The following is a 57,671-nucleotide window of genomic DNA, read 5'->3' on the forward strand; positions in this document are numbered from 1 at the left end:
GCGCCGGACGTGGCGCCGGCCCACGCCCGGGACTGACGCGCCACCGGCCCGCGCCCAGGCCCGCGCCCATGGCCGCGCCCGTGCGCCCGCGGTGCGCCGCCGCCGGTGCTACTCCTCGTCGTCCTCGTCGTCCAGGCGGGCCAGCCAGGTCGCGAGGCGCTCGACCGGCACCTCGAAGTCCGGGTTGAGGTCGACGAACGTACGCAGCTGCTCGGCGAGCCACTCGAAGGTGACTTCCTCCTCGCCGCGCCGCTTCTCCAGCTCCTCGATGCCGCGATCGGTGAAGTACAAGGTGTTGCTCCGTGGGGTGGGACAGAGGGTCGGACGGGGGTTCGGACAGGGGTTGTTCCAAGCCAGGATAGGCACTGATCCCTCAGTCCCTCGCGCTCGTACCCTGCAGCGATTAACCTTCACTGTTCATCGCGTGGGGGAGCGGGGGACGCTGTGGCCAATGGGATCGCACAGGTTCGGCTCGACGACGGGACCGTCGTCTGGGCCCGTGTCAGTGAGGCGCAGGAGCTCGACCGGGGCGGCGGTTACCGGGACACCGGGATCGGCGACCGGGTCGTCTCCATGGCGGGCGGACTGACCGACGTCGTACAGGGTGTGGTGCGCTCGCTGCGCGCCGGGCTGCAACCCGCCGCACCCGTCGAGGTCGCCGTGACCTTCGGCATCGAGCTGTCCGCCCAGTCCGGCAAGGTGATCGGGGTCCTCGCGGACGGCGGCGGCAAGGCGTCCGTCACCGTCTCCCTGACGTGGACCGAACCGGTGGCCGATCCGGCGGCGGACCCGGCGGCGGACCCGGGGGCGCACCCGGTCGCGGACCCTGCCGCGGGGCCGGGGTCAGGACCCGGTTCGCCGGCCCGTGGCGGAGCATGAGCGCGCCGTGAACGTCTTCGACGAGATCGTGCGCCCCTCGCTCGTACGCATTGCCGCGCCCGGAGGCGGGTATGACCCGCACGGCGCCCACTACTGGGGCAGCGGATTCTTCATCGCCCCCGGCTGGGTGCTGACCTGCGCCCATGTCGTGGGAAAGGGGGAGGCCGCCGTGTGGAGGGGTGAGCGTGCGCTCGGCATCACCTGGCAGGGCGGGGAGACCACGGGAGAGGTGGTCCTCGCCAAGCCCCGCCCCGCCGACCCCGAAGAGCCGCCGTACCGCTGGGAGTTCCCCGACATCGCCCTGGTCCACGTGCCGGACGCGCTGGACGCCGCCTGCGTCTGGCTCAGCGAGCGTCCCCCGGCCATCCCCGCCGACGTAAGCCTCCACGGCTGGTCCAGGGAGACCGGCGACCTCGGCATACGGCACGGCGTCGGCACGGCGCACGCCACCGACGGCAAGGCACTGCTGCTGCGGGGCAGTCTGCCCGTGGAGGGCTGCTCGGGCGGCCCCGTCGTCGACCTGAAGCACGGCGCCGTCATCGGGATGAACAAGGGGCGCGGGGAGCACGAAGGAGCCGCCGTACCCATCACCGCGCTGCGCGAACTGCACGACCTGCGGGGCGGCGAGATCATCCACACCGTCCTGCGCGAGCACGACCGCCACCACCTGCGGCGCTTTCGCAGCACCGCGGCCGCCGGCGGCGGCTGGACCAGAGCCCAGGCCGACCTGCGCAAAGGCGCTCCGGGCTTCCTGCCCGCCGCGCGCGCCCACCTCTTCGGCCGGCTGGCCGAACTGCCGCCGCCCGCCGGGCCCGGCGAGGTCATGGCCCTCGTGGACGAGGTCAAGCGCCGCGTCCTGCACAGCGAGTACCAGTCACCTGTCGAACACGACCCGCGCACCTGGCGCGACGGAGCCGGCCTGCTGCACGATCTGCCCCGTCACGAGACCGGGCGCGACCGGGACGTCGAGTCGGTGCTGCTGTACGCCGCCAAGGTCGTCAGGCACCTCGCGGGCAGGGGCGGCGCCGAACGCCCCGACGCCGCCGCCCTCACCGCACTCGCCGAGTGGATCCCCACGCAGGCCGAATCCGCGCACCTCGCGATCCGCGAGGAGATCGCCGAAGTCCTGGACCTCGGTGAAGTGCCCGCCCCTGTCGCCGGGTTCGAGTCCGCCCGGGAGAGACCGGCCGGGCACGCCCGCGCCGATGTGCTCGTCGAGGTCGACCCGGTGCACTACGGCGACCGCTACCCGTGGCGCGTCAAACTCCTCTTCGACGGACGGGGCGTCGAGCCGGTGTGCGGCGACGACCGCGGCGTGCCCCGCCGCCACCTCCGCGAGACCCTTCGCGAACCTCTCGCCCGCGCCCTGCGCCTCGGCGACGCCGGCGAGCACCTCGCCTCGGTGGAGGCACTCCTGCCGCGCGAGCTGTTCGACGAACCGCTCGACACCTGGCGGCTCGCGCCCGACGACGCGGACGGCGACGACTTCGACGAGCACAGCATGGCGCTGGGGGAGCGCCGCATCGTCGTCATACGCGACCGCAAGCGCCTCGACCGCCCCGCCAGCCCCGAATGGCGCCGCCGCTGGAAGGCCGCCGTGCGAGGTCCGCTCGCCGTCGTACCGCTGCGTGGCGAGGTCCCCGCGTCCGGCCACGGCCCCGGCTCGCGCAGGGAGACCCGCCGGGCGGCGTACGCGAGACTGTCCGACGCCGAGGACGGCACGGTACCCGTGTACTGCGGGCCGGTCGGCAGCGGCGACGGGCTCGACGCGATGGCCGCCGCGCTCGCCGCCGGGCACCCGCTGGCGCTGTGGCGCAGGTGCGGCCAGGAGCACAGCGACTGCATGGAGTTCCACGTACGCGCCCAGGAACTGCTGGGGCGGGCCGACGGCGCGGACGGGCTGCACCGGCACATACGCGCCCTGCGGATCATCTCCATGGACCCCGACGCGACACCCGACACGGTGGCGGAAGCGGCCTGGGCCGGGTCCGTCGCCGTACTCTTCGATCCGCCGGACCGTCCACCGTACGACGGCGTGCCGCTCCAGGTGCCGCCCAGGATTGACGGGAACGGTACGTGATGAGTCGTCAAATCAGGGGAACCGGACCGGAATCGGTGTCGGCAGAGCAGGCCCTGAACGGTAACGTCAGCAGCCCCGGCGGCCGTGCGACCGCCGGTCCGGGCTCCGTCCCCAGCTACCCGCGAGGTGAAACTCAGTGACAGACTGGCGGATCTACCGCGGCGCGGGACTGCCGCACGACGGAGTGCAGCGGTTACCCGGACCGCCCCCCTGGCGTGATTTCGCCGCCGTCGGCTCCGATGCCGACCCCGCCGACCCCGGGGCCACCGACCCGAGCGCCGCCCGCAGGCTCGGCGTCCAGCGCCGGCTGGTGGAGAACCACCACCCGAGGCCCGCCGAGGTCGACGCGGTCAACGCGGCCCTGTATCTGCGCCGGCCGCTGCTGGTGACGGGAAATCCGGGGACCGGGAAATCGACCCTCGCTCAGGCGGTTGCCCACGAACTCGGCCTCGGACGTGTCCTGCGCTGGCCGATCGTCAGCCGCTCCGTCCTCCAGGACGGGCTCTACCGTTACGACGCCATCGGCCGCCTCCAGGACGTACAGCTGGAGCGGGCACAGGGCGAGGCGGCGACGGCAGCGCCCTCCGCGGCGTCCAGTATCGGCTCGTACGTACGCCTCGGACCGCTCGGCACCGCGCTGCTGCCGTCCGACCAGCCGCGCGTACTGCTCGTCGACGAGCTCGACAAGAGCGACCTCGACCTGCCCAACGACCTGCTGAACGCCCTGGAGGAAGGCGAGTTCGCCATCCCCGAGCTGGAGCGCATCGCCGACCGCGAGCCGGTCGTCGACGTCCTGACCGACGACGGCCGCAAGGTGGCGGTACGCGGCGGCCGGGTCCGCTGCACCACCTTCCCGTTCATCGTCCTCACCTCCAACGGCGAGCGGGACTTCCCCGCCGCGCTGCTGCGCCGCTGCATCCAGCTTGAGCTGGAACCGCCCGGCGAGGAGCAGCTCACAGCCATGGTCGAGGCGCACCTCGGCAGTGAGGCGGCGACCGAGGGACGGGACCTGATCGAGCGGTTCCTCGGCCGTGAACCCGGCGAGATCATCGCCGCTGACCAGCTGCTCAACGCCCTCTACCTCACCCAGCACGCCCCGCGCGCGGAGCGCGTCACGCGGGAGCGCATCGCCGAAATGCTCATGCGACCACTCGACCGCCCGAGGTGAGTGCCGGATGGACCTGGGGGAACTTGTCGGCAGGCTGAGGAGCGGCGGCCTCGACCCCACGGCCGAGGAGGTCGCGGACGCCGTCTGGCTGGCTCAGTGGCTTCCGTCGGGCCGTAAGCCGACGGGCGCCTCCGGCGACCCCGGGGAGCCGGGCGAGGACACCGGCCACAGCCGGACCGGCCGGGACGGGCGGGCGGCCCCGCCCGCGACGGCCGGCCCGGACTCCGGCGCCGACGCACCCGAGGCCGACGCCCCCGGCCTGTCCCCGGACCCCGGCCCCGTACCGCTCTACGCGCCCGGCAGCCGGGGGACGCGGCGGACGGGAGGCTCCCCGAGCGCCGCCTCCGCCTTTCCCGTACGCGCGCCGGCCGCCGCCGCGCTGCCCGGCCTGCTCAGCCTGCAACGCGCCCTGCGGCCCCTGCGCCACTACACCGCCGCCGCGCGCCCCACCGCCGACGGGCGGCTCGACGAGGACGCCACCGCCGAGCGCAGCGCCATGTCCGGCGTCCTGTGCCCCGTGCTGCGACCCTCCGAGCGGCGCCGCGTGGACATCCAGCTGCTCATGGACACCGGGCCCGCGATGGCCGTCTGGGAACGCATGGTCGAGGAGCTGCGGCAGGCCTGCCAGCAGTCCGGGGTCTTCCGGGACGTGCAGGTCCATCAGCTGTACGACGCCGAGGACGGCGGCGCGCCCCTCGTCGGCACCACGACCGGGCCGGGCGGCCACACCAGGATGCGCCCCGCCGACCAGTTCCACGACCCGACGGGCCGCAGGCTCACCCTCGTCGTCAGCGACTGCGTCGGCCCGCTGTGGCAGCAGGGCCGTGCGCAGCGGCTCATCCACCAGTGGCCGCGCAGCTCACCGCTGGCCGTCGTACAGCCGCTGCCGCCCCGCCTGTGGGCCCGTACCGCACTGCCCGCCGAGCCCGGTCTTCTGGTGCGGGCGGCGGGCGCCGGCGGGCGTACGGCCTTCGTTCCCGACGACGAGCCGTGGGAGCCGCTGGAGGCGACGGCCAGGCCGGTGCCCGTACTCCCGCCCACACCCGAGGCGTTCGCGTCCTGGGCGCGGCTGCTGTCCGACCACGGCGGCAGTACGGTGCGCGGCTGGGCGGCCTGGACCGACGCCGCGACCCCCGGCCGACAACTCGTCCCGCCCGCCCCGCCGTTCCCCGTGCCGCACGGCCGCAGCGCCGACGAACTTCTGCGCGCCTTCCGGGCGAACGCGTCGCCCGGTGGTGTGCGCCTCGCCGTCCACCTCGCGGCGGCGCCCCTCACCCTGCCCGTGATGCAGCTCGTACAGCGGGCGATGCTGCCCGACACCGGCCCGATGGAGCTCGCCGAGGTGCTGCTCGGCGGCCTGCTCAGGCAGCTGCCGGGACCGGACTCCACGCCGTGTTACGTCTACGCGGACGGCGTGCAGGAGCTGCTGCTGAACTCGCTGGGGCAGGACGCGGCGGCGCTGGTGCTCAAGCACTGCTCCTCGTACGTCGAACGCCACTTCGGCAAGGGGGCCCGCAACTTCTCGGCGCTCGCGGCCGCCAGGCTGTCCGAGCGCGGCGCCGAGACGCCTCCCGATCTCCCGTGGGAGCAAGGAGCGGACGCGGAGGACGACGGGCCCGGCGCCGAGCCCGAACTGTTCGCCGAGATCCCCGCCCGGGTGCTCCGCTTCTACCAGCCCGACCTCATCACCCCCGTACCGCTGGCCGAGGCCGAACGCCTCCTGGGCCAGTGGCGCTCCCAGGCCGACCCGTCCCTGCTCCGCCGTGCCCGCGAGCGCGCGGAGGCCGCGCTGCGCGACGGCGGCCAGGTCGCCGGCGGAGCCGGGACGGGTGCGGCCGGGGCGGCGCGGGCCGGTCTTGTGCTGGGGCGGGTCCTGCTCGCGGAAGCGGGCGCTCCGGCGGTCCGGGGCACCGAACGGAGCCGCGAACTGCTCCTGCGCGCGGCCCGCACCCTCGCCGAAGCCCGCGACCGCGCACCGCGGGACACCCAGGACCGGGCCGACGCCTGCCTGGAACTCGCCGCCGCGCACCACGCCCTGTGGCGGGAGACGCCCGACCCACAGCACCTCGCCGCGGGCCTGGACGCGCTCGCGGGCGACGCCTCCGCCTGGCCCGCCGCGTCCCGCAGGACCCTGCACCTGCGCCGGGGGCGGCTGCTGCTCGCGCAGCAGCGGGCCGAAGAGGCTGTACGTGAACTCCGCACGGGATGTGACCTGCTGGACGCCGAAGACGCCCCCGACAGCCACCGCTGCCCCGCCCTCCTCGACCTCGCCGACGCCCTGCGCGCCGCCGGCGCCCCGCACGCCGGCACCGCCGAGGTCCTGGCCCGCGCCGAACAGGCCGTCGGCGAAGATCCGGTACTGCGCCTGCGCTGCCTGACCGCCCAGGCCCGCCTGCACGACGCGGCGGACGACCACACCGCCGCCGACCGCGCGTACGAGAGCGCCTCCGGCCTCGCGCCGCCCGACAGCGCCCGTCGCTGCGAACTGCTCACCGAATGGGGCGAGTCGCTGCTGCACCGCGCCGCCGCCGAGCCGGCGGCGGCCGGAGAGGACACCGTAGGCCGGGCGGAGAGCGTCCTGCGCGAAGCGCTCGCCGGGATGCCCGCCCGCTCACCGTCCCGCAGCACACTGCACCTGCTGCTCGGCAGCGCGCTGGCGCTCCGCTTCCAGCGGATCGGCTTCCTCCCCGACCTCTACGAGGGCCGCCACCTGCTGGAGGAGGCCGCGAAGCGGCTGACGGACCCCGGCGTACGGGCGCAGGCGTGGCTGGCGCTCGGCCGGGTGCGGTTCGAACTCGCCCATGTGTCGGCCGCGACGCTGCTGTCGGACGCCCTCCAGGCGTACGAGAGCGCGCAGCGCGACGCCGACGGCGCGCACGGGGACCGGCCGGGCTCGGTCACGGCGGTACGGGCCGTATACGCCCAGGGCTGCGTGCTGGAGTTCATGGGCCGCACCGGAGCCGCACGCCGGGCTTTCGAGCAGGCGCACGAGCGCTGGCAGCGGCTGATCGCGTCCCTCGTCGCGGTGGACTGGCGCGAGGCGGCGGCGCCGCAGGAGCGGCTGCGACGGCTCGCGGAGGCGGGCCGGGGAGCGGAGGTCCGGGCCGGTGATCAGTCGTTGAGCGAGGCGGACCGGCGGCAACTGGCGCCCCCAGGATGGCCGTTCACCGGGGTGAGGACCGGTTGACCGGAGTGAAGTCGAACATGTTTCTGTTTCCCCGGTGTCGGGAAGAACTGGGCAGCCGCTGCGGCCGTGCGGGACGGGTGCCGGCAGGAGGGAGTCGGGCGTGTCGCACAGGAACACCGTGGTTGCCGGCCAGGGGCGGGACGCCGGGCAGCTACCGGCCGTGCCCGACCTCACAGAGCTTGACCTGCGGACTTTACGCACCATGGACGATCCGGAAGTTACCGAGGCGGTCCGCCGGGTGCTGGACCGGCCCTGGGAGCTCGCCGAAGCCTGGTGGTCGGAGGCGGACCCGATCTGACGCCGGGCAACGGCACTTTCCGGTCAGATGGATGGCACGGCCAACCGGTCCCGGCCGCCACGGCGGGAAGGCCGCCGCCGGGGGGCCCGGATGAGCCTGGCTCCCCTTCCGGCGGCCCTCTTGCACCAGCTCGCCCGCACACGGCCCGATGCCGCCTGCACCAGCGCGTTACGGGCCGGGCTGCATGCCCGGCGGCTCCTGCTGCTCAAGTCCCTGCTCGCCCGCATCGACCGGCAGCCGGCCAGTGCCTCCCCCGCGGCGCGTGAACGCTTCGGCCGGCACTGGCAGTTGCTGGAGTACGCGGAACGACGCGACCCCGCCCCGGTCCGCGACGTCCTCGACTACCCGCTGACCGGCGTCTGGCTGGCCGGGGCCCTCACCGCGCCCGAAGGGCCCGCCCTCGACCGGCATCTGGCGTACTTCGGCTCCATCGCCGCCACCGCCGCCCTGCGCGCGGGCTGCGACCTGCGCGTCACCCTCGACGCTCCCGCCGGGCTGCTCTCCCTGCCAGGACTCGGCGCCCTGCGCTGTCCCTCGCACCGGGCCGAACTGCACGCCCGCGGACGCACCGTGCGCATCACCGGCGGCGGCCCGTCCGGCGCACTCCTGCTGCGGTCCACCGGCGGCCGGGGCCGGATGGCGGGCGGCGGGCCCGGCTGGTCGGGGCTGCGGGTGCTGGACGGCGGTATCGCGGTACTCGACGACCTCGACCCCTACCGGGTGCCGCCGCGCGGCATCGGCGCCATCGCCATGCACGCGGCGGACCGGACCACCGTCGCCCAGGAGCCCTGGGCGCGCCTGTGGCGCCAGGCCCTCGCGCTGATCGAGGGCACCGACCCCGGGCGGGTCGCCGAGATACGGGCCCTGCAGCGCGTCCTGGTGCCGCTCGCCCCCGTGACCACGACGGCGTACGACGGACGGCACCCGATGAGTGCCACCCTGCGGGCCGCACCGGGCGGTGTGCTGACGTCTCTGCCGGCCGGGCCCCGTGAGTTCGCCGAGGTGCTGGTCCACGAGACGCACCACACCAAAATGGCCGCACTCCATGAGCGCGTACCGCTGTACCGGCCGGGCGGCGACGGGCTGCACCGGGTCGGCTGGCGGTCCGACCCGCGGCCGGTGGCGGGCGTCCTGCAGGGCGCGTACGCCCACCTGGCCCTGACCGACCTGTGGCGGCGCGCCGCGACCGGCCCCGGCGCCCCGGCGGCCTGGCGCCGACGGGCCGGGGAGCAGTTCGCGCAGCATCGCGAACAGGTCGCGGAAGCCTTGTCCATACTTCAGGAGTCCGATGAACTGACCAACGAAGGACGGCAGTTCACCGGAGGCATGAAAGAGCATTACGCGAGCCTCGGCGCGTCGCCGCCGGCCTTTGGGTGACACTGTGTCAAGCGACCGTGACGCTTGGTCGAGCGGGCGCGGGCAGAGCGCGGGACAGCAGCGCGAGACAGGGAGACGTACAGATGGTGGATCAGCGGCGGTCGGGCGGGACCGGTGCGGCGGGGGACCGTGGCGGCCAGAACGGGCCCGAGCATTTCCTCGTGGTCTTCCCCGGATATCACCGGCCGTGGGCCAACTGGATCGCGCAGCGCCTGGAAGCACACGGCCGCCGGGTCACGCTCCAGCGCTGGGACCCGCCGCGCGAGGTGCCGCTGGAGGAAGCGCTCGGTGACCTCCTGCTGTCGACCGGCCGCGTTCTGCTCGTCCTCAACGACTGGTTCTTCGAGCTGGGGCCCCGCGCCCCGGGCGAGTGGAACGACGTCCTGCGCGGGTATGTGGCGGACCAGGCCGAACGGTTCGCCGCCGTCAACCTCACCAACCGCCAACTGCCGCCCGCCACCGCGGTACTCGAACCCGTCAGCCTGTGGGGCACCGGTGAGGACGAGGCCGAGGAGCGGCTCCTGGGCCGGCTCGGCATCGAGTACCGGCGCGGCGCGGGCCGCCGCTCCCCGGCCATCAGCTCCCGCTTCCCGAACACACCCCCCGAGATCTGGGGCGAGGTCCCGCGCCGGAACGGCCGGTTCACCGGCCGCGACGATCTCCTCACCGAGCTGCAGTCACGCCTGACGGAAGCCGAACGCGGCAACTCCGCCTGCACCCTCCTCGGCATGTCCGGCATCGGCAAGACCCAGATCGCCGCCGAGTACGCCCACCGATTCAGCACCGACTACGACGTCATCTGGTGGGTCAACTCCGACGACCGCAACATCCAGCGCGACCGCTTCGGCGAACTCGCCGCCGAACTGGTCCTGCACAGCGGCAGCGAACCCGGCGAGCGCATCCGTGCCGTGCGCGACGCACTGCGACGCGGTGAACCGTACAGCCGCTGGCTCGTCATCTTCGACGGCTGGGACGACACCGAGGGCGCGAACGTCCTGCTGCCGCACGGCCCCGGACACACCATCGTGACCTCCCGCAACCGGGGCTGGGGCGACCACACCGACGTACTCGAAGTGCCCTCCTTCGACCGCGCCGAGTCCACCGCCTACCTGATGCGCCGCGCCCCGCACATCACCTCGGCGCAGGCCGACGAGGTCGCCGCCGAGTTCAGCGACGTACCGCTGCCGCTCGTCCAGGCGGCGTCCTGGCTCGGCGAGTCCCGGATGGAGGTTCCGGAGTACCTGCGCATGGTCCGCGAGGGCCGGCTGTCCGCCGTCGACGAGCCCGTGGGGGACGGCTTCCCGCACTCCTCGCTCACCTCCTGGTCGATCCTCATCAACCGGCTGCGCCGCACGCAGCCGCAAGCGGTCGAAGTCCTCAGCCTGTGCGCGTCCTTCGCCCCCGGCCGCATCCCGCTCGGACTCGCCCGCGCCTACCCACAGGCCGACCTCCCCGAGGACCTGCGGTGGATGAGCACCGACCTGCCCGCCTGGACCCGTGCCCTGGACACCCTCGTCAACTACTCGGTGCTCACCCGGGAGAGCCGGGGCCCGGTCAACACCGAGATGGGGCCGCACCAGGAGACCGTGCACATGCACCGGCTCGTCCACGACATTGTGTCCCGGCTCACCAACGACGAGCACCGCGACGCCCACCGCAAGGCCGTACGCACCCTGCTGGCCGAGGCCGACCCCGGCAACCCGCTCGACAGCAGGCAATGGCCCCAGTACGCCGAGCTGCTGCCCCACCTGGAACCGTCCGGCGCGCTCAGCAGCCGCAACAGCCGCGTCCAGGCCGCCGTACTGAACTGCCTGCGCTACTGCGTGCGCAGCGGCGAGTTCACGGCCGGCACCCGGCTCGCCGAGAAGATCCGGAACTACTGGACGACGTTCATGGATCCGCTGGACCAGCAGATGATCGACCTGACGACGCAGCAGACCAACCTGCTGCTCGCCGCGGGCAGCAACCGTGAGGCGTACGAGCTGGGGCGCGCCCTGCGGGACCGGCTGCGCGCCGCACAGCCGCGTGACGAACTCGGCGAACTCAGCGTCAACAGCGGTCTGGCCGGCAGCCTGCGCCGCCTGGGCCGGTACGAGGAAGCGCTGGAGCTCCAGCGGCAGGTGCTGGAGGACGCGGAACGGCTGCTCGGTGGGAACGAGCTGATCTCCCTCAGCGCGCGGCACAACCTCGGTGTCGGGCTGCGCCTGCTGGGGCGCTACCGGGAAGCGTACGAACTCGACCAGGAGACCCTCAGCCGCCGCGAGAGCGTACTGCGCGCCCGGCACATCACGACCCTCAACTCCGGCAACGCCATCGCCCACGGTCTGCGGCTGCTTGGCCTCTACCGCGACGCAGTGGCCCGCCAGGAGCCGGTCGTACGGCTCCATGTGCAGATCCTCGGCCCGCTGCACCCGCAGACCCTGTCCGCGCGCAAGCAGCTCGCGCTCGCCCGGCGGCGCGAAGGCGGCTTTCCGCAGGACGTCGGCATGCTGATGGACAGCCTGATGGAACAGATGGAGCAGGTGCAGGGCCGGACCCACTACACCACCCTGTCGTTCATCAACGACTACGGAAACTACCAGCGCGAGCACGGCGACCTGGCCAGGGCCAAGGACCTGATCGCCGAGGCGGAGGCCGGATACCGGGCGCTGCTCGGACCCGCCCACCCCGTGGCGACCGGCATGCTCGCCAACACCGGCCTGGTGATGCAGGCGGCCGGTGACCGGGGCGAGGCCATGTCCATGTTCGAGTCCGCGCTCGCGGGCCTGACCGCCACCCTCGGGGCCGACCATCCCTGGGTACTGGGCTGCGCCCTCAACGCCTCGGGCGGCCGCAACTTCAACGGCAGGGTCGCGGACGCCGCCGACCTCAGCCGCGACACGCTGCGCAGGTCACGCCAGGTGCTCGGCGACGAACACCCGCTCACCCTCTCCTGCCAGACCGCGCTCGCCGGTGACCTGCGGGCCCTGCGGGAACACGAGGAGGCCGACAAGGTCGAGGCGGACGCCCTGCTGACGCTGACCCGCACCCTCGGCGCCCAGCACCCGCACACGCTCTCCGCACGCCAGCGCAACCGCCCGTACTGGGACTTCGAGGCGTACCTGGGGTAGGCCCGGTTCTTGTTCGCCGTACGCCGGAGGGCCCGGCACCGCATCGCTGCGGTGCCGGGCCCTCCGGGGCGTACAGGCGCTGATCAGGCCTCGAAGACCTCGTTCAGCAGCTGCTGCTGCTCCGCCTGGTGGCGCTTGGCCGAGCCGACCGCCGGGGACGAGCCGTGCGGGCGCGAGATGCGCCGCAGGCGCTCGCCGTGCGGGATGTCGGCGCCGACCGCCAGGTCGAGGTGGTCGATCAGGTTGAGCGCGATGAACGGCCACGCACCCTGGTTCGCCGGCTCCTCCTGCGCCCACAGGTACTTCTCGGCGTTCGGGTACTTCGCGATCTCCTCCTGGACCTCCTTGCCCGGCAGCGGGTACAGGCGTTCCAGACGGATGATGGCGGTGTCCGTGTTGCCGCGCTTCTGACGCTCGGCGTCCAGGTCGTAGTAGACCTTGCCGGCGCAGAAGACGACCTTGCGGACGGCGGCCGGGTCCATGGCCGTGTCGCCGATCACCGGGCGGAAGCCGCCGGTGGTGAACTCCTCGGCCTTCGACGCCGCCGCCTTCAGACGCAGCATCGACTTCGGGGTGAAGACGATGAGCGGCTTGTGGTGCGGGTTGTGGACCTGCCAGCGCAGCAGGTGGAAGTAGTTCGACGGCAGGGTCGGCATGGCGACCGTCATGTTGTCCTGCGCGCACATCTGGAGGAAGCGCTCGGGACGGGCCGACGAGTGGTCCGGGCCCTGGCCCTCGTAACCGTGCGGAAGCAGGAGCGTGACGCCGGACGTCTGGCCCCACTTCTGCTCGGCGGAGGAGATGAACTCGTCGACGACGGTCTGCGCGCCGTTGACGAAGTCACCGAACTGGGCCTCCCACATGACCAGCGACTCGGGCCGGGCGAGCGAGTAGCCGTACTCGAAGCCCATGCACGCGTACTCGGAGAGCAGCGAGTCGTAGACGTTGTAGCGGGCCTGGTCCTCGGAGAGGTACTGGAGCGGGGTGTAGTCCTCGCCGGTGTTCTGGTCGACGAGCACCGCGTGGCGCTGGCCGAACGTACCGCGGCGGGTGTCCTGGCCGGACAGCCGGACCGGGACGCCCTCCATCAGCAGCGAGCCGATGGCGAGGGTCTCGCCCATGCCCCAGTCGATCGTGCCGTCCTCCACCGAGGCCGCGCGGCGCTGCATCTGCGGCATCAGGCGGGGGTGGACGGTGATCCGGTCGGGGATGTTGACCTGGGACTCGGCGATCCGCTTGACGACCTCCTGGGAGACCGCCGTGGCGACGGCCACCGGGAACTCGGCCTGGACCTCCGGGGTGTGGGCGGGAGCCGGGTTCGAGGTGGCCTCGCGGACCTCTGCGAAGACCTTCTCCAGCTGGCCCTGGAAGTCCTGGAGTGCCTGCTCGGCCTCTTCCAGCGTGATGTCGCCGCGACCGATGAGCGACTCGGTGTAGAGCTTGCGCACCGAGCGCTTCACGTCGATCAGCGTGTACATCTGCGGGTTGGTGAACTGCGGGTTGTCGCCCTCGTTGTGACCGCGGCGGCGGTAGCAGATGAGGTCGATCACGACGTCCTTGTTGAAGGACTGACGGAACTCGAAGGCGAGCCGCGCGACGCGGACCACGGCCTCCGGGTCGTCGCCGTTCACGTGGAAGATCGGCGCCTCGATCATGCGGGCCACGTCGGTCGCGTACATCGACGAACGCGACGACTCCGGGGCGGCGGTGAAGCCGACCTGGTTGTTGATGACGATGTGGACCGTGCCGCCGGTGCGGTAGCCCCGCAGCTGCGACATGTTGAGCGTCTCGGCGACGACGCCCTGGCCGGCGAAGGCCGCGTCACCGTGGAGCGCGACGGGCAGGACCGTGAAGTCCGTACCGCCCTTGTTGATGACGTCCTGCTTGGCGCGGGCGACACCCTCCAGGACCGGGTCGACCGCCTCCAGGTGCGAGGGGTTCGCGACGAGCGAGACCTTGATCTGCTCGCCGTCGAGACCGGTGAAGGTGCCCTCGGCGCCCAGGTGGTACTTCACGTCGCCGGAGCCGTGCATCGACTTCGGGTCGAGGTTGCCCTCGAACTCCCGGAAGATCTGCGCGTACGACTTGCCGACGATGTTCGCCAGGACGTTGAGGCGGCCGCGGTGGGCCATGCCGATGACGACCTCGTCGAGCCGGGACTCCGCCGCGCTGTCGATGACCGCGTCGAGCAGCGGGATGACGGACTCGCCGCCCTCCAGGGAGAAGCGCTTCTGGCCGACGTACTTCGTCTGCAGGAACGTCTCGAACGCCTCGGCGGCGTTCAGGCGGCGCAGGATGCGAAGCTGCTCCTCGCGCTCCGGCTTGGCGTGCGGCCGCTCCACGCGGTCCTGGATCCACTTGCGCTGCTTCGGGTCCTGGATGTGCATGAACTCGACGCCGACGGTCCGGACGTACGAGTCGCGCAGGACACCGAGGATGTCGCGCAGCTTCATCATCGACTTGCCGGCGAAACCGCCGACGGCGAACTCGCGCTCCAGGTCCCAGAGCGTGAGGCCGTGCTCGTTGATGTCCAGGTCGGGGTGCTTGCGCTGCTTGTACTCCAGCGGGTCGGTGTCGGCCATGACGTGGCCGCGGACCCGGTAGGAGTGGATCAGCTCGAAGACGCGGGCGGCCTTGGTGACGTCGTCGTCGTGCGAGACGTCGATGTCCTTGAGCCAGCGGACCGGCTCGTACGGGATCCGCAGGGCCTCGAAGATGTCGTCGTAGAAGCCGTTCTCGCCGAGGAGCAGGTTGGCGAGGACCCGCAGGAACTCGCCGGAGGCGGCGCCCTGGATGACCCGGTGGTCGTACGTCGAGGTCAGGGTCATGACCTTGGAGATGCCCAGCTTGTTCAGGGTGTCCTGCGAGGTGCCCTGGAACTCGGCCGGGTAGTCCATCGCGCCGACGCCCATGATGAGGCCCTGTCCGGGCATCAGGCGGGGCACGGAGTGGACGGTGCCGATGCCGCCGGGGTTCGTCAGCGACGCGGTGACGCCGGTGAAGTCGTCCATCGTCAGCTTGTTCGCGCGGGCGCGGCGGACGATGTCCTCGTACGCCTGCCAGAACTCGAAGAAGTTGAGCGTCTCGGCCTTCTTGATGGCCGCGACGACGAGCTGGCGGTCACCGTTGGGCTTGACCAGGTCGATGGCCAGGCCCAGGTTGACGTGCGGGGGCTTGACCAGGGTCGGCTTGCCGTCCTTCTCCGCGAAGGAGTAGTTCATCGACGGCATGGCCTTGAGGGCCTGCACCATCGCGAACCCGATGAGGTGCGTGAAGGAGACCTTCCCGCCCCGGGCGCGCTTGAGGTGGTTGTTGATGACGATGCGGTTGTCGAACAGCAGCTTCACCGGGACGGCGCGCACGGACGTGGCCGTGGGCAGTTCGAGTGAGGCGTTCATGTTCTTGGCGACGGCCGCGGACGGGCCGCGCAGCGTCACGTACTCGGGGCCCTCGGGGGCCTCCTTGGCGGGCTCCGCCTTCGGCTCGGTCTTCGCCTTCGCGCCGGCCTGCTGTGCGGCGGCCGGTGCGGGGGCGGAGGCGGGCTTGGCGGAGGGTGCCGTCGTGGCGGGCGCGGCCTGGGCCGCGGGCTTCGCCGCGGCGGGGGCCGGCTGGGTGGCCGCGGGCGTCGCCGGGGTGGCGGGCGCGGCGGGTGTGGCAGGTGCCGGGGCGGCGGCCTGGGCCGGCTGTGCGGCGGCCCCGGTCACGTCTTCGGCTTCGGGGGTGGCCTCGGGGGTGGCGGACTTCTCAGCCGCCGGGGTGGATCCGGGCTTGTAGTCGGCGAAGAAGTCCCACCAGGCGCGGTCGACCGAATTCGGGTCCTGGAGGTACTGCTGGTAGATCTCGTCGACGAGCCACTCATTGGGACCGAAGGCAGCGGCAGGGTTCTTCCCTTGCCCGTCTTGGTCGGTCGAGACGCTCGGGCTACTGGGGGACTGAGACGACACGGCGTTAACCGCCCTCTTCCGCTTCGCAAGGTGATGGACAGCGGAAATAAAGGCTACGCCTCCCCGGCCGAGAGGTGCAGGCCGGGCGGGCCTTCCGTCGCGTAAGTCACATCGGAGCGCTGGTTTCGGCGCCTGGAATGGCGGGAAACAAGCGTGGTTCCGGTGCGATCCGCTGCGGTCCGGACAGGACGGACCGTGGTTACGGCCCACTTTGGGCCGAACCCCCAAGGACAGACACGCAGAACGTGTCCCTCCGGTTCGACCCTACGTCAACTGACGAGTAGCGGGCTTCCCCGGAAGAGTGACCTGGATCCGGCAGCCGCGCGCGGATTCGGCCACACCGATCCGTCCGCCGTGCAGATCGACCGCCCAGCGGGCGATCGCGAGGCCCAGGCCCGTACCGCCGTCGCTGCCGGGACCGTGCGGGGCGGGCAGGCTGCCCCGGTTGAAACGCTCGAAGACCCGGTGCCATTCGGACTCGGGTATGCCCGGCCCCTCGTCCAGGACCTCCAGGTCCAGGCTCTCGGGCTGCGGGCCGCGCCGTGCGCGCACGGTGACACGGCCGTGCGGGGGGCTGTGCTTGACCGCGTTGTCGAGGAGGTTGGCGACGACCTGGTGCAGCCGCTCGACGTCCGCGTGCGCGGTCAGCTCGGGCGGTGAGACGTCCAGGTGCAGATGTACGTCGGTACGCGTATGACTGCCGGACCCGGAGGCCAGACCGCGCTGCGAGGCGATCACATTGACCTCCTTGAGCACGCCCGAGAGGTACGGCCAGACCTCGAAGCGGTGCGCCTTCAGCGGTACGACGCCGTTGTCGAGGCGAGAGAGGTCGAGCAGCGTCTCGACCAGCCGGCCGAGGCGCTCGGTCTGTTTGAGCGCCGTACGCATCGTCTCGGGGTCCGCGGCGGACACCCCGTCCACGACGTTCTCCAGTACCGCTCTCAGCCCCGCGATGGGGGTTCTCAGCTCGTGCGAGACATTGGCGACCAATTCCTTGCGGTGCCGGTCCACGGCCTCCAGATCGTCCGCCATGCGGTTGATCGTGGCCGCCAGGTCACCCAGCTCGTCGCGACGGCCCGCGCCGCGCACCCGCCGGGTGTAGTCGCCGTGCGCGATGGACTTGGCCACCGTCGTCATCTCGTCCAGCGGGGAGGTCAGGCTGTGCGCCACGAACTGGGTGATCAGCATCGAGGCGATGACCGAGAAGACCGTGATGAAGCGCAGCTCCGTCTTGGTGCGGAGCGCCACCAGGATCAGACCGGTGGTGATGAAGACCGAGACGACGACGAGCGTGCCGAGCTTGGTCTTGATCGAGAAGGGACGCAGCCCGTTCCCGTTCCTGTTCCCGCTCGCGTTCCGGCTCCCGCTCCCGCTGACCGGCCTGGTCATGCGGGTGGAGTCTCCAGTGCGTACCCCACGCCGTGCACCGTACGGATCCGCTCCGCGCCGATCTTGCGGCGCAGCGCCTTGATGTGGCTGTCGACGGTCCTGGTGCCCGACGCGTCCGCCCAGTCCCACACCTCGGCGAGCAGCTGCTCGCGCGAGAGCACGGCGCGCGGCGTGTTCGCCAGGCACACCAGCAGGTCGAACTCGGTCGGCGTCAGGTGAACGTCGTCACCCCGCACCCGCACGCGGCGCTGCGCGTGGTCGATCTCCAGCTCGCCGAGGCGCAGGATGCCGCTGCGCGGCGTCGAGGCGGCGAGGGTCGCCCGCTCGACGCGGCGCAGCAGGACATGCACCCGCGCCGCGAGTTCGCGCATGGAGAACGGCTTGGTCATGTAGTCGTCGGCGCCGACCCCGAGCCCGACCAGCATGTCGGTCTCGTCGTCGCGTGCCGTCAGCATCAGGACCGGCACGGGCCGCTGAGCCTGCACGCGGCGGCAGACTTCCAGCCCGTCGAAGCCCGGCAGCATGATGTCGAGAACCATCAGGTCGGGCTGCCACGCCTCGGCGGCGTCGACCGCCGCAGGACCGTCGGCGGCCGTCTGCACCTGGAAGCCCTCGGCGCGAAGTCGCGCAGCAATGGCGTCGACGATGGTCGCGTCGTCCTCGACGACCAGCACCCGGCGCTGAGCGCCCGGAGTGGCCGCGAGGCCGTTGTGGCTGGTGTGTGTCTGCTCCATTGCCCCGCCCCTGGGAGTTCTCTGCTAGATCCCACGTGTAAGGCAGCAGCGTAGATGCACTGACAGGGTCCCGGCTACGCAGGGCGAACCGCGAGATGGACCACGTCAGGAACGCCTCGGGCAACTTGGATCTCTTCAGTCCGAACCAAGTTGAATCCGGCATTCCGCAATGCGTCCTCGAAGGCGGGGGACGGTTTGGCCGACCAGACGGCGAGGATTCCTCCTGGTCTCAGCCGTCTCATGCACCCCGCAAGTCCCTGCGGGGAGTAGAGATTGGCGTTGTCGTCGGTGACGGTCCAGTCCGGGCCATTGTCGATATCGAGGCAGAGGGCGTCGTAGGTGTCCTGGTACGTACCAAGGCTCCCGATCTGGTTTTCGCGGACGTAATCCACGAGATCGGTGTGAATGATCTCGCATCGCGGATCCGTGAGCGCGTCGCGCGAGATCCGCGCCAGCGGGCCCGCGCGGTGCCAGTCGATGATCGCCTGCTCACGCTCGACGACCACGATCCGACCCCAGCGGGACTGCGCGGCGGCGCGGGCGAGCGAGAAGCCGACACCGAGGCCGCCGATGAGGAGGGAGGGGGAGGTGCCCTGTGCGTTATGAGGTGCGTCGAGTGCGTTCAGGGCGGCGTCGACGAGGAGGCGCTCCGAGCGGCCGTCGGAGGTGTCCATCAGGAAGCAGCCGTTGGCGATGATCTCGAAGTGCTCTCCGCGCTCCCGCAGAACGACTTCGCCGTACGGGCCCTCGCGCCGGTCGAGGGTGATGGCGTACGGAGCCTGCATGGCCATGGGAAACCTCCGGGAAGGGTTCTTTCCGTGTTGCTGTTTCGGGGCAATCCTGGCGTCGCGGGGAGGGCGGGAACAAACCGTTTGATTCATGGCGGGGGTGGGGCCGGGGCGGTTTCCGGCCAGCCGCGAGTCGGGAGCGGGACGCCGGGGGTCAGGTGCGCGGGCCTTCGGGGCGCGCCCCGCGGCGTACATAGAGCGCCACTCCCGCCACGAACGCCACACCCGCCACCACCCAGGCGGTCACCTGCGGTCCCGGCTGCATCGACCACGCCCACACGGCGGCGGCGCCGCCGGGCTCGCGCGGAGCGGCCAGCTATACCGCCCCTCCGTACACCGTCATCGGCAGCCAGCTCAGCCGTGCCCCCAGGAGGGCGGCCCCCGCCGCTGTCACGCCGGTCGCATCCAGGACGTTACGGACCATGGCGGGCGCGCCGAACTCTTCGGGGTGGCCGGGCACGGCGAGGGCGAGCAGCCCGGTGGCGAGAAGCGTGAGCGCGAGCAGATGCGCCAGCCGCCGCGGCCACCAGGGGCGTACGAGGTGCGATCCAGTTCCTCGCTGTGCGAGTACAGGCCCGCACCGACCGCGGCGGTGACGAGCAGCGGCGCGAGCGCCAGGACCGGGACGCGGGCGGTGTGGTCGAAGTACGGACGGTCCTCCAGCCAGTCGGTGGCCCAGGCGGCGGCCGCCGCGATACCGACGACCGAGGCCAGGGTGAGGGGGAAGGCGCGGGAGCGGGCGTGGGGGAGGAGGCGTTTCGCGGCGGCCAGGGGGTGGGCGGCGGGTCTGCGGGCGGGCCTGCGAGCGGACACGAGTGCGGGCCTGAGGGTCGGCCTGGGGGCGGGCCCGCCGGTCGGCGTGGCGGCGATCGGTGGCGGCGTGGTGGCTGCCGGCTTCGCGGCGCTCACAGGACGGGCACCTCACTCGGCGCGGCGACGGGACCGGGCGCGCTCCTGGGCTCGATGCTGGCCGCCCGCCTGCCGAGCCGGTTCGGTTACGGCACGGTGCTCGTGTCCGCGGCGGCACTCGGCGACGGCGATGTTCCTGTGTGTGCCCGCGCTGCACGGCTCCTCGGCGGTGACGGTTTCCGCGCTCCTGGCGATCAACTTCGTGTTCGGCACCGCCGGCCAGTTGGTGAATGTCACGGTCATGGCGGTGCGGCAGGCCGTCACTCCGGACGGGATGCAGGGCCGCGCGGCCGCGACGATCACGTTTGTCGGCATGGGGATGGCCCCGCTCGGCTCCCTGCTCGGCGGGTTTCTCGCGATGGAGTGGGGGTTGCGCACCAGTCTCCTGGTGACGGCCGCGGGCATGATGTTGTCTCCCGTCCTGATGGCTCTGTCCCCGCTCGCACGCCTGGGACGGGCGCTTCCGGGTCCGCTGTGAGTGGTGGCGTAAAGGACACGCGTTGATCGCTGACAGCGAACGGCCGCGCGTCCGGGAACATTCGGACGCGCAGAAGCATTGAGTCGGCATAGCTCAAGTTCACTGCCGAAGGGGAGATCATGGCATCGACGTCCAATCCGCTCACCCTGCCCGTGCTGCCGCTCGATGACGAGGTCGTGCTGCCGGGAATGGTGGTGCCCCTGGACCTCTCCGACACCGACGTACGCGCCGCCGTGGAGGCCGCCCAGGCCGCCGCCCGTTCCAGTGGCAACAAGCCGCAGGTCCTGCTCGTTCCGCGCATCGACGGTACGTACGCCGCGATCGGCGTCCTGGGCACGGTCGAGCAGGTCGGGCGGCTTTCCGACGGTGACCCAGGCGCCCTGATCCGTGGCCGCAGCCGCGTGCGGATCGGTGCCGGGACGACCGGACCCGGCGCCGCGCTGTGGGTCGAAGGCACGGGCGTCGACGAGGCGGTGCCCGATCCCCTCCCCGGAGCGGTCACCGAGCTGGTCAAGGAGTACAAAGCACTCGCCACCAGCTGGCTGAAGAAGCGCGGCGCCTGGCAGGTCGTCGACCGCGTCCAGCAGATCGAGGACGTCTCCGCCCTCGCCGACAACTCCGGTTACTCGCCCTTCCTCACCACCCCCCAGAAGGTCGAGCTCCTCGAGACCGCCGACCCGGTGCTCCGGCTCAAGCTCGCCGTGAAGTGGCTCAGCGAGCACCTGGCCGAGCAGGACGTCGCCGAGTCCATCGCCAAGGACGTGCAGGAGGGCGTGGACAAGCAGCAGCGCGAGTTCCTGCTGCGCCGCCAGCTCGACGCCGTACGCAAGGAACTGCGCGAGATCAACGGCAAGGACGGCGAGGACGAGTCCGACGACTACCGGGCCCGCGTCGAGGCCGCCGACCTCCCCGAGAAGGTGCGTGAAGCCGCCCTCAAGGAAGTCGACAAGCTGGAGCGGTCGTCCGACCAGTCCCCCGAGGGGTCCTGGATCCGGACCTGGCTCGACACCGTTCTTGAGCTGCCGTGGACCGAGCGGACCGAGGACCAGTACGACATCCGGAGCGCCAAGGCGGTCCTGGACGCCGAGCACGCCGGCCTGGACGACGTGAAGGAGCGCATCACCGAGTACCTCGCCGTGCGCAAGCGCCGGGCCGACCGCGGACTCGGTGTGGTCGGCGGTCGTCGCGGCGGCGCCGTGCTCGCGTTGGTCGGGCCGCCCGGCGTCGGCAAGACGTCGCTCGGCGAGTCCGTCGCGCACGCGATGGGCCGCAAGTTCGTACGGGTCGCGCTCGGCGGCGTACGCGACGAGGCGGAGATCCGCGGACACCGTCGTACGTACGTCGGGGCTCTTCCGGGGCGCATCGTGCGCGCCATCAAGGAAGCCGGGTCGATGAACCCCGTCGTCCTCCTCGACGAGATCGACAAGGTGGGGTCCGACTTCCGCGGCGACCCTGCCGCGGCGCTCCTCGAAGTCCTCGACCCCGCCCAGAACCACACCTTCCGCGACCACTATCTGGAGGTCGAGCTGGACCTGTCGGATGTGGTGTTCCTCGCCACCGCCAACGTCCTGGAAGCCATCCCGGAGGCGCTGCTCGACCGCATGGAGCTGGTCAGGCTCGACGGCTACACGGAGGACGAGAAGGTCGTCATCGCCCGCGACCACCTGCTGCCGCGCCAGCTGGAGCGGTCGGGCCTGGAGCCGGGCGAGGTGACGCTGGACGAGTCCGCGCTGCGCAAGCTGGCGGGCGAGTACACCCGTGAGGCGGGCGTACGGAACCTGGAGCGGTCGGTGGCACGCCTCCTGCGCAAGGTGGCGGCCAAGCACGAGCTCGGCGAGCAGGAGCTGCCGCTCACGATCACGGACGGTGACCTCCGCGCCCTGATCGGCCGGCCTCACCACGTCCCCGAGTCGGCCCAGGACCCGTCGGAGCGCCGCACGGCGGTTCCGGGCGTGGCCACCGGTCTCGCCGTCACGGGCGCGGGCGGTGACGTGCTCTTCGTCGAGGCGTCGCTCGCGGACGAGGAGACGGGCGGCGCCGGTCTCACCCTCACGGGCCAGCTCGGCGACGTCATGAAGGAGTCCGCCCAGATCGCGCTCTCCTTCCTCCGCTCGCACGGCGCGGAACTGGAGCTGCCGGTCGCCGACCTGAAGGACCGTGGCGTACACATCCACTTCCCGGCGGGCGCGGTGCCGAAGGACGGCCCGAGCGCGGGCATCACGATGACGACGGCCCTCGCGTCGCTGCTGTCCGGGCGGCTGGTCCGTACGGACGTGGCCATGACGGGCGAGGTGTCCCTGACCGGGCGCGTCCTGCCGATCGGCGGCCTGAAGCAGAAGCTGCTGGCGGCGCACCGGGCGGGTACGACGACGGTCGTGATCCCGAAGCGGAACGAGGCCGACCTGGACGACGTCCCGGCCGAGATCCTCGACAAGCTGGAGATCCACCCGGTGACGGATGTCCGCCAGGTCCTGGAGATCGCCCTTACTCCGGCAGAGGTACGGGTGCCGGCGGCGGCGTGACGGACGCCGCCGGTGGCCCGGCTGTGGCAAGCCCCCTGCTCCGCTCACCCGAGCGGACGGGGGCTTCCGCTCGCTTGAGGAGCGGGGGAGGAGCTGGGGAGACGCTGGGGGAGGGGCTGGGGAGTGGGTGGCGAGTGGCTGTGCCTTCCGCGCAGAAAGGCAGGTAATCGGATACAACGGAGATAGGACGCGAACGGTGGTGGAGGGGCGACGGTGAGGGCGAGGTGGCGGCATGGGCGTTCCGGAGCGGCTCACGGTGGCTGTCGACCTGCTCGACGTACGTCCCGACGATCGCGTACTGGAGATCGGCTCCGGGCGCGGTGTCGCCGCCGAGCTGATCCTCCAGCGCCTGCCGCGCGGCGAGCTCGTGGGGCTGGACCGCTCCGAGGTGGCTGTCGCGGCGGCGAGTGAGCGCAACGCCGATGCCGTGTCGGCGGGCAGGGCCGCGTTCCGCCACACCGCCCTCGCCGACGCCGACCCCCACTCGCTCGGCCGCTTCGACAAGATCCTCGCCGTTGACGTCAACGTCTTCTGGACCGGACCGGCCACCCGCGAGCTGGAGGCCGTCACCCGTCTGCTCCGTCCGTCGGGCAGCCTGGTGCTCTGTTACGCACCACCGGACCGCGCGCAGGTCACAAAGGTGAAGGGGCTGCTGCTCACGCACCTGAGCGACGCCGGTTTCATCGCCACCGCGACGACGCATCCGCTCGCCGGTGACTCGTCCCTGCTGGCCGTGGTCGCGACAGCCGCGCGGCTGTCGGCGGACTGACGGCGCGCGCATGGTCTCGCACCGGCCCCGCGGCGGCCCGCGGGACCGGGTTCTGGCTTCGGCTGTGGCCGGTCAGCCGTAGGCGAGGGCCTGGACGCGGTCGAGGGCGCCGTTGAACTTGTTGTGGTCGCCGACTATGGGGCCGGTGGAGGTGTACTGCCACATGGTCTGTACGCCCCAGCCGGCCGGGAGTTCGCCCACGGTCGTGTCGTAGCGGGCGATCCACAGGGGGTTGACGGAGCCGAAGCCGCCGTAGTTGCCGGTGCAGGTCTTCCACCAGCTGGTCGCCGTGTAGATGACGGCGTCGCGGCCGGTGCGGGCCTTGTAGGTGTTCAGGAAGTCGCGGATCCAGGCGACCATCCCGCTCTGCGTCTTGCCGTAGCACTGCGCGCCGTACGGGTTCCACTCGATGTCGAGCGCACCCGGCAGCGTCTTGCCGTCGCGGGACCAGCCGCCGCCGTTGTCGACGAAGTAGTTGGCCTGGTTGGCGCCGCTGGAGTCGTTGGGTGTCGCGAAGTGGTACGCGCCGCGGATCATGCCGACGTTGTACGAACCGTTGTACTGCTGGCCGAAGTACGGGTTCTTGTAGTAATTCCCCTCGGTGGCCTTCACGTAGGCCCATTTGACGCCGCTGGTCCACAGGGAGGACCAGTTGACGTTGCCCTGGTGGCTGCTGACGTCCACGCCCTCGGTCTGGGTGGCGCCGGTGTCGCGCGGCAGACCGCCCTGGCCGTCGTGCTGGATGACGCCCATGCCCATGTGGGCGGAGCCGCGTTCGGGCTTCTTGGCTGCGGTGGCGTCGGTGCCGGCGTCGGTGGCGGTGGCCGCGCCGGGGAGGGTGAGGAGGAGAGCGAGAGCGGAGAGGACGGAGAAGAGAATCCCGGCCGCCGCGGTGCGCGGGCGGCGGGCCGTTCCGGATCTGTGCACGGGCATTGCGTGCCTCCGAAAGGCTCGGTGGGGGATGCAGAAACAGGCTTGGGAGACCTGTCGACAAAGCCACTGGTGTGGACATGTCATGCATGAAGCTACGCACGTAGACAGGGGGGCGGAAGGGGGTCCGGATGCCGCCGTTGGTCTACTCCTGCGAAATACTGGCCGAGCTGCGGCAATGGACGCTGGTGAAAGAAATCTTCAGGGTGAGGAAAGCGCGCAATGAGTTCTGACGTGCACGGAAACGGAAGAGCGGATGACGGGCGCGTGGCGGAGGGGAGTGGTGTGGACCGCGAATTCCTCGCGCTGGAACGTGAATTGGCTGTGTTTCTGCGCCGGGCCCGGGCGTCTTCCGGCGACATGGCCCGCGAGGTCCACCCCGAGCTGGAGCCGGCGGCGTACGGGCTGCTCGTACGGCTCGACGAGGCGGACCGGCAGCGGGCCACGGAACTGGCCGCGTGGTTCGGCGTGGGCAAGGCGACGATGAGCCGCCAGCTACGGGCCCTGGAGGACCTCGGCCTGGTCACGCGCGAGCCCGACCCGGCCGACGGGCGGGCGTCGCTGGTCGCGCTCACCGAGGAGGGGCGGGCTCGCTTCCGGCGGGTGCGCGATGCGCGGCGTGCCCGGTACGTGCGCAAGCTGGCGGGCTGGGACCGGGCAGAGGTGGCGGAACTGGCGCGGCTGCTGCACCAGTTGAATGCGAGGGCGGAGGGCTGAGAGACCCCGCTTCGCCCGTAGGGCGTCCGGGGGGCCTGGGGACTTGCCCCCAGTGTCGGGAAGGGGAGGGGCGGGTAGGGGAACAGCGCCGCAGGCAACCGGCGCCCGCGCCCGCGCCCCTCACAGCTCCGCGTAAACCACCGCCGCGTCGTCGTGCCGCTTCCAGCGGCGTACCAGCGGGGTGGCCGCCTCCGCCCGCTCCAGCGCCCGCACGCGGTCGATCAGGCCCTGCGCGCCCTCCTTGCGCAGTACGCCCACACAGTCCCCCCAGTCCCCCTCCCCGAACATGTCCACCCACCGCGACGCCCCGTCGCTGAGCGCCGCCAGCGCCCGTACGTCCGACCGTGCAGTCACCCCCGTCACCGCCAGCCCGGCCACCGCCGGATCCGCTGCCGCCGTGAAGAACCCGCCCTCGGCGTTGCGCAGGGCGTCGGTCGCGGCGAGGGAGGCGAGTACCTCAGGGGGGACGCGGTCGAGGCGGTCGTCGAGTACCGCGCGCACCCCGCCGTCCGGGGACTCCAGCAGCAGTACCGAGTCCGACAGCACCAGGTGTTCGATCTCGTCCGCGTCCCAGCGCGCCAGGACCACCGTCGCCTGGGGCGTGCGCACGTGAGAAAGGTCACAGGTGTCGCGGTGGGCTTCGGCGGTGCGGCGAATGGCCTCCGCCAGGACCTCGGCAAGGCGCAAATCCCGCCGCGAAGCGGACAATTCGAGTAGCGCGCCACCGAGCCGGGCGGCGAACCACGGGACCGGATGGACGCACCCGTAATCGCCCGCCGGAGGCGTCACGCCGTCCAGCAGTACGAGCGCTCCACCCTGGCCGGCGGCAGGCAGGGCGACAGACGCCCAGTCCTCGTTGGGGCGTTCGGGGTCGCCGGGGGCCGTGGCCAGTTCGAAGCGCATGGGGCCAAGTCTGCCTGAGGCGGCGGCGCGCCGCCCGACGGCTCTCCTGCGATGCCCAGTTGGCCCGTGCCAGCAGGTGAGCACGGGTTTATGGGCGGAATGGGGCACTCCGCGAAGCTGCGGGGGCGCATCTTGCCAAAGGCTGGACGGAACTTCCAACCGGCGCTCCGCGCGCCCGCGAGACGATTCGGAACGGGAGTTGTTCGCCAACTCCTGATTGATGTTCACTCGTTCAGGTGGCGGAGCGCGTGATGCGCGGCTTCTTCCCAAAAGCACTGGAATGGTCTGAAGCCATTCCTGGGGTGGGGGCACACCCTTGTGTGACCAGTCGTCACCTCGGCCACGTGAGCAGACGAGCCAAGCAAGAATGCGAGCACCGGTGCAGAAAAAGCGGCCTCGGGGCGATAGCGGTAATGGCGAGCGGACCGAACGCACCGTACGGGTACGCAGTCGGCTGGTCGCCGGCGTGGCCGTCGTCGGCGTCACTGTTCTCGCCGCCGGTACGCCCGCCATCCTCAGCGCCTCCTCGGAACTCTCCGAATCCCAGCGTCTGGTCACCCTCGCCGAACTGAACCGGCAGGCAGTCACCCTCGCCCACTCCCTCGCCGACGAACGCGACGACGTCACCGCGTACATCGCGGCCGGACGCGGCGAAGGCGAAGGCACCGGCACCCGGGGCGGCGCCAAGAACAAGGGCCTCTCCGAGAGCCGCAGCGCCCGCGTCGACCGGCAGATGGACGAGATCGAGCTCGTGGCCCCTGCCGGCCTGCGCCGCGACCTGGCCAGGATCCCCGGCATCCGCCGGTCCGCCCTGACCGGCAAGGGCACGGCGCTGGAGGCCCACAAGGCGTACACCGAGGCGATCGAGAAGCTCCAGGACATCGCCGACGAGCTCGCCGACAAGACACCCCCGCGCGCCGCCGAGGCCACCCGCGCGCCCGCCGCGCTCGGTCAGGCCGTCGAGCAGGCCGCCGCCACCCGCGGGCTGCTGCTCGCCGCGCTGTCCGTTCCGCGTGAGAACACCGGCAACCGCATCGACCCCATCACCGGACTCCTCGTCCCGGCCGAGGAGGACCCGGACTCCGAGAGCGTCCGCACCCGCAACGCGCTCAGCGCCGCGGCCCAGCAGTCGCGCGTACGCGAACTCGCCGCGCTCGCCGACTTCGACCAGGCCGCCGGGCACGCCGCCCGCGAGTCCCTCAAGACCACCGTCACGGGGCCCGAGGTCAAGACCGCCGACCAGTTCCTCGCGCGCCTCACCGACCAGCCCCAGCTTTCCGACGACGAGCTGGCCACCGACCGTACGAAGGCCGAGGCCGCCCTGTCGGCCCGTATCGACCTGATGCGCGGCGTCGAGTCCTCCCTCGGCTCGGCGCAGGTGAACCGGCTCTCCCAGCTCCGCGACGACGACGTCACCGCGCTGGAGATCCGGATCGCCCTGGCCGGCGCCTGCCTGCTGATCGCCGTCGGCGTCAGCACAGCCGTCGCCCGTACGCTCACCCAGCCGCTGGCAGTGCTGCGCCTCGGCGCCGCGCGGCTGGCCGCCGAACCGCAGGCCGCGGGCGAGACCGTCGAGCCGGTCCGCTACAACGGACGCAACGACGAGTTCGCCCAGGTCGTACGCTCCCTCAACACGCTCCACGGCAGGCTCGCCGAGATCGGCGCCCGCGCGGAGAAGCTCTCCGGCGACCGTACGCACCTGATCGGCCAGCGCGAGACCCTCGCCACCCAGCGCGCCGAGCTCCAGGAGCAGCTCGCCGAGGCCGCCACGCAGCTGGAGCGGATGCGCCACACCGTCAACTCCACCTTCGTCAACCTCTCGCTGCGCACGCTGGGCGTCGTCGAGCGCCAGCTCGGAGTCATCGAGAGCCTGGAGGAGCGCGAGCAGGACCCGGAGCGCCTCGCGACCCTCTTCAAGCTCGACCACATGGCCACCGTCATGCGCCGCCACGGCGAGAACCTGCTGGTCCTGGCCGGTACGGAGCACGGGCAGGGGCAGCAGGCCCCGGTGCCGCTCGTCGACGTACTGCGCGCGGCCGTCAGTGAGATCGAGCGGTACGAGCGGGTGGCCATCCAGTCGATCCCGCCGCACGCCCAGGTCGCGGGCTTCGCCGCCAACGACCTCAGCCACCTCCTCGCGGAACTCCTGGAGAACGCCACCGCGTTCTCCCCGCCGGACGCCAAGGTCGAGCTCTCGGGCTGGCTCCTGGAGAGCGGCGAGGTCATGCTCTCCGTACAGGACGAGGGCATCGGCGTACCGCCGGACCGGCTCACGGAGCTGAACGCGCGACTGGCCGCACCGGGTTCGTACGAGCCGGGCGACGGCACCGACGGTGGCATCGGCCTGCACGTGGCCGCGCTCCTGGCGGCACGGCACGGCGTACGGGTGACGCTGCGTGAGCAGAAGCAGGGCGGCATCGCCGCGGTCGTCGTACTGCCCGACGCGCTGCTGCCTTCCGCGCCGCCGGCGGCCGCGCCGCCCGCGGTGCCGGTGGCGGGGGACGCGCCCACGCTGAACCTGCCCGGCTCGGTCGCGGAGGCGAACTCCAACGCGCTGCCGGGGCGTTCGGACGCGGTGCTCAACGACCGGATGCGGCGGGAGGGTCTGAAGGACCCGCTGGTGGAGGCGGCCGAGCGGACGATCCGTGAGGACACGGAGCAGTCGCAGCAGGACCCCGAGCCGGCGGTGGCCGAGGCCGACGAGTCGACCCAGCCGGCGGACGACGCCGAGCCGGCGGAGCCCGCCGAGCCGACGGAGCCCGCCGAGCCGACGGAGCCCGCCGAGCCGACTGAGCCGGCCGAGGCCGCAGCGCCCCTCGCGCGCATCGAGTCCGCTGCGACGCCGACGCCGACGCCGCCCCCCGGCCCGTACGCCATCGGTCCCGACGCACATGAACGCGCCGCCGACGGGAACGCGGACACCGAGGCGCCGGTCGACGCATCGACCTGGGCCATGCGGCTGCCCAAGCAGTCCGCCGCACCCGAAGGCGAGATGGACGCGGGCCCGGAGGCGGACACCGACACCGACACCGACGACACCTCCGAGCCGCCCGCCCCCACCAGGACAAGGGTGGAGCCGGTCACCGACAAGGGGCTGCCCAAGCGCACCCCCAAGGTCGTCAAGTCGGGCCCCGCGGAGCCCGAGGAGCGCTCCGCCGCCGTCGACGCGGACGACCTGCGGCGCCGGCTCGGCGGCTTCCACCAGGGCGCGGTCAAGGGCCGCCGCGACGTCGAGGCAGAGATTTCATCCGACGGGGACCGTACAGAGACCGCGACAGAGAGCGCGACAGACAACGAGACCGAGACCACTACCGAGGGGGACACAGTTGAGGAGGCACGCAGTTGACTGCGTCCAGCACGTTCGGGCTGAGTAGCGAAGCCCGTAATCTCCAATGGCTGTTGAGCAATCTCGTCGACGAAGTGCCGGGTCTCCTCTCGGTCGCCGTCGTGTCCTCCGACGGGCTGCTCCTCCTGTCCTCAGACCCTGGGCAGAACGTCGGACCGGCCGCCCCTTCCGTCCGCCAGGACGGCCCGAAGGGTTCGAGCGCCGACCTGGCGACCATCGTCTCGGGACTCGCCAGCCTCACCGAGGGCGCGGCGAAGCTGATGGACGGCGGCGGCGTCAAGCAGACGATGATCGCGATGGAGTCGGGCAGTCTCTTCGTCATGTCGATCAGCGACGGCTCGCTGCTCGGCGTGCACGGATCGGCGGACTGCGACATGAGCGTCGTGGCGTACCACATGGCGCTCTTCGTCGGCCGCGCCGGCCACGTCCTCACCCCCGAACTCCGCAGTGAGCTGCGCAAATCGCTGGAGAGCGCCCTGTGACGCCGCCCCCCACCCCCTCCAAACTGCCGGTACGGGGCGACGGCCGCAGGCCCGCCCGCGTACGCCCGTACTCGCTCACCGGCGGCCGCACCCGCTTCACGCACGTCCTGCTCGTCGAGACGTTCGTGGCGGCGATCGAGGCGCCCGAGGAGCGGCGCGAGCTGACCAACGGCGGCCTCCAGACGCGCGTCATGCCGGAGCTGCGGGCCATCGTCGAGCTGTGCCGCCGTATGCGTACGGTCGCGGAGATCTCCGCACTGCTGAAGATGCCACTGGGCGTGGTCCGCGTGCTGCTCAGCGACTTGGCCGACCAGGGAAAGATCCGTGTGTACGGGACCGGGCACGCCCCCGGCCAGCCGAACCGCGCGCTGCTCGAAAGGGTGCTGAGTGGACTCCGTCGTCTCTGAGACCGGTACCGGGACCCGGACCGTCGATGCCCGCGCCACCGGGCACACACCGCCGGTCCCCGCCCAGCCGCAGGTACCCCTGTCGGCCCTCCCGCCCGAGGCGGACGAAGGCGCCCGTGACTGGCAGACCGACCGCACGCGGGCCCCGATAGCCACCAAGATCGTGGTGGCGGGCGGCTTCGGCGTCGGCAAGACCACGTTCGTCGGCTCGGTCTCCGAGATCACCCCGCTCAAGACCGAGGCGGTGATGACCACCGCGAGCGAGGGGACCGACGATCTCACCGCCACGCCGGACAAGACCACCACGACCGTCGCGATGGACTTCGGGCGCGTCACCCTCGACGACGACCTCGTGCTGTACGTCTTCGGAACGCCCGGCCAGCAGCGGTTCTGGTTCATGTGGGACGACCTGGTGCGCGGCGCGATCGGTGCGGTCGTCATGGCTGACACCCGCCGTCTGTCGGACTGCTTCCCCGCGCTCGACTACTTCGAGAGCTGCGGGCTGCCGTACATCGTCGCCGTCAACCACTTCGAGGGAACGGCGGCGTATGAGGCCGAGGACGTCAGGGAAGCCCTGACAGTGCCGCCGCACGTACCGGTTGTGATCATGGACGCGCGCAAGCGGATCACGGTGGTCGAGTCGCTGCTCGCCCTCGTCGCCCACGCGCTCACCACCACGCCCGAATAGCGCGTACCCCCGAACAGCTACTCAACGGAGAATCCCGTCATGCGGAAGATACTCATAGTCGGAGCCGGACAGTCCGGTCTCCAGCTCGCCCTCGGACTCCAGACCCGCGGGTACGAGGTCACCCTGATGTCCAACCGCACGGCGGACGAGATCCGGTCGGGCCGGGTCATGTCGACGCAGTGCATGTTCCACACCGCCCTCCAGCACGAGCGCGACCTCCAGATCAACTTCTGGGAGTCGCAGGCCCCGAAGATCGAGGGCCTCGGCGTCTCCGTCGCCGCCCCCGACTCTTCCCGCGCCATCGACTGGGTCGGAAAGCTCGACGGTTACGCCCAGTCCGTCGACCAGCGCGTGAAGATGGCCGGCTGGATGGAGACGTTCGCGCAGCGCGGCGGGCAGCTCGTCATTCACGGTGCGGCCGTCTCCGACCTCGACTACTTCTCGCGTACGTACGACCTGGTCATGGTGTCGGCGGGCAAGGGCGAGCTGGTCTCGATGTTCGGCCGCGACGCGTCGCGTTCGCCGTACGACGCCCCGCAGCGCGCACTCGCCGTGGCGTACGTCCACGGGCTCGGCCCGCGCCCCGAGCACCCGGAGTTCGACGCGGTCCGCTGCAACCTGGTGCCGGGCGTCGGCGAGCTGTTCGTCATGCCGACGCTCACCACGTCCGGCCGCGCGGACATCCTCTTCTGGGAAGGCATCCCGGGCGGCCCTGTGGACGCGTTCAAGGGCGTCAAGGACCCGGCCGAGCACCTGTCCCTCACCCTGGAACTGATGGAGAAGTTCCTGCCGTGGGAGTACGCCCGCGCGACGAAGGTCGAACTGACCGACGCGAACGGGACGCTGGCGGGGCGGTACGCCCCGACCGTGCGCAACCCCATCGGGCGGCTGCCGGGCGGTGGGCTGGTGCTGGGCGTCGCGGACGTGGTGGTCGCGAACGACCCGGTCACGGGCCAGGGCTCCAACTCCGCCTCCAAGTGCGCGGCGTCGTACCTCGCGTCGATCACGTCGCACGGTGACCAGCCGTTCGACGAGGCGTGGATGCAGTCCACGTTCGACCGGTACTGGGACACCGCGCAGCACGTCACCAAGTGGACGAACGCGATGCTGGGCGTTCCGCCGGAGCACGTGCTGAACCTGATCGGTGCGGCGGGCGGCCTCCAGCCGGTGGCCGACCGGTTCGCGAACGGCTTCAACGACCCGTCGGACTTCGAGAACTTCTTCTACGACCCGGAGAAGACGGCGGCGTACCTGGCGGAGGTCGGGGCGTCGGCGGGGGCGTAGCTTTCGGACGGGTGCGGGTGCGGTTGCCTGCGGCGCTTTTCCCCTACCCGCCCCCTTCCCGAAACTGGGGGCCGGCCCCCAGACCCCCGGACGCCCTGCGGGCGTGTCCTCAAGCGCCGGACGGGCTGGGGCAGCGCCCCACGCGGCGCAGACGCACATGTCACGGCTGGGGAGGGGCGGGGCGGCGCGGGGAGAAGCCCCGCAGGGCTATACCCCCGGTGCGGACTCCGACTCGTACCCCGAGTCCGAGCCTGTCGACGCGTCGCGTGGGAGCTTCGGCGGGGTGTAGGACGGGAGTGGCTTCAGTTGCGGGTCCGGGCGGACCGCGCCCAGCAGAGGGTTCGCCGCGATCGGGGAGACCTTTACGCGGGCGCCGGGACGCGGGGCCTGGACGACCAGGCCCTTGCCGAGGTAGATCGCCACATGCGTCGCCTTGGGGAAGTAGATCACCAGGTCACCCGGACGCAGATCCGGCAACGCCACCTTCGGCAGCTGCCGCCACTGCTCCTGACTCGTCCGCGGAATCTCCCGCCCCGCGTGCGCCCACGCCTGCGAGGTGAGCCCCGAGCAGTCGAAGGAGCCCGGCCCCTCCGCACCCCACACGTACGGTTTCCCGATCTGCCGTACGGCGTACTCCAGCGCCCGGCCCCCCAGCCGCGACGGCGCCCGCACAGCGGCCGAGCCGGGGTTGCCGAGCGCGCCGGAGGTGAGCAGGTCGCGCTGGGCCGCGCCGGTCCTGCGTTCCTCGAGCCGCGCCAGATCGGTCAGCTGTTCCTCGGTCAGCGACGCCAGCAACGTCTGGACCTCCCCCAGCCGCGCCCGCACCGCGTCGCGCTGCCTCTTCTGCTTCCTGGCGAGCGTCTGCCGTTTGTCGAGCGCGGACCGTTCCCTGGTCGCCAGCTCGTCCGCCCGCCGCTCGCCGCCCTCCAGCCGCGCGATCGTCGCCGCCCGGACGTCCGCCGCCCGTTGGAGTACGTGGCCCTGCGTCAGCGCGTGCTGCGGGTCCCTCGCCAGCAGGAGCCGCAGGTACGGGGAGAGGCCGCTCAGCCCCTGGTACTGCTCGCGCGCCAGCCTGCCCGCCGCGGCCCGGCTGTCGGCGAGCGCGATCCTCGCCCTGGACAGGCCCGCGGTCACCTTCTTCACCTCGCCCAGCTGCTTCTTGACGGACTCCTCCGTCGCCTTGTACGTCTCACTGGCCTCTTCGGCCCGCTGATACAGCCTCTGGAGCTCCGTCAGCAGCTCAGCGACGGTCGCCTTCCCGGGCGCGCGAAGCGCCACGGGTGGCGCGGGAGCGGGGGACGGTGGGGAGGGAGGAAGAGGGGTGGGTGCGCCCGGTACCGCCGCGGTGGCTGGGGCCGGCAGTGCCGTGAGCACAGTGGCGGCGGCCAGCGCCACCGTACAGACGGACTTGGCGAGCCTGCCTGACACGTCATCACCTCCGGTTCGCGGCCGGGCGGTCCGGCCCCCATAGGTGATGATGTGCGGCGGCGTCGGGACGGTGAGCGGGTGACTGGGCGGGTTGGGCCAACGCCGTCACCCGTCGAGGGGCAAAGCGGGGAGCGTCCGGCGTGGCTGCCGGAATCCGGCACGGGACGGGAACGGGGACGGGAGGGGAGCGGAAAGGCGCGACCCCGCCCCTCGGCGAGGGGGACGGGGTCGCGCGGGTTCGGCTGTGGAGCGATGGCTCAGCCGAGCTTGGCCAGCTGCGCCTCGATGGCGTCCTTCGGCTGCTCCGACTTGCCCGCGAAGCTCTGCGCGAAGAAGGAGACGACCGTGTTGCCCTTGCGCACGGTCACCAGCTGGGCCGAGCCGGTCTCGCCCTCCAGGTCGGTCGTCAGGGTGAAGGCGACCGCCTCGTCACCGCCGGTGTAGGAGGCCGGGGTGACCTTCGTGTACTTCATCTTGTCCGGGCCGGCGGTCGTGGTGAAGCCGTCGGCGCATGCCTTGCCGGCGGCGCGCAGCCCGGCGAGGGCCTCCTGGGCGCTCTTGCCGTCGTACGAGCCGAGGGTGTCCGTCATGATCACCGCGCCGCCGAGGGCTTCCAGGCCGGCCTTCAGCTTGTCCTCGGGCGAAGCGTCCTTGCCCGGCTTCTCGGGCATGGTGGAGACCCTGCGTACGGAGGTCGCGGCGGGCGAGCCCAGGGGCCGCATCCATGTGGCGTCGAGGAGCGGCTTGCAGTCGGCCTTGTCGGTGGTGGCGATTTTCGACGCGGCGAGGTCCGCCTTCAACGGCTTGATGACCTTGTGGTTCTTCGCGTCACCGTCCGCCAGGATGAGCTTGTCCAGCTCAGCCTGCGACAGGGCCTTCGCGGCGGGCTCGGCGGCCGCGCTGTCCTTGCCCTTCGCCTCGGAGCCGGCATCGGCGGACTTGTCGGCTCCGCAGGCGCTGACGAGCAGGGCCAGCGAGAGCGCGGAGGCGGCGACGGCGGTACGGCGGACAGTGGTGCGGCGCATGGAAAGGCATTCCTCTGGTTCGACGAATTCGGTGAACGACGTTCGCCCCGCGCGAAGTTCACCGTCCGGTGACACGCGGAATCTGTTATGACCAGTGAACTTACGGCCTGCGTCGACCTGATGATCAACAAATTGGGCCCGCCGTGACGATTGTGACGCCTGTGCAATCCCAGAGGCATGCAATCGAAACGCGTTTCAGTACAACCCTTGCCCGCTTGCCCGCTTGCCCTCAGCCGAGCGGCAGCGCGTAGAAATTGCGGCCTCGCCACAGCACGGCCCTGCTGCCTGATGTCAGTGCCCGGTACGAGGCGCCGACGGTCTCGTCCTCGTCCTTCGCGCCCGGCGCCGTGACGCCGGAGTCCTGGAACTTCCACAGCCGCTGCCCGTCGCGCGCGCCGATCGCGGTGGCCTGCGTCGCGTCGAGTGCGAAGACGGTACGGCCGCTGCCGCTGAGGGAGACCCGGGGGGTGGACCCGCCGGGGTACTCGGTGGCGCGCTTCCACTGCTGGGCGCCGGATGCCGTTTCGACGGCGTACACCTCGTCGTGGCCGCTGGGGACGTACAGCGTCTTGTCGCGTACGACGCCGGGGCCGAAGCCGAAGGGGGCGTCGCCGGCGGGGCCCGAGGCGTCCTTGAGCTGCCAGAGCTTCTTGCCGCTGCGGGTGTCGTACGCCTGGAGGTTTCCGTCCACCGCCGCGTAGAGCCGGCCGGAGGGGTCGTCCGTGACCCCCGCGTCGGGGCGTACGCCGGGGAAGAACTTGCGCCACAGTGTCTTGCCGGTCCTGCGGTCGATGAGGATGAACGCCGACTTGCCCTTCGCCTTCTTCTTCTGCTCCGCGGTGAGGGAGCCGGTGTCCTGGCGGATGAGCAGGCTGCCGGGGCGGATACCGACCGCCTCGTAGCGGGGGACGGGGCCGGGGCGGCCGTTCGGCATCTCGGTCCGCCACAGCTCCGTGCGTGCGGCCATGTCGTACGCGAAGAGGTAGGTTCGCGTACGCGTCACCTTGTCCTTCTTCCCGCCCAGCGTCTCGACCCTCCCGGCGAACCAGACGACGGGGCCGTCCGCCGCCACCCTCCCGCCCAGCGTGGCCCGGGTGTCCTTCCGGCCCTTCGTCAGGAGGGGCGCGTACGCCGCACGGTGCCTGACCAGCCCGTCCTTCGCGGACAGCCAGAGGAAGTCGGTGGAGGTGACGACGAAGCAGTGAGTGCTGTCGGCGGCCTCGGGGCCGTACGTCGTACCGGCGGCCTTCTGCTCCCACAGCCGGCGGCCGGTACGCGCGTCCAGCGCGGTCGTCAGTTCCTCGCCGGGGATCAGGAGCACCTGGTCGCGCCAGAGGCGGGCGGGTGGGCCGTCGGCCGCGAGGGCTACGGGGTGCTGGTAGTGCCAGAGCGGGTCGGGGGCGACGCCTGGCAGTGGCTTGCGGCGGGCGGCGGGCTTGGCGTCGTCCGTCCGGGGCGGGGGCGCCTCGTCGTCGCCGCCGGAGAGGGCGAGCACTCCGCCGCCACCGACCAGCAGGCCCGCGGCTCCCGCCGCGATCCCGGTGAAGAGGCCACGCCTGCTGAGCTGTTCGCCGACACGGTGGGGGGAGGGGCCGGCGGGCGGCATTGGCGCGGGCCGAGGGGGCTGGGCGGGGCCGGTGGGGCCGGTGGGGCCGGTGGGGCCGGTGGCCGGCGGGAGGGTAAGTGCGGCGGCGGGGTGCGACAGGGGAGGCGGTGCGGGCACGAGTGCCCCCGCGCCTCCGGCGCTCTGAGCCTCCCCGACCGGTTGCCCGACCGGCTGCCCGGCGGCCTGCCCAGGCGGTGGCCCTTCCGCCGGGAGGCCCGCCCCGCGCCGCGTCACGAGACGCCGGGTTACGCCGCTGAGGTCTTCGGTGGGGTCATCGGCCCCGCGCCGTGTCACGAGACGCCGCGTCAGCCCGCCTTCGACGTCTGCGGCACCGGTGGGCCCTGCGGGGCTTTCCCCTACCCGCCCCTTCCCGTAACCGGGGGCAGGCCCCCAGCCCCCCGGACGCCCTTCGGGCGTGTCCTCAATCGCCGGACGGGCTTGATTTCCCTCGGCAGGTACTGGATGGTCACCGGTCGTGGGTGGCTCGACGAGCGCCGGGCGGGCTTGGTTTTCTCTGGCGGTTGCCGGGTTGTCGCCGTTCGCCGGTGGGCTGATGCGCGCCGGGCGCGCTTGATCAGTCGCCTCGGGGGCGGTTGCCCCGTGGGCGTGACGTGCTGCTGGAGCAGTGGGCTCTTGCAGCCCGTCCGGCGTTTGAGGACCGGGGTCCGGGGCGGAGCTCCGGTTGGGGGAAGGGGCGACCAGGGGAACAGGGCTCTGCGCCCCCGCCCCCGCCCCCGCGCTCGCCGCCTGGTCCGCCAGCGCCGCTACCAGGTCGCCCGGCAGCCAGCCGGGGCGGGCCAGAGCCGCCGCGCCCTCCAGGGCCAGTTCCGCTGCCAGGGTGCCGGGGGCCGGGCGGTCGGCCGGGGACTTGGCCAGGCAGCGGGCGATCAGCGTGCGCAATTCGGCCGGTACCGCCGCGAGTTCCGGCTCCGCGTGCGCGATACGGTCGGCGGCGTCGGCCTGCGGGCCCGCCGCCCACGGGGTCGCACCGGTGGCGGCGTACGCCAGGAGCAGGCCGAGGACGAAGAGGTCGGACGCGGGGCCGGGCTCCCGCCCCGCCAGCTGCTCCGGGGTCAGGTAGCCGAGACGTACGGACAACTGGCCACCCGGGCCCGCTTCGGCGGCCGCCGCGGCGCCCAGCGCACCGAACGCCGTCAGTCGCGGGCCGTCGGCGGCCAGCAGCACGGTGTCGGCCGCGAGGCCGTGGAGTACGGCGCCGGTGGCGTGCACCCGGGACAGGGTCTCGGCGAGCGCGGCGCCCAGGACGCGTACGGTCGGCTCAGGCAGCGGCCCGGCCAGTGCGACGGCCTCGGCGAGGTTCAGCGCGGGTACGTAGTCGGTCGCCGTCCACAGGTCGGGGCCGTCGGTGCGGGACGCGAGCGGGGTCTGCACCCAGCCGCCGGCCAGCCGTTCGGCCGTCTGCGCCTCGGTCTGGAAGCGGCGGCGGAACGCGGGCAGGCCGGCCAGTTCCGGCCGGGCCACCGCGACCACGGCCGTCGTACCGTCGGGTCCGTGCGCCAGGTACTGCACGGCGCTCGCCGTCTCGCGCAGGCGCAACAGCAGGGCGTACGGCCCGATTCGGCGTGGATCGTCCTGACGCAGCGCCTCCAAGGCGCACCCCCTGTGATCACCGTGGTCACCGTGCCGGGGCCGCTCCTTCGGTCGCGGCGGCCACGTCCGGCACAACCGCCGATCTTATGGGGTGGTGTCCGGTTTCGACCAGGGCCACCTGGGCCGGTGGCGCTCGCGGCCGCCGGGCGCGTACTCGTACTTCCAGCCGCGCTGGAGCCCCAGCCGCTTGCTGTACCCGGCGGGAACGCGCAGGTACGCGTGCACGGTCGGCGGCCCGCCGTCGTCGTCCGGCACGGGCACCTCGTACCACTTCGGCGGGTGTCCGGTCGGCCCGACGAGGACCGGCAGCACCCGCCCGTCCAGGGGGCCGCCCACGAAGGGCGTGTTCTCGCTTCTCACCCCGCCAGTCTCGCAGGGCCGGAGGTCACAGGAGGTGCGCCGCTTCCGCGATCACCGGGATCACCCGCCGCGCCAGCACCCCCGCCGGGCCGTCCGCCGTCTCCGTCGCCAGCGCCGCGCGCGTCACGACCGCTGTCTGCGGGTCCGTCGCCGCGGTCACGGTCAGCAGCGCGATGAAGTGGTCGACCAGCCAGTCCCGCAGCTCGCCGGCCGGCGGCTGCTTGTCCTCGTCCAGCCAGATGAGGGAGGCCGCCTCGACGGCCGTGATCCAGGTGCGGACCATCATCCGCAGCCGCGGCCCGGCCGTCCCCGCGACGCCGAGGTGCGTCAGGATCTGCTCGGCCGCGGCCCGCCGCACCCCGTCGACGGTCGCGGTCGTACGGGAGGTCTCGGCGACGCTGCCGCCCTGGAGCAGTGCGCTGAACCCCGCGTCGTGCTGGTCGACGAACGTGAGGTAGCGGTCGAGGGCGCGGGTGAGCCGCCGGGTGACCGGACCCGTCTGCGGTTCGGCGAAGCACAGCTTCAGCTCGTCGGCGGCGGAGCCGAGCGCGGCCTCGTACAACTGCTGCTTGCCGCCCGGGAAGTAGCGGTACACGAGTGGCCGTGACACCCCCGCCGCCTCCGCCACGTCGTCCAGCGAGACGTCCTCGGGCGCCCGGTGCGCGAAGAGGGACAGCGCGGCGCCGAGGAGCTGCCTGCGACGCTCCTCGACGCTGAGTCTGCGGTACGCGGGTGTCGTCGCTGCCGGGGTCATGTCGGCAGCGTAGCCCCACATTTGACCGTTTACGCGAGGAGTCCCGAGCTCTTCCAGAGCCTGCGACCGACGCCCTGGAGTACACCGATGTCGTCCAGGAAGTCGGTGAGCCGCTTCGCGCCGTTCTGCATGACCTCCGTGCGGTGGCCGCTCGCCTTGACCTGGGCGACGGCCTCGCGGCGGTCGAGGCCGACGTTCTCGTACACCTTCGGGTTGACGAAGCACGTCGAGAAGACGCGGGCCGCCTCGCCGCAGCTCACCCGGGTCAGCTCACGCTCCCAGGCGGGCGCGGTCACCATCTGGCGGCGCAGCTCCTCGCGGGCGTACCGGACATGGCGTGCCTCCTCGACCACGTGGATGCGGGTCACGCCGCGCACGAGGGTCTGGACGCGCTCGTCCGGGAACGTCAGCCGCTGCATCCAGTCGAGGATCTCCTCACCGAGGAGTGTGGCCGCGAAGGACCCGGGCGTGGTCGAGACGGTCTTCAGGACGCGGGCGAGGTTGTGGTAGAGCCGCGGCACCGGGTACGAGGGCGCGCCGCCCTTCTGGATCATCTTGGCGAACATCATCGAGTGCCGGCACTCGTCGGCTATCTCGGTGAGCGCGTAGCGCACGTGGTTGCTGGTCACGGACTTGTCGTAGATGTGCCTGACCAGCAGCTGCATCAGGATGATCTCGAACCAGATGCCGAGGGACGCGAGCGACGCGGCCTCGTGCCTGGCCAGGTCCATGCGCTGCTCCTCGGACATCTTCCGCCAGAGCGGAGTGTCGTAGAGCGATACGAGCTCGGGCGGCCAGAACCACTTGCCTTCCTCGACGGGGGCGGCCCAGTCGAGTTCCGTCTCAGGGTCGAAGGAGTGCTTGGCGGACGACTCCAACAGGCGCTCGGCGACCTGCTCACGGTCCTTGAGGAGGCCGAGTGCGTCCCTGAGTACGTCGCGTTCGGTCACTGTCGTCATGGCGGGGGGCACCTCACGGGCTGGGTTACCGGGGGTCACAGCTGTGTTCAGGTCTTATGAGACTGCTTGTCAGCAAGGCAGTCAATCCCTTGCGCACGACTTGTTGACCCGTCGTCTATCAACGTGTGAGTCTGCCAACTGTCCAATGTCTCAAGGGATATGCGGCAAGGAGGCGTCAGTGTCGACGCACGAGCTCTACATAAATGCCCCGTCGGACCCCCTCTGGCAGGTGCCGGCCTCCGGCGCCGCGCGCTTCAGCTGGGAGTACGACGAAGGGCGCGCCCGCCTCCTCGCGCTCTACCAGAAGGGCAAGGACAAGCAGTGGGACGGTGCGACCCGCATCGACTGGGACATCGAGGTCGACCCGTACGACCCGCTCGGCACCCCCGACGAGGCGCTCAACCTCTACGGCACCCGCCACTGGGCGAAGATGACCGAGAAGGACAAGGGCGACCTGCGCCGGCACTACTCCTCCTGGCAGTTCAGCCAGTTCCTGCACGGCGAGCAGGGCGCGATGGTGTGCGCGGCCCGCATCGTCGAGTCGGTCCCCGACCTCGACGCGAAGCTGTACTCCGCCACCCAGACCATGGACGAGGCCCGGCACGCGGAGATCTACAGCCGCTTCCTGCACGAGAAGGTCGGGATGCTCTACCCGGTCAACGACAGCCTCCAGGGCCTGCTGGGCGACACCCTCCGCGACTCCCGCTGGGACATGCCGTACCTCGGCATGCAGGTCCTCATCGAGGGCCTCGCCCTTGCCGCGTTCGGCATGATCCGCGACACCACCGACAAACCGCTGCCGAAGCAGATCCTCGCGTACGTCATGCAGGACGAGGCCAGGCACGTGGCCTTCGGCCGGATGGCGCTGCGCGACTACTACAAGCAGCTGTCCGACGCGGAACTGCGTGAGCGCGAGGAGTTCGTCATCGAGGGCTGCTACCTGATGCGCGACCGGCTGCGCGGCGTCGAGGTGCTGGAGAACTTCGGCGTATCGAAGAAGGAGGCGGAGGAGTACACGGAGCAGTCCGAATTCCTGCACCTCTTCCGCAAGCTCCTCTTCAGCCGCATCGTGCCCTGCGTCAAGGACATCGGCCTGTGGGGCCCACGCCTCCAGAAGGCATACCTGGACATGGGCGTCTTCGAGATGGGCGACTCCAACCTGGACCTCCTCATGACCCAGGACGAGGAAATCGCGGAAGCACTCGACAGGCAACGCTTCGAGGCGGAGGACGCGGCACGGGTGGCGGAGATCGAGAAGGCGATCGCGGAGGGCGCGGCCTGATCGGGTGGGCGGAGCATGACGCCCGCCTGCGCCCTTCGTCAACGGCGCGACCGTGACCCACTCGCAAGAGGGGCCGTCCTGCGTTCCGGCTGGGTAGGCTGGCTGTTCCAGCAATACTCCGTCGCATGGGAGCGCTGATGAGTGCCGCGGCCGAAAACGAGCGGGAAGAGCAGTACGCCTACCCGATGCCCCCCGCCGGTGGGTGGACTGCGGACGACCTTGACCGGATCCCGGGTCTCCCGCCGCACACCGAGCTGATCGACGGGGGACTGTTCTTCATGAGTCCGCAGACCTACTTCCACATGGCCACGCTGCGCCTGCTGGAGAACGCCTTGCTGGATCACGCACCGGAGGACCTCAGCGTCATCCGCGAGATGACCACCAAGCTGGGGAAGCGGGACCGACCGGAGCCCGATCTGATGGTGGTGCCCCGAAGCGCCATTACCAGCCCCGATCAGACCTGGTACGACCCGAGCGACATCCTCCTGGCCGTCGAGATCGTCTCCGATGACTCCGTGGAGCGGGACCGGGAGATCAAGCCCCGCAAGTACGCCGGAGCGCGCATCCCGCACTTCTGGCGGGTGGAGAAGAGCGACGGCCTGCCCGTCGTGTACGTCTACGAACTCGACCCCGCTACGCACTCGTACGCCGTCACCGGGATTCACCACAACCAACTGAAGGTGGCTGTTCCGTTCCCGCTCGCCGTCGATCTGACCGCCGTCAGTGGGAGCCGGCGCCCGGCGACTGGCGGGCGTCGCTGAGACGCGTACGTACGGGGGGCCGGGGGCCTTGGGGGCCTTCGGTGTGCGCCTGGGCCGACGAGAACACAAGAGCTTCGGTCGGCATCGTCACCCCTGCGGCAGCCGATCGGCTGATCACGCCGATGCGCCGCCGGGGGCCGGGAACGACGTACGCAACGTGAAGGCCTCCGGCGTCGGGCCGTGTTCGCGCAGGCGCAGGAGCGCCTTCTCGAGGCGAACCACCGGCCCGCTCCGGGGCGTTTCGCGGACCGGGACGATCACCCGGTCAGTCGTCCAGCGCCGCCCGCATCACCGCCCGCGCGATCGGCGCCGCGCTGCCCCCGCCGCTGATGTCGGCGCGGTCCGCCGACGCGTCCTCCACGACGACCGCCACCGCGACCGCCGGCTGGCCGTCGCCGTGCTCCTGCGCCCAGGAGATGAACCAGGCGTACGGCGTACCCGTGTTGTCGATGCCGTGCTGCGCCGTGCCCGTCTTGCCCCCGACCCTGACCCCGGGGATGGCGGCGTTCGTGCCCGTCCCGTTCTCCACGACGTCGACCATCATCTGCTGGAGCCGGGTGGCCGTGGACGGGTTCATCGCCTGGTGCAGGGACTTCGGGCTGTACCGCGAGACGGTGTCGCCCTCCGAGTCCGTCGTCCTGTCCACCAGGTACGGGGACTTGAGCTCGCCACCGTTGGCGACCGCCGCCGCGACCATCGCCATCTGGAGGGGCGTCGCCCTCGTGTCGTACTGGCCGATGGAGGAGAGCGCGAGCTGGTCGGTGGTCATGTCGGTGTCGAAGTTGCTCCTGGACACCCCGGACGGGATCTTCAGCCCGTCGTCGTTGAAGCCGAACTTCTCCACCGTGTCGAGCATTCCGGCCGGCCCGATCCGCACGCCGAGCTCCGCCATCACCGTGTTGCACGAGACCCGGATCGCGTGCTCCAGCGACGCGTTGCGGCAGCCCCTCGCCTCGTTGGGGAGTGTGGTGCTGGTGCCGGGCAGGACGTACGGCTCCGGCGTCTTCGTCGGCGCGTCGATGTCCGTCACCACCTCGGTGTCGAGCGCCGCCGCCGCCGTCACGATCTTGAACGTCGAGCCCGGCGGATACGTCTGCCGGATGGCCCGGTTGAGCATCGGCTGACGCGGCGAGCCGTTCAGCCGGGCCCACGCGTCCGTGACCCGCTTCCCGGTCCCGGCGATCTCCTCGGGGTCGTACGACGGGCTGCTGACCAGCGCCAGGATCTTCCCCGTCGACGGCTCGATCGCCGCGACGGCGCCCTTACGGCCGCCGAGCCCGGTGTACGCCGCCCGCTGGACCGCGCCCTTGATGGTGGTGACGGCGTTGCCGCCCGGCTGGCGCGAGCGGGTGATCTCGTTCCACAGGGGGAGCGGGGCGAGCATCGAGTCGGTGCCGGAGAGGATGTCGTCCTCGGCGTTCTCGATGAAGGTCGTGCCGTACGTCTGGGAGGCGTAGCCGGTGACGGGCGCGTACAACGGGCCGTGCGCGTACGTTCTTTCGTACCGCAGCTGCTCACCGCTGTCCCTGGACCCGGTGACCGGCTTCCCGTCGACCATGATGTTGCCGCGCGGCTGCTCGTAACGGCCGATGGTCTTACGGCGGTTGGCGGGATTGTCGTCGAGTGATTCCGCCTGGAAGACCTGGATACGGGCGGCGTTCAGCAGCAGCGCGACGAGCAGCAGCAGGCAGAACCCGGCCGCGCGGCGGATGTAGCGGATCACTGGTCGTCCTCCACGACGGTCGCGATGACGCCGGTGTCGACGTGCTCGGGCTCCGGCCTGCGGGCCGAGTCGCTGACGCGGATCAGCAGCGCCACGATGATCCAGTTGGTGACGACGGACGAGCCGCCCTGTGCGAGGAACGGCATCGCCATGCCGGTCAGCGGGATCAGCCCCGTCACGCCGCCCGCGATGACGAACACCTGGAGGGCGAGGATCGAGGCGAGGCCGATCGCGAGCAGCCGACCGAACGGGTCGCGCAGCGCGAGGCCGGCCCGGTAGCCGCGGGCGACGAGCAGGGCGTACAGCAGGAAGATGGCCGTCAGTCCGGTCATGCCGAGCTCCTCGCCCGCCGTCGCCAGGATGAAGTCGGACTTGGTCGCGAAGCCGATGAGGATGGACTCGCCCGCCCCCAGACCCGCGCCGAGCATGCCGCCGGCCGCGAACGCGAAGAGCGACTGGGCGAGCTGGCCGGGGCCCTGGCCGGTTTCGATGGAGGCGAAGGGGTGCAGCCAGTCCTGGACGCGGCTGTGGACGTGCGGTTCGAGCGAGCCGACGACGAAGGCGCCGACCGCGGCGAGGAGCAGGCCGACGGCGATCCAGCCGGTGCGGCCCGTCGCGACGTACAGCAGGATCACGAAGAGTCCGAAGAAGAGCAGCGAGGTGCCGAGGTCGCGCTCCAGGACGAGTACGCCGACGCTGAGCAGCCAGATCGCGACGATCGGGCCGAGCACGCGGCCGGTGGGGAGTTGGAGCTTCCAGATCTTGCGGCCGGTGTAGGCGAGGGCGTTGCGGTTCGCCGCGAGGTAGGCGGCGAAGAAGACGGCGAGCAGGATCTTCGCGAACTCGCCGGGCTGGAAGGAGAAGCCGCCGACGCGGATCCAGATCTTCGCGCCGTTGATGGCGGGGAAGAAGATCGGCACGGTCATCAGGACCAGGGCGGCGGCGACCGAGAGGTAGGCGTACCGCTGGAGGATCCGGTGGTCGCGGAGCAGGATCACGACGCCGATGAAGAGGGCGACGCCGAGCGTGGACCAGACGAGCTGGGTGGGGGCCGCCTGGTCCTTGGGGGTTTCGAGGTCGAGGCGGTAGATGAACACCAGGCCGAGGCCGTTGAGGAGGACCGCGATGGGCAGCAGCAGCGGGTCGGCGTACGGGGCGCGGAAGCGGACGGCGAGGTGGGCGAGAAGCGCGAGCACGCCGAGGCCCGCGCCGTAGCCGGCGGCGTCCGGAGGTACGGCGCCGTTCTTGGTGAGGCCCACGTCGATGTAGCCGTACACGGCGGTCAGGACGGCGCCGACGAGGAGCGAGAGTTCGACGCCGCGCCGCTTGGGGAGGCGTACGTCGGGCGGGGGATCGTCCACCGTCGTTGCGGTCATGTCAGGCAACGTAGCAAGCGGGCAGGCTGTATCACCGTATATGTCTGCTCACGCCCGACGGGTTCCGCCTGGCGTGGGCCGGACTCCTCGGGCGTGAGCGGGGTGCCTGCGATGTGCTCCGACGTGCGCTCTGGCGGGGCGTCAGCACCAGCGCGGGGCGGCGCCGATGTTCGCGATGTAGTGCGCGGAGCCCCAGGCCCAGGTGCCGTCGGTGAGCAGGTACCAGCGGTCGTTCCCGTGCACGTTGCCGCCGCGGGTCTTGCAGAAGATGTGGACGATCGCGCCGTAGTGCTTCTTGCCGATGACGCGGCTGGCGCGGGTGGGCTTGTCGCGCAGCAGCAGCCCGGACTTGGCTATGACGCGCCCCTTGTACGAGTGGGAGCTCTCGGCCGGGGAGGCCGGGGGGTTCTCTGGGTCCGCCGCGGCGGACGCGGGGCCCGCGGCGGTGAGGGCGGCGACGGCGCCTGTGGCGACGTACAGGCCGAGCCTGGAGAGCGGAGACCGGGGGAGCAGGGGCATGTTGGCTCCTGACGGGGTGAGAGGCCTTCGCCGTGGCGAAGGACGGCGGGGGACTCCGGTCCGTAATGAACCGGTCCTCGACTCGCCCGGTTCACACTAATTTCGGCACTCTCTGATCGCAATATGTCACTGTGCGTGCTGGTTGCCGCCCATCCCGCCGGGAGTTTCCTCGTCGGGGATTTCGGGAAGATTCAGCGTCGCGACCGCCCCGCCGTCCGGCGCGTTCGTGAAGGTCAGTTCCGCGCCGATGGCCTCCGCCTGGCCCACGGCGATCGTCAGGCCCAGCCCGTGCCCCTTGGCGCCCGCGCGCGGCTCGGTCCTGAAGCGCTGCGGACCGTGCTCCACGAGGTACGGGGGAAAGCCCTCGCCGTGATCGCGAACTGTCACCACGGGGCCGTCCACGGTCAGTACGACCGGCTCGCGGCCGTGCTGGTGGGCGTTGCTGATCAGATTGCCCAGCACCCGCTCCAGCCGCCGCCGGTCGGTCTCCACGGACGTGTCCCGTACGACCCGCACCTGCGTCGGCGCCCCCGTCCCGCGCGCCGCGCCCGCCACCCGCTCGGCGACCGGTCCGATCCGGTGCACGTCCGGGCTGATCTGTTCGCTGCGCGCGTCGAGCCGGGAGATCTCCAGCAGGTCCTCGGTCAGCAGCCGCAGCGCCCGCACCCGGTCCTGGACGAGCTGCGTCGGCCGGCCGGGCGGCAACAGCTCCGCCGCCGCGTGCAGGCCGGTCAGCGGGGTGCGCAGCTCGTGGGCCACGTCGGCGGTGAAGCGCTGCTCGCTCTGGAGCTTGCCCTGGAGGGTGGAGGCCATCGTGTCCAGGGCGCCGGCGACCGTGGCCACCTCGTCCTGGGGGCGCGAAGGATCCTTCGTACGCGGGTCGTTGACGCGGGCGTCGAGGTCGCCCGCACTGATCCGGCGCGCCACCCCGGCGGTCTGGTGCAGGCGGCGGGTCACGCGGGTGACGGCGAAGACGCCGACGAGCAGCGTCGCGGAGATGGCGAGGAGGGACGAGCCGACGATGGCGCGGTCCAGGCCCGTGATCGTACTGACGCCCTGGCTGTAGTCGATCTCGGCGGCCATGGCGCGCCGGTCGGCCGGGGCCGCCGCCCACATGGTCGGGCGGCCGTCGTGCTCGCTGACGACCGTGCCGTGCCGGCCGGACAGGGCGAGGTCGCGCAGTGAGGAGGGCAGCCCCTCAGGGTCGATGCCGGTGTCCGGCGGCAGTGGGTCGCCGGCCTCGTACGCCCGAGTCGCCTCCTCCAGCCTGGTGAGCGCCTTCTCGCGGGCCTGGTTCAGCGTCTGGTGCGTTACGGAGACGTGCACGAGCGCGCCGAGGAGCGCCGCGAGCGCGCAGCACATCACGGTGATGAAGGCCGCGGCCTTCCAGGTGAGGCGCGCGGTCCAGGCGGGCAGGCGGGGTCTCATGGGCGGCCGCCGGGCGTGGTGGGGGCTGTGGGGGTGGTGGTGTGTGAGTGGGAGGGCAGCGTCTCGCCGCTCTCCTTGTCCACCCGGAGGATTTCGTCGTGGGTGGGGAGCATGGCGTGCTGGTGGTCGTCCCAGGACCAGGCCGTCCGGTACTCGTATCCCGGCAGGTTCGACGGCGCCCGGATGATGAGGTCGCGGCCCGCCAGCGAGACCCCGATCACGGCGTCGCTGGTGCCCATGATGCGGGTCAGCCGGCCCTTCTCGGCCAGGTAGCAGCGGACCGAGAGCTGGCCCTTGGGCATGGAGACGCCGATGATCAGTTCGGCGCTGCCGTCGCCGGTGAGGTCGCGGTGGTACGCCTTGAGTACGGGACACGCCTTCGGTTTCGTGCCGCAGTCCCGGAGCTGCCGGACGGTCTCCTCGTACATCCCGTCGGGCCCGCTGAGGGCGTCCGGATGCGCGGCCTGCTCGGCCCGGACGACGTCCACCGGGTTCACTTCGCGTACGTCGTCGCCCGGCACCTTGATGCCGCGAACCGTCTCCGTCTCGCCCTCGCCGTAGTCCAGTGGAGGGATCGAGGCGGGCTGCCGCTCGGGCCACAGCCGGGTGGGACCGATGGCGGTGGGTGTGGGCCCGGCGCTCTCCAGCCTGCCCGCGTCGGCGCAGCCGGACAGCACCGACAGTACTGCGGCGGCGAGGAGCAGCAGTGCCGCGCGGGCGGGGCGGTGCGCGCTCAAGGCTTCCCTCTCAGCGGGGCCGAGGTCGTGCGAGTCGTCCCGTAGACCATATGTGCAGGAAAGTGGCTTTTCTACTTCGCGGCCGGCTCGGCTCAGCGCTGATACGGATTCCGCCCGGGCTGGTCCTGCTGGGGCGGCTGCGCGTACGCCTGACCGCCGCCGCCCTGCGCCTGCGTCGCCTCCAGATGCTCCGCCTGCTCCTTGCTCAGCTGCTGCTCGGCGCCGCAGAAGGTGCACTGAGTCGTGTACTTCGTGGAGAACGGGAACAGCGGAACGAAGAACAGCGTGAACTTGGCTACGCGCTTCCTGAGCGTGTGCGCGGCGGGATTGCCGCAGCGCCCGCACACCAGCGTGAGCATGGCCAGTTGGTAGAGGTAGCTCTTGCTGCCAAAGATGATCATTCGGTGGTCCCCTCCGTGCCGTGACGTGCCATGACGTGCCCTGTTGTCGAGTCTGCACCAACCGGACCGGGAAGGGGCAATGCCCCCCGCTGCTCCAGTACCGCTCCCGTGGGCGTGGGGCGGTGATGAGGCATGACGGGACTGGGAATCGTACCGGCGGTACTGGCCGGCCCCGTCCCGTGGGTGCGGGGCCGCTCAGCGGTCCCCGTAGCGCAGCCGCTGGACCGCCGAGGTCCCGTGGCGGCCGACGTTCTGCCGTACCTCCGCCAGCAGACCCGCCCCCACCCGCCGGTACGGCACATCACCGAGCCCGATCGCGACGATCCGCTCCTCACCCTCGTCCGGCACCCCCGCGAGCGCCTCCCGCGCCTGCGCCCGCACCGCCGGTGTCAGCGGGCTCGACAGCAGGGGGTCCGCGTCGCCCGGAAGTACGAGCACCAGCGCCCGCGGGTGCGCCACGGGGCCCGTGTAGCCGACGACAGCCGCGTCACGCGTGTCCGAATGCCGCACCTTCACCCAGGACTTGGCGTCCCGCGACCGGTAGCGCGACGCCAAGCCCTTGCACACCAGCCCCTCCACCCCCTGGCCCACCAGCGCCTCGTACCAGATCAGCGCTTGCTCACGGTCGGTCGTCGCCAGCACCCGCTGCACCTGCGGACCCGCCTCCTCCAGCGCGGCGGTGAGCAGCTCCCACCGCTGCGCCAGCGGCAGTTCGCGTACGTCGCGCCCCGGCACGGCCAGTACGTCGAAGGCGACGTACGCGACCACGACGCCGTCCGCCACCCGCGCCGCGTGCGGCCGCATCAGCTGCGCGAAGGAGAACGCCCCGTCCACCCACGCGCACACCTCCCCGTCCAGTACGAGTCCGGCCGGCAGCGCGCCGATCGCCGCCGCGACGTCCGGGAAGTCGAGCGCCATGTTCCGCCCGGAGCGGGACTGGAGAACGGCCGAGCCCGAGCCCGGTCCCGCATCCCGGCCGCCCCGCGCGAACGCCACGCACCGGAACCCGTCCAGCTTGATGCTGTACTGCACGCCGCCCGCCAGCCCGTCCGCCGCCGGGATCTCCGCGGCCCCGCGGGGCCGCATGACCTCGACCGGCGGCACGACCGTGACCACCGCGCTCACCCCTTCGGCAGCGGCCGGGCCCGGCCCGGATCGACCAGCGGGCCGAGCAGGTCGCCGTACCGCTCCAGCCGTACGCCGATGTCCGCCGCCCGGAAGACGAGCCGCGCCGGGTCCGCCCGCCCCTCCTCCACCTCGTCCCAGGTCACCGGCGCAGACACGGTCGGCTCGACCTTCGCCCGGAGGGTGTACGGCGCCGCGGTCGTCTTCGCGGCGGCGTTCTGGCTGAAGTCGACAAAGACCTTCCCCGGCCGCAGCGCCCGCGTCATCCGGTGCACGACCAGCTCCCCGAGCGCTTCCTGCGCCTCCAGCGCGAGCCCTTTCGCGTACGCCGAGACCTCCTCGGACGGCGTCGGCTCCAGCGCGGCCAGCAGATGCAGCCCCTTGGAGCCGGAGGTCTTCGCGTACGCCTCGATGCCGTCCGCCGCGAGCCGCTCCCGCAGCCACAGCGCGACCTCGCAGCACTCCGCGACGTTCGCCGGCGCACCGGGGTCGAGGTCGAGGACCAGCCGGTCGGCGACGCCGGGCTCCGGGGCGAGCCACTGCGGCGTATGGAACTCCACCACGAGGTTCGCCGCCCACATCAGCGTCGGCAGGTCCTGGATGATCACCTGCCGCGCCCGCTGGCCCTCGGTGCGCGACACCTCCACGGTCCGCACCCAGTCGGGCGTACCCTGCGGCGGATTCTTGGTGAAGAACAGCTGCCCGTCGGGGCCGTCCGGATAGCGCAGGAACGAGATGGGCCGGTCGCGCAGATGCGGGAGGAACGCATCCGCGGTGACGGCGTAGTAGTGCAGCACCTCGCCCTTGGTGGTCCCGGTGGCGGGATAGAGGACCTTGTCCAGATTGCTGAGCGCCAGGCGCCGCCCCTCCACCTCTGTGATAGGCGACATACGATGAGAATCCCACGTATTTATTAACAAATGCTTCCTGAAGGGGCGAAACGTGCGATCGATCTGGAACGGCGCCATCTCCTTCGGCCTGGTCAGCATCCCGATCAAGCTGGTCAACGCCACCGAGCACCACTCGATCTCGTTCCGCCAGATTCACACCGCCGACGGCGGCCGGATCCGCTACCGGAAGGTCTGCGAGCTCGACGGCGAGGAGATCCCGGCGTCCGAGATCGGCAAGGGGTACGAGGAGCCGGGCGGCGGGATCATGCCGATCACGGACGACGACCTGGCCGCACTCCCGCTGCCCACGGCCAAGACGATCGAGATCGTCGCCTTCGTGCCGGCGGACCGGATCGACCCCCTCCAGATGGACTCGGCGTACTACCTGTCCGCGAGCGGTGTGCCCGCCGCCAAGCCGTACGTCCTGCTGCGCGAGGCACTCAAGCGCAGCGACAAGGTCGCCGTCGCCAAGTTCGCGCTGCGCGGCCGCGAGCGGCTCGGCATGCTGCGCGTCGTGGACGACGCGATCGTGATGCACGGTCTGCTCTGGCCCGACGAGGTACGGGAGCCCGAGGGCGTCGCACCGGAGACGAACGTGACGGTGCGCGACGCCGAACTCGACCTCGCGGACGCCCTGATGAACACCCTGGGCGACGTAGACCTCGAATCGCTCCACGACGACTACCGCGAGGCGGTCGAGGAGATGATCGCCGCCAAGGCCTCCGGTGGCGAGCTTCCCGCGGAGTCCCCGCCGGCGGCCGGCGGTGGCCAGGTGATCGACCTGATGGCGGCGCTGGAGAAGAGCGTGCGGGCGGCGAAGGAGTCGCGCGGCGAGGAGGAGGGCGAGGAGGTCGCCGAGGTCACGCAGATGGCGCGGGGCAAGGAGAGGGGCACGGAGAAGCGCAAGGCGGCGGCGTCCTCCGCGGACGCGAAGAAGAAGCCGGCGGCGAAGAAGGCGGCCACGGCGAAGAAGACGACGGCGAAAAAGACGGCCTCGGCGTCTCAGAAGCAGTCCGCCGGGCAGAAGGAGTCGCAGCTGGCCGCGGCGAAGAAGAGCACCGCCAAGAAGGCGGCGCCGAGGAAGCGCACCTCGGCCTGACGCCTGACGCCTGACCCTGACATCTGACGCCCGGCCTTGCCCGGCACCCGTGTTGGCCGTGTTGGAGACGTGTACCGCGATTTTTTACGGTGACGCCACCACCCCTTCCCTACCCCTTCCTTTCCACCCGGTCCTCTTGGAACATTCTGTTCGCTTCTGACTCCTCACCCCCAAGAGGCCCCACACCCATGCCAGAACTCAATAGGCGCCGCTTCCTCCAGATCGCCGGCGCGACCGCGGGCTTCGCCGCCCTGTCGAGCAGCATCGACCGTGCCGCCGCCATCCCCGCCAACCGCGTGGCCGGCACGATCCAGGACGTCGACCACATCGTCGTACTGATGCAGGAGAACCGTTCCTTCGACCACTACTTCGGCGCGATGAAGGGCGTACGCGGCTTCGGAGACCCGCGCCCGGTGACGCTGCCCAGCGGCAAGCCGGTCTGGCACCAGGCGGACGGCAACAAGAAGGTGACGCTGCCGTTCCACCCGACCGCCGACGATCTCGGCATGCAGTTCCTCCAGGGCCTCAACCACGACTGGGCCGGCGGCCACAAGGCGATCAACAAGGGCAAGTACGACCAGTGGGTGCCCGCCAAGACGCCGACGACGATGGCGTACCTGACGCGGGAGGACATCCCCTTCCACTACGCCCTCGCCGACAAGTTCACGGTGTGCGACGCCTACCACTGCTCGTTCATCGGAGCCACCGACCCCAACCGCTACTACATGTGGACGGGTTACACCGGCAACGACGGCACCGGCGGCGGCCCCGTCCTCGGCAACGAGGAGGCGGGCTACGGCTGGACGACGTACCCCGAGCGGCTGGAGAAGGCCGGGGTGTCATGGAAGATCTACCAGGACACGGGTGACGGCCTGGACGCCGCCGGCCACTGGGGCTGGATAAACGACGCCTACCGGGGCAACTACGGCGACAACTCCCTCCTCTACTTCAACCAGTACCGCAACGCCAAGCCCGGCGACCCGCTGTACGACAAGGCCCGCACCGGCACGAGCGTCAAGAACGGCGACGGCTACTTCGACGACCTCAAGGCCGACGTGCAGGCGGGCAGGCTGCCGCAGATCTCCTGGATCGCCGCCCCCGAGGCCTTCACCGAGCACTCCAACTTCCCGTCGAACTACGGCGCCTGGTACATCGCGCAGGTGCTGGACGCGCTGACGTCCGACCCCGAGGTGTGGAGCAGGACGGCCCTGTTCATCACGTACGACGAGAACGACGGCTTCTTCGACCACATCGTGCCGCCGTACCCGCCGGCCTCAGCCGCGCAGGGCAAGTCCACCGTCGACACCTCCGCCGAGCAGTACGCGGGCGGCTCCTCGTACGCGGCGGGCAACTACGGCCTCGGCCCGCGCGTCCCGATGCTCGTCGTCTCCCCCTGGAGCACGGGCGGTTACGTCTGCTCCGAGGTCTTCGACCACACCTCGATCATCCGCTTCATGGAACGCCGCTTCGGCGTGAACGAGCCCAACATCTCCCCGTGGCGCCGCGCCATCTGCGGCGACCTCACCTCGGCCTTCGACTTCGCCACCCCCGACGCGCGGCCCGCCGAACTGCCCGACACCGCCGCGTACGAGCCGCCGGACCACGAGCGCCACCCCGACTACCGGCCCACACCGCCCGCCGTCGGCAGCATGCCCAGGCAGGAACCCGGCGCGCGCCCGGCCCGCGCACTGCCGTACGCGCCCTACGTCGACGGCGCCGTCAACACGGCCGACGGCCGGATCGCCCTCACCTTCAGCCCGGGCACGGCGGCCGGGGCGCAGTTCTACGTCACGTCGGCGAACCGTACCGACGCCCCGTGGACGTACACCGCCGAGGCGGGCAAGAAGATCTCCGACACCTGGAACTCGGCGTACTCCAAGGGCACGCACGACCTCACGGTCCACGGCCCGAACGGCTTCCTGCGCACCTTCCGCAGCCCCGCCAAGACCGCGTGCCCCGAGGCGACGGCCCGCCACAACGCGACCACCGGGAACCTCGACCTGACGCTGACCAACCCGGGCACCACGACCGCCCACCTCACCGTCAGCAACGCCTACGGCGGCCAGCCGCAGACCTTCACGGTGCGCGCGGGCACCACGGTGACGCACACGGTGGACCTGCGCGCCACCAAGCGCTGGTACGACGTGTCCGTGGTCTCCGACACGAACACCACCTTCCTGCGCCGCTTCGCCGGCCACGTGGAAACCGGCGCACCCGGCGTGAGCGACCCGGCCACCCTCACCGCCTGACAGACCACGGGTAGGGCAGGCCATACCCCTCACCTCCACCTGGGGGGATGGGTATGGCCCGGCCGCGGCTCTACGGTGAGGCCATGCGCCCCATCAACGTGTGGCAGGCCCTGGCCCGGCCCCGCTACCTGCTGACGTCCTGGCCCTGGCGGTCGGCCGGTTACCTGCTCAGCAGCGCGCCGGTCGGCCTGGCGGCGCTGGTGGCGATCACCGTCGGGGCGACGGTCGGCACCATACTGTCCGTCGTACTGATAGGCCTGCCACTGCTCGCCCTGCTGGCGCTCTCCGCGCTGCCGGCACTAGTGGAAAGTCATGGCGCATCTTTCGCAACGCTCAGTGCAACTCGAAAACGATTGCCGTCGAGTGCTGCGGCCCGCGCTCACTCTGGATTGGCGGCGCTGGAAGAGCTCGGTGGCAGCCCCTCGGCGGCTGCGGTCAGACCTTGATGACCGTAACGCGTCCACCGCACAGCGCAGCGAGGTCCTCGGGGTCGGAAGTCAGGACCGTGACGGGGCCAGGAGCGGCCAGCGCCGTGGCGCTGAGTATGGCGTCGATGGCGTACTTGTGGCCATGGAGACTCGCGTCGGCGAGGAGCGCGGCGGCGTGCCGGGCGATCGACTCGGTGACCGGTTCCACGACGAGGCGGGAGAGTGTCCATTCCAGGGCCGGGCGGTTGATCCGGGGGTGGATCACTTCCACCAGCGTGGCCGCCGAGGTGACCACGCGCAGGTCATCGGCGCGGGCAAGGGCGAGCCAGCCGGTCACAGTTCGGTCGCGCAGGACAGCTTTGGCCAGCCCTTCGCTGTCGAGGACGAGGGTGCCGCCGGGGGCGGCGGGGGAGCGGGTCACGCGGCGTTCGCTCCGCCGTGTGTCTGCTCGTGGCGCGCCTGGTGGAGTTGGTCACGGAGAGACTGGATCTCCTCGTCCGTGACGGGGCCGTGCTCGGCCTCGGCGACCTGGATGAGTTCGTTCAGGTTGTCCCGCTCGATCTGGCGGGCGACGGCCGCAGCCACGTAGGCGGACAGGCCGGACGGGCCGCTGCGGGCCTTGGCGGCTTCGGCAATGTCACGCGGCATGGTGATCGAATACTTGCCGGTAGGGTCGCTCATGCCACTAATCCTACCTCTCATCCTCCTTGCGGGTCGGCTCTTTGTCCGGCTCACGCGTGAGACGTCTGGGACATCGGCGGTCGCGCTGCCAACTCGACAGGCGCCACCATAGGGATTTCGAGTACGCGATACGGGGCTCATGCGCCGGGACGGTTGCATGGATGCCGAGCAGGTCGGGTGCCGATGACAACGGCGTCGATGTGAGAGCCATCGATCCGCTAGGACGCCGTTGGGTGATCCAACGCAAGCACCACAAGAACGGGCCTCGGGCTCACCCGTCGGTACCCCCCCGGACTGCACATTCTCAACGGCACTGGGCGCCAGCTGCACGGCGGAGACGTTGTGGTCCTGGCGACGAACGGACGTTTCACCTCGGGATTCGCGCCGCTGGTCAAGTCCCAGAGGCTGCCTCTGATGGACACGGGACGCTGAGGGAGTGGGTCGCGGGCTCACGGCCGCTCTTGGAATTCCTGCAGAGGCTTCCCGTCCTGCGAAAGCAGGCTCCGCTGTCATGAGATGACGGGCTCACACTCGTTCGCCCTCATCCCAGGCGAACGCGAAGACTGACGGCTGTTGCCTCACGCTTCACTCGCACGCGATCAGTGATGGGGAACGACAAAGAGCCGGACCCAGTGGGACTGGGTCCGGCTCTTGAAGTCTGGCACTTCCGCAGGTCAGCGGGTGTTTCACGCTGGTCCGGCTTCTGTGCCCCCGGCAGGATTCGAACCTGCGCACACGGCTCCGGAGGCCGTTCGGCGGTGCGGAGCGTAGCACGGGCCGTGACCGCCCCGTCAGAGCAGCGGCAGCGGCTGAAGCCGCTTGCCCAGGACAGCCTAGGCACACGGCCTCTCGGCCGTGCCTGGTGAGCTTCTGGCCGCCTACCGGCGCCCTGGCGGACAGGCATGCCCTGGCCGAGGTGCAGGCTCCGCCTGTGTGGCGTGCTCGCTCCGAAGACCAACCTTGATTCCGCCATGGTTTCCGATATAGAGCCGCTTCAGCGGGAGCGAGTAAAAGAGGCGTTTCAACGCGTGCCCCTCATCACTGAAGATCAACATGGATTCCGCCACCCCTGCCGACATAGAACTGACTCACCGACCAAACGCGAGCCAGGAGAGAATGTGCAGGGAGCTGCGTTCCGCAAGCTGATTAAGGACTCCGTTCAGAGCGAGGCCGAGCAATACGGGTATGAGAACGGGGACGACTACGCCGATATGTACGGCGTCCTGTGCGACTTCTACATGAGGACGATTGTGCACCCCGGCGAACTGGATGACTCGCCTTACCGTCACACTTCAGCCGCTGCCCGAAGCTTCAGCACGGATCTGCTTGAGGGGCTGCGCAAGGAAGGTTTCCGCATCATGCCCGTCTGACGCGCGGGGTGTTTAAGACAGAGCCCCGAGAGCCCTTGAGTCTCGGGGCTCTTTTTGTGATAGCGAAGCGACATGAAAGGCACGCGTGACGACAGGTGGCGCAGACTCCGGCTAATCGTTCCGACGCAGCTAAGGCCCGACATGGTGAATGGGTATTCGCCCTGGCTACCGTCGAGGCTCCCGAGGGTGACCTACTCAAAGCGCATAGACTCACCCGCAAGGATGCGTGGCCCAACTTCACTCGCTTCCTTATAGCCGTTGGCACTCGTTGGGGAACTTGGGGTGAGGAAATACGGCCCTCGCTCGACCGGATAGAGGATGCGACCGGTATCGACCGGTCGAAGGCTAGCCGCTGGCTGAGTTCCGGCGTGTCGCTCGGCTATCTCGCAGTGGCCCGAGAGGGATCGCGAGGCGTGGCCACCACCTACCGAATCGCCATTCCCGGAGAAAAGCCCGAGAAGGCGCCTTCGGCCGCCTCTCGTAAGAACCGGGTACCGAGGCAAGGCAGGTCTCCCGAAAGGCGCCCTGTGGCCATTCCAGGGCCGCACACGGAGCCTACGCCGAAGAGGACTGCCGATGCCATTACTTGGCATGACCTCTCCTCGGATGCTCAAGCGGTGTTCTTCTGGCCTCCCGCTGAGCGGGATCAGTATTGGAAGTCCGAGTATGGGGACTACGAGGCCGCCGTTCGGGCGGCGGTGGCTAACAACCCCTACCTTCCTGTGTAAGTCCTGTCTCACAAACGTAGGGTTTCTGAAATAGGCCAGTAGTGCCGCTGTCTCACAACAGCGGTTCTGTTGTCTCACAGCTACACCTTACTGTCTCACAACTCCGGGGTTTGTGAGACGTAACTAGGAACTAGTAACTACAGACCCTTTCGGGTCTGTATAGCTACAAGCAAGCTTGTAGCTAATGCCCTGGCCGGTGGAAGAACCGGGCAGCCAGGCTCCCTATCGGGGCCTGTCTCTCGGCCAAGGCTGAAGCTCGAAGCCTGCGGGGCAGAGCGAAGAGCTAACAGAACACACTCCTTCGGCTTGCAAGCCTTCGGAGTCTCTACCGGCCAAGGCAGAGTGAACGACTCCCTCGGGGAGTCGGAGCGACAGAGAACAGTTGCGCTCTCCTCGGCCTTCCGGAAATCGAGGCCGGCGAGCGGCTATGTGCCGCTCTGTGGGTCGATCTAGGACTTCGCCAACGCTCCCCTTTTGATCCCTTCGCTTGTGGTTCTGAAAGCCACTCAGGGCTTCTCTACCGGCCAAGGCAGACCCCGACCGACGGGAGGGGGGAGTCCGAAAGGATTCCGAGTCCCTTCTCCGCACCCGCCGCCTTCCCTTCACGCGAACGCGCGGGGGTTAGCTCGAAGTCGTGGGACCGAAACTCCGGGCCCATCGGTGACCGTCGCCACACATCGTTCCGATGCGGGAATCGTGCAGATAACAGGTCTACGGGGAGTGTAGTGATGCGAACCTTTCC

Annotated in this window: 44 protein-coding genes and 2 pseudogenes; 21 read left to right on the top strand and 25 right to left on the bottom strand. The window is 71.0% G+C overall.

Features of this window, described 5'->3' with window-relative positions; genetic code table 11:
* Positions 1-108 precede the first annotated feature (108 nt).
* Positions 109-291, bottom strand: a complete 183-nt coding sequence (locus J7E91_RS04225; RefSeq protein ID WP_005312030.1) for a DUF6104 family protein — start codon at positions 289-291, stop codon at positions 109-111.
* A 153-nt stretch (positions 292-444) separates the two neighbouring features.
* Here J7E91_RS04225 and J7E91_RS04230 point away from each other — a divergent pair, with 153 nt between their 5' ends.
* The 6 genes from J7E91_RS04230 to fxsT all read left to right on the top strand — a co-directional run bounded on the left by J7E91_RS04230 (position 445) and on the right by fxsT (position 12,099).
* Positions 445-879, top strand: a complete 435-nt coding sequence (locus J7E91_RS04230) for a CU044_2847 family protein (RefSeq protein ID WP_214899226.1) — start codon at positions 445-447, stop codon at positions 877-879.
* Positions 866-2,959, top strand: a complete 2,094-nt coding sequence (locus J7E91_RS04235; protein WP_308376017.1) for a trypsin-like peptidase domain-containing protein — start codon at positions 866-868, stop codon at positions 2,957-2,959. Before J7E91_RS04230 ends, J7E91_RS04235 begins: the two co-directional genes overlap by 14 nt.
* A 136-nt stretch (positions 2,960-3,095) precedes the next feature.
* The gene (locus tag J7E91_RS04240) at positions 3,096-4,127 is read left to right on the top strand and encodes a MoxR family ATPase (protein WP_214899227.1); all 1,032 of its coding nucleotides are present in this window, start codon (positions 3,096-3,098) and stop codon (positions 4,125-4,127) included.
* A gap of 7 nt (positions 4,128-4,134) precedes the next feature.
* Complete coding sequence (locus J7E91_RS04245; RefSeq protein ID WP_214899228.1) at positions 4,135-7,314, top strand: SAV_2336 N-terminal domain-related protein; 3,180 nt, start codon at positions 4,135-4,137, stop codon at positions 7,312-7,314.
* A gap of 388 nt (positions 7,315-7,702) precedes the next feature.
* Positions 7,703-8,989 carry an HEXXH motif-containing putative peptide modification protein gene (locus tag J7E91_RS04250; RefSeq protein WP_214899229.1) on the top strand — a complete coding sequence of 429 codons (1,287 nt, stop codon included), beginning with the start codon at positions 7,703-7,705 and terminating at the stop codon, positions 8,987-8,989.
* 83 nt (positions 8,990-9,072) lie between these two features.
* Complete coding sequence (gene fxsT, locus J7E91_RS04255; RefSeq protein ID WP_214899231.1) at positions 9,073-12,099, top strand: FxSxx-COOH system tetratricopeptide repeat protein; 3,027 nt, start codon at positions 9,073-9,075, stop codon at positions 12,097-12,099.
* 83 nt (positions 12,100-12,182) lie between these two features.
* Here fxsT and J7E91_RS04260 read toward each other — a convergent pair whose 3' ends face one another.
* From J7E91_RS04260 to J7E91_RS36950, 5 genes are all read right to left on the bottom strand, one after another.
* On the bottom strand, positions 12,183-16,043 hold the full coding sequence (locus J7E91_RS04260; RefSeq protein WP_214899233.1) for a multifunctional oxoglutarate decarboxylase/oxoglutarate dehydrogenase thiamine pyrophosphate-binding subunit/dihydrolipoyllysine-residue succinyltransferase subunit: 3,861 nt from the start codon (positions 16,041-16,043) through the stop codon (positions 12,183-12,185).
* 264 nt (positions 16,044-16,307) lie between these two features.
* Complete coding sequence (locus J7E91_RS04265) at positions 16,308-17,432, bottom strand: HAMP domain-containing sensor histidine kinase (RefSeq protein ID WP_214899235.1); 1,125 nt, start codon at positions 17,430-17,432, stop codon at positions 16,308-16,310.
* Positions 17,429-18,166 carry a response regulator transcription factor gene (locus J7E91_RS04270; protein WP_028811692.1) on the bottom strand — a complete coding sequence of 246 codons (738 nt, stop codon included), beginning with the start codon at positions 18,164-18,166 and terminating at the stop codon, positions 17,429-17,431. Before J7E91_RS04270 ends, J7E91_RS04265 begins: the two co-directional genes overlap by 4 nt.
* A 74-nt stretch (positions 18,167-18,240) precedes the next feature.
* Positions 18,241-18,957: a spermidine synthase gene (locus tag J7E91_RS04275; RefSeq protein ID WP_214899237.1), complete on the bottom strand. Its 717-nt coding sequence runs from the start codon at positions 18,955-18,957 to the stop codon at positions 18,241-18,243.
* Positions 18,958-19,344: 387 nt separating this feature from the next.
* Complete coding sequence (locus J7E91_RS36950) at positions 19,345-19,863, bottom strand: hypothetical protein (protein WP_308376051.1); 519 nt, start codon at positions 19,861-19,863, stop codon at positions 19,345-19,347.
* Between J7E91_RS36950 and J7E91_RS04285 the strand changes: the two are divergent.
* The 3 genes and pseudogenes from J7E91_RS04285 to J7E91_RS04295 form a co-directional block, all read left to right on the top strand.
* A pseudogene (locus J7E91_RS04285) lies at positions 19,852-20,341 on the top strand (MFS transporter); the annotation flags it as partial. The gene J7E91_RS36950 and the pseudogene J7E91_RS04285 sit on opposite strands and share 12 nt — an antisense overlap.
* Positions 20,342-20,460: 119 nt before the next feature.
* Positions 20,461-22,863, top strand: coding sequence for an endopeptidase La (gene lon, locus J7E91_RS04290; protein ID WP_214899239.1), 2,403 nt, complete (start codon positions 20,461-20,463; stop codon positions 22,861-22,863).
* A gap of 232 nt (positions 22,864-23,095) precedes the next feature.
* On the top strand, positions 23,096-23,632 hold the full coding sequence (locus J7E91_RS04295; RefSeq protein ID WP_214899241.1) for a cyclopropane-fatty-acyl-phospholipid synthase family protein: 537 nt from the start codon (positions 23,096-23,098) through the stop codon (positions 23,630-23,632).
* A 72-nt stretch (positions 23,633-23,704) separates the two neighbouring features.
* Here J7E91_RS04295 and J7E91_RS04300 read toward each other — a convergent pair whose 3' ends face one another.
* Complete coding sequence (locus tag J7E91_RS04300) at positions 23,705-24,565, bottom strand: lysozyme (RefSeq protein WP_214899242.1); 861 nt, start codon at positions 24,563-24,565, stop codon at positions 23,705-23,707.
* A gap of 219 nt (positions 24,566-24,784) precedes the next feature.
* Here J7E91_RS04300 and J7E91_RS04305 point away from each other — a divergent pair, with 219 nt between their 5' ends.
* Positions 24,785-25,279, top strand: a complete 495-nt coding sequence (locus J7E91_RS04305; protein WP_051338425.1) for a MarR family winged helix-turn-helix transcriptional regulator — start codon at positions 24,785-24,787, stop codon at positions 25,277-25,279.
* 120 nt (positions 25,280-25,399) lie between these two features.
* Here the strand turns inward: J7E91_RS04305 and J7E91_RS04310 are convergent, their stop codons facing one another.
* Entirely contained in the window at positions 25,400-26,182 is a 783-nt protein-coding gene (locus J7E91_RS04310; protein WP_214899244.1) for a protein phosphatase 2C domain-containing protein, read from the bottom strand.
* 379 nt (positions 26,183-26,561) lie between these two features.
* On the opposite strand from J7E91_RS04310, the gene J7E91_RS04315 reads away from it, so the two are divergent.
* The 5 genes from J7E91_RS04315 to J7E91_RS04335 are packed head-to-tail and all read left to right on the top strand — an operon-like array spanning position 26,562 to position 32,389.
* On the top strand, positions 26,562-29,528 hold the full coding sequence (locus J7E91_RS04315; RefSeq protein ID WP_374224618.1) for a nitrate- and nitrite sensing domain-containing protein: 2,967 nt from the start codon (positions 26,562-26,564) through the stop codon (positions 29,526-29,528).
* Complete coding sequence (locus J7E91_RS04320; protein ID WP_214899248.1) at positions 29,525-30,010, top strand: roadblock/LC7 domain-containing protein; 486 nt, start codon at positions 29,525-29,527, stop codon at positions 30,008-30,010. Before J7E91_RS04315 ends, J7E91_RS04320 begins: the two co-directional genes overlap by 4 nt.
* Positions 30,007-30,417: a DUF742 domain-containing protein gene (locus J7E91_RS04325; RefSeq protein WP_028813251.1), complete on the top strand. Its 411-nt coding sequence runs from the start codon at positions 30,007-30,009 to the stop codon at positions 30,415-30,417. The genes J7E91_RS04320 and J7E91_RS04325 overlap by 4 nt, the downstream gene beginning before the upstream one ends.
* Positions 30,398-31,105, top strand: coding sequence for an ATP/GTP-binding protein (locus tag J7E91_RS04330; protein WP_374224619.1), 708 nt, complete (start codon positions 30,398-30,400; stop codon positions 31,103-31,105). Before J7E91_RS04325 ends, J7E91_RS04330 begins: the two co-directional genes overlap by 20 nt.
* Positions 31,106-31,144: 39 nt before the next feature.
* Complete coding sequence (locus J7E91_RS04335; RefSeq protein WP_214899249.1) at positions 31,145-32,389, top strand: styrene monooxygenase/indole monooxygenase family protein; 1,245 nt, start codon at positions 31,145-31,147, stop codon at positions 32,387-32,389.
* A gap of 207 nt (positions 32,390-32,596) precedes the next feature.
* Here J7E91_RS04335 and J7E91_RS04340 read toward each other — a convergent pair whose 3' ends face one another.
* The 6 genes from J7E91_RS04340 to J7E91_RS04365 all read right to left on the bottom strand — a co-directional run bounded on the left by J7E91_RS04340 (position 32,597) and on the right by J7E91_RS04365 (position 40,132).
* The gene (locus J7E91_RS04340) at positions 32,597-33,817 is read right to left on the bottom strand and encodes a C40 family peptidase (RefSeq protein WP_214899250.1); all 1,221 of its coding nucleotides are present in this window, start codon (positions 33,815-33,817) and stop codon (positions 32,597-32,599) included.
* A gap of 257 nt (positions 33,818-34,074) precedes the next feature.
* On the bottom strand, positions 34,075-34,842 hold the full coding sequence (locus tag J7E91_RS04345; protein ID WP_214899251.1) for a hypothetical protein: 768 nt from the start codon (positions 34,840-34,842) through the stop codon (positions 34,075-34,077).
* Positions 34,843-35,071: 229 nt separating this feature from the next.
* Entirely contained in the window at positions 35,072-38,059 is a 2,988-nt protein-coding gene (locus J7E91_RS04350; protein WP_214899252.1) for a PQQ-binding-like beta-propeller repeat protein, read from the bottom strand.
* A gap of 84 nt (positions 38,060-38,143) precedes the next feature.
* Positions 38,144-38,419, bottom strand: a complete 276-nt coding sequence (locus tag J7E91_RS04355; RefSeq protein ID WP_214899253.1) for a hypothetical protein — start codon at positions 38,417-38,419, stop codon at positions 38,144-38,146.
* Between the two features lie 25 nt (positions 38,420-38,444).
* Complete coding sequence (locus J7E91_RS04360) at positions 38,445-39,173, bottom strand: TetR/AcrR family transcriptional regulator (protein WP_214899254.1); 729 nt, start codon at positions 39,171-39,173, stop codon at positions 38,445-38,447.
* 29 nt (positions 39,174-39,202) lie between these two features.
* On the bottom strand, positions 39,203-40,132 hold the full coding sequence (locus tag J7E91_RS04365; protein WP_214899256.1) for a diiron oxygenase: 930 nt from the start codon (positions 40,130-40,132) through the stop codon (positions 39,203-39,205).
* A 178-nt stretch (positions 40,133-40,310) separates the two neighbouring features.
* On the opposite strand from J7E91_RS04365, the gene J7E91_RS04370 reads away from it, so the two are divergent.
* Both J7E91_RS04370 and J7E91_RS04375 read left to right on the top strand, forming a co-directional pair.
* Positions 40,311-41,414 carry a ferritin-like domain-containing protein gene (locus tag J7E91_RS04370; protein WP_214899258.1) on the top strand — a complete coding sequence of 368 codons (1,104 nt, stop codon included), beginning with the start codon at positions 40,311-40,313 and terminating at the stop codon, positions 41,412-41,414.
* Between the two features lie 137 nt (positions 41,415-41,551).
* Positions 41,552-42,175, top strand: a complete 624-nt coding sequence (locus tag J7E91_RS04375) for a Uma2 family endonuclease (protein WP_214899260.1) — start codon at positions 41,552-41,554, stop codon at positions 42,173-42,175.
* 114 nt (positions 42,176-42,289) lie between these two features.
* On the opposite strand, the pseudogene J7E91_RS04380 reads toward J7E91_RS04375, so the two are convergent.
* From J7E91_RS04380 to ligD, 9 genes and pseudogenes are all read right to left on the bottom strand, one after another.
* A pseudogene (locus J7E91_RS04380) lies at positions 42,290-42,385 on the bottom strand (DUF3291 domain-containing protein); the annotation flags it as partial.
* 55 nt (positions 42,386-42,440) lie between these two features.
* On the bottom strand, positions 42,441-43,898 hold the full coding sequence (locus tag J7E91_RS04385; RefSeq protein WP_214899261.1) for a penicillin-binding transpeptidase domain-containing protein: 1,458 nt from the start codon (positions 43,896-43,898) through the stop codon (positions 42,441-42,443).
* Positions 43,895-45,274: an FtsW/RodA/SpoVE family cell cycle protein gene (locus J7E91_RS04390; protein ID WP_214899262.1), complete on the bottom strand. Its 1,380-nt coding sequence runs from the start codon at positions 45,272-45,274 to the stop codon at positions 43,895-43,897. The genes J7E91_RS04385 and J7E91_RS04390 overlap by 4 nt, the downstream gene beginning before the upstream one ends.
* Before the next feature lie 141 nt (positions 45,275-45,415).
* Entirely contained in the window at positions 45,416-45,793 is a 378-nt protein-coding gene (locus tag J7E91_RS04395) for an SH3 domain-containing protein (RefSeq protein WP_214899263.1), read from the bottom strand.
* A gap of 126 nt (positions 45,794-45,919) precedes the next feature.
* Positions 45,920-47,221: a HAMP domain-containing sensor histidine kinase gene (locus J7E91_RS04400; protein ID WP_214899264.1), complete on the bottom strand. Its 1,302-nt coding sequence runs from the start codon at positions 47,219-47,221 to the stop codon at positions 45,920-45,922.
* Positions 47,218-47,958 carry a hypothetical protein gene (locus J7E91_RS04405; protein WP_214899265.1) on the bottom strand — a complete coding sequence of 247 codons (741 nt, stop codon included), beginning with the start codon at positions 47,956-47,958 and terminating at the stop codon, positions 47,218-47,220. Before J7E91_RS04405 ends, J7E91_RS04400 begins: the two co-directional genes overlap by 4 nt.
* A 92-nt stretch (positions 47,959-48,050) precedes the next feature.
* A complete protein-coding gene (locus tag J7E91_RS04410; protein WP_214899266.1) occupies positions 48,051-48,359 on the bottom strand; it encodes a zinc-ribbon domain-containing protein in 309 nt (102 codons plus the stop codon).
* 195 nt (positions 48,360-48,554) lie between these two features.
* The gene (locus J7E91_RS04415) at positions 48,555-49,484 is read right to left on the bottom strand and encodes a DNA ligase (RefSeq protein WP_308376025.1); all 930 of its coding nucleotides are present in this window, start codon (positions 49,482-49,484) and stop codon (positions 48,555-48,557) included.
* Positions 49,481-50,374: a non-homologous end-joining DNA ligase gene (gene ligD / locus J7E91_RS04420; protein ID WP_214899268.1), complete on the bottom strand. Its 894-nt coding sequence runs from the start codon at positions 50,372-50,374 to the stop codon at positions 49,481-49,483. Before ligD ends, J7E91_RS04415 begins: the two co-directional genes overlap by 4 nt.
* 52 nt (positions 50,375-50,426) lie before the next feature.
* Between ligD and J7E91_RS04425 the strand changes: the two genes are divergently transcribed.
* From J7E91_RS04425 to J7E91_RS04435, 3 genes are all read left to right on the top strand, one after another.
* Positions 50,427-51,473, top strand: coding sequence for a Ku protein (locus tag J7E91_RS04425; RefSeq protein WP_214899269.1), 1,047 nt, complete (start codon positions 50,427-50,429; stop codon positions 51,471-51,473).
* Between the two features lie 188 nt (positions 51,474-51,661).
* The gene (locus tag J7E91_RS04430; protein ID WP_214899270.1) at positions 51,662-53,722 is read left to right on the top strand and encodes a phosphocholine-specific phospholipase C; all 2,061 of its coding nucleotides are present in this window, start codon (positions 51,662-51,664) and stop codon (positions 53,720-53,722) included.
* An 83-nt stretch (positions 53,723-53,805) separates the two neighbouring features.
* Entirely contained in the window at positions 53,806-54,168 is a 363-nt protein-coding gene (locus tag J7E91_RS04435; protein WP_214899271.1) for a sensor domain-containing protein, read from the top strand.
* Here the strand turns inward: J7E91_RS04435 and J7E91_RS04440 are convergent.
* Both J7E91_RS04440 and J7E91_RS04445 read right to left on the bottom strand, forming a co-directional pair.
* Positions 54,158-54,571: a PIN domain-containing protein gene (locus J7E91_RS04440; protein ID WP_214899272.1), complete on the bottom strand. Its 414-nt coding sequence runs from the start codon at positions 54,569-54,571 to the stop codon at positions 54,158-54,160. The two genes, J7E91_RS04435 and J7E91_RS04440, sit on opposite strands and share 11 nt — an antisense overlap.
* Entirely contained in the window at positions 54,568-54,831 is a 264-nt protein-coding gene (locus J7E91_RS04445; RefSeq protein WP_214899273.1) for a CopG family transcriptional regulator, read from the bottom strand. Before J7E91_RS04445 ends, J7E91_RS04440 begins: the two co-directional genes overlap by 4 nt.
* A gap of 938 nt (positions 54,832-55,769) precedes the next feature.
* On the opposite strand from J7E91_RS04445, the gene J7E91_RS04450 reads away from it, so the two are divergent.
* Positions 55,770-56,201, top strand: a complete 432-nt coding sequence (locus J7E91_RS04450) for a hypothetical protein (protein ID WP_214899274.1) — start codon at positions 55,770-55,772, stop codon at positions 56,199-56,201.
* The last annotated feature ends 1,470 nt before the right edge of the window (positions 56,202-57,671 follow it).

This window comes from Streptomyces sp. ISL-99 (assembly GCF_018614005.1).
Taxonomy (GTDB): Bacteria; Actinomycetota; Actinomycetes; order Streptomycetales; family Streptomycetaceae; genus Streptomyces; species Streptomyces flavidovirens.

Bases quoted from the DNA above. Each gene is read 5' to 3' on its own strand.
- J7E91_RS04245 (WP_214899228.1), top strand. From the start codon at position 4,135: ATGGACCTGGGGGAACTTGTCGGCAGGCTGAGGAGCGGCGGCCTCGAC.
- J7E91_RS04250 (WP_214899229.1), top strand. From the start codon at position 7,703: ATGAGCCTGGCTCCCCTTCCGGCGGCCCTCTTGCACCAGCTCGCCCGC.
- fxsT (WP_214899231.1), top strand. From the start codon at position 9,073: ATGGTGGATCAGCGGCGGTCGGGCGGGACCGGTGCGGCGGGGGACCGT.
- J7E91_RS04265 (WP_214899235.1), bottom strand. From the start codon at position 17,432: ATGACCAGGCCGGTCAGCGGGAGCGGGAGCCGGAACGCGAGCGGGAAC.
- J7E91_RS04270 (WP_028811692.1), bottom strand. From the start codon at position 18,166: ATGGAGCAGACACACACCAGCCACAACGGCCTCGCGGCCACTCCGGGC.
- J7E91_RS04275 (WP_214899237.1), bottom strand. From the start codon at position 18,957: ATGGCCATGCAGGCTCCGTACGCCATCACCCTCGACCGGCGCGAGGGC.
- lon (WP_214899239.1), top strand. From the start codon at position 20,461: ATGGCATCGACGTCCAATCCGCTCACCCTGCCCGTGCTGCCGCTCGAT.
- J7E91_RS04295 (WP_214899241.1), top strand. From the start codon at position 23,096: ATGGGCGTTCCGGAGCGGCTCACGGTGGCTGTCGACCTGCTCGACGTA.
- J7E91_RS04300 (WP_214899242.1), bottom strand. From the start codon at position 24,565: ATGCCCGTGCACAGATCCGGAACGGCCCGCCGCCCGCGCACCGCGGCG.
- J7E91_RS04305 (WP_051338425.1), top strand. From the start codon at position 24,785: ATGAGTTCTGACGTGCACGGAAACGGAAGAGCGGATGACGGGCGCGTG.
- J7E91_RS04310 (WP_214899244.1), bottom strand. From the start codon at position 26,182: ATGCGCTTCGAACTGGCCACGGCCCCCGGCGACCCCGAACGCCCCAAC.
- J7E91_RS04335 (WP_214899249.1), top strand. From the start codon at position 31,145: ATGCGGAAGATACTCATAGTCGGAGCCGGACAGTCCGGTCTCCAGCTC.
- J7E91_RS04345 (WP_214899251.1), bottom strand. From the start codon at position 34,842: ATGCGCCGCACCACTGTCCGCCGTACCGCCGTCGCCGCCTCCGCGCTC.
- J7E91_RS04360 (WP_214899254.1), bottom strand. From the start codon at position 39,173: ATGACCCCGGCAGCGACGACACCCGCGTACCGCAGACTCAGCGTCGAG.
- J7E91_RS04365 (WP_214899256.1), bottom strand. From the start codon at position 40,132: ATGACGACAGTGACCGAACGCGACGTACTCAGGGACGCACTCGGCCTC.
- J7E91_RS04375 (WP_214899260.1), top strand. From the start codon at position 41,552: ATGAGTGCCGCGGCCGAAAACGAGCGGGAAGAGCAGTACGCCTACCCG.
- J7E91_RS04390 (WP_214899262.1), bottom strand. From the start codon at position 45,274: ATGACCGCAACGACGGTGGACGATCCCCCGCCCGACGTACGCCTCCCC.
- J7E91_RS04395 (WP_214899263.1), bottom strand. From the start codon at position 45,793: ATGCCCCTGCTCCCCCGGTCTCCGCTCTCCAGGCTCGGCCTGTACGTC.
- J7E91_RS04400 (WP_214899264.1), bottom strand. From the start codon at position 47,221: ATGAGACCCCGCCTGCCCGCCTGGACCGCGCGCCTCACCTGGAAGGCC.
- J7E91_RS04410 (WP_214899266.1), bottom strand. From the start codon at position 48,359: ATGATCATCTTTGGCAGCAAGAGCTACCTCTACCAACTGGCCATGCTC.
- ligD (WP_214899268.1), bottom strand. From the start codon at position 50,374: ATGTCGCCTATCACAGAGGTGGAGGGGCGGCGCCTGGCGCTCAGCAAT.
- J7E91_RS04430 (WP_214899270.1), top strand. From the start codon at position 51,662: ATGCCAGAACTCAATAGGCGCCGCTTCCTCCAGATCGCCGGCGCGACC.
- J7E91_RS04435 (WP_214899271.1), top strand. From the start codon at position 53,806: ATGCGCCCCATCAACGTGTGGCAGGCCCTGGCCCGGCCCCGCTACCTG.
- J7E91_RS04445 (WP_214899273.1), bottom strand. From the start codon at position 54,831: ATGAGCGACCCTACCGGCAAGTATTCGATCACCATGCCGCGTGACATT.